Annotated in this window: 51 protein-coding genes and 2 pseudogenes (2 of these 53 running past the window's edge); 23 read left to right on the forward strand and 30 right to left on the reverse strand. The window is 62.0% G+C overall.

Features of this window, described 5'->3' with window-relative positions; genetic code table 11:
• Both F2982_RS23605 and F2982_RS23610 read right to left on the reverse strand, forming a co-directional pair.
• Positions 1–1,089 carry the 5' portion of a hypothetical protein gene (locus tag F2982_RS23605; RefSeq protein WP_203431102.1) on the reverse strand. Its footprint begins 210 nt before the window's first position, so only the first 1,089 of its 1,299 coding nucleotides appear in the window; its start codon is at positions 1,087–1,089; its stop codon lies off the left edge, out of view.
• Positions 1,090–1,130: 41 nt separating this feature from the next.
• The gene (locus F2982_RS23610; protein WP_203431103.1) at positions 1,131–2,183 is read right to left on the reverse strand and encodes a LacI family DNA-binding transcriptional regulator; all 1,053 of its coding nucleotides are present in this window, start codon (positions 2,181–2,183) and stop codon (positions 1,131–1,133) included.
• Between the two features lie 160 nt (positions 2,184–2,343).
• Here F2982_RS23610 and F2982_RS23615 point away from each other — a divergent pair, with 160 nt between their 5' ends.
• Both F2982_RS23615 and F2982_RS23620 read left to right on the forward strand, forming a co-directional pair.
• Positions 2,344–3,612, forward strand: coding sequence for an extracellular solute-binding protein (locus tag F2982_RS23615; RefSeq protein ID WP_203431104.1), 1,269 nt, complete (start codon positions 2,344–2,346; stop codon positions 3,610–3,612).
• 17 nt (positions 3,613–3,629) lie between these two features.
• Positions 3,630–5,278: pseudogene (locus F2982_RS23620) on the forward strand (acyltransferase).
• 3 nt (positions 5,279–5,281) lie between these two features.
• Here the strand turns inward: F2982_RS23620 and F2982_RS23625 are convergent.
• Positions 5,282–6,421, reverse strand: coding sequence for an HWE histidine kinase domain-containing protein (locus F2982_RS23625; RefSeq protein WP_130280018.1), 1,140 nt, complete (start codon positions 6,419–6,421; stop codon positions 5,282–5,284).
• Positions 6,422–6,718: 297 nt separating this feature from the next.
• Between F2982_RS23625 and F2982_RS23630 the strand changes: the two genes are divergently transcribed.
• Entirely contained in the window at positions 6,719–8,620 is a 1,902-nt protein-coding gene (locus F2982_RS23630; RefSeq protein WP_112712404.1) for a potassium transporter Kup, read from the forward strand.
• A 66-nt stretch (positions 8,621–8,686) separates the two neighbouring features.
• Here F2982_RS23630 and F2982_RS23635 read toward each other — a convergent pair whose 3' ends face one another.
• The 10 genes and pseudogenes from F2982_RS23635 to F2982_RS23680 all read right to left on the reverse strand — a co-directional run bounded on the left by F2982_RS23635 (position 8,687) and on the right by F2982_RS23680 (position 17,602).
• On the reverse strand, positions 8,687–9,532 hold the full coding sequence (locus tag F2982_RS23635; RefSeq protein ID WP_203431105.1) for a fumarylacetoacetate hydrolase family protein: 846 nt from the start codon (positions 9,530–9,532) through the stop codon (positions 8,687–8,689).
• A gap of 29 nt (positions 9,533–9,561) precedes the next feature.
• Positions 9,562–10,296: an SDR family oxidoreductase gene (locus F2982_RS23640; RefSeq protein ID WP_203431106.1), complete on the reverse strand. Its 735-nt coding sequence runs from the start codon at positions 10,294–10,296 to the stop codon at positions 9,562–9,564.
• Between the two features lie 4 nt (positions 10,297–10,300).
• The gene (locus tag F2982_RS23645) at positions 10,301–10,756 is read right to left on the reverse strand and encodes a MaoC family dehydratase (RefSeq protein WP_203431107.1); all 456 of its coding nucleotides are present in this window, start codon (positions 10,754–10,756) and stop codon (positions 10,301–10,303) included.
• A gap of 4 nt (positions 10,757–10,760) precedes the next feature.
• The gene (locus tag F2982_RS23650) at positions 10,761–11,840 is read right to left on the reverse strand and encodes a Gfo/Idh/MocA family oxidoreductase (RefSeq protein ID WP_203431108.1); all 1,080 of its coding nucleotides are present in this window, start codon (positions 11,838–11,840) and stop codon (positions 10,761–10,763) included.
• The gene (locus tag F2982_RS23655; protein ID WP_203431109.1) at positions 11,833–12,162 is read right to left on the reverse strand and encodes an L-rhamnose mutarotase; all 330 of its coding nucleotides are present in this window, start codon (positions 12,160–12,162) and stop codon (positions 11,833–11,835) included. Before F2982_RS23655 ends, F2982_RS23650 begins: the two co-directional genes overlap by 8 nt.
• Before the next feature lie 11 nt (positions 12,163–12,173).
• Positions 12,174–13,285 (reverse strand): annotated as a pseudogene (locus tag F2982_RS23660) (mandelate racemase/muconate lactonizing enzyme family protein).
• 16 nt (positions 13,286–13,301) lie between these two features.
• Positions 13,302–14,399, reverse strand: coding sequence for a sn-glycerol-3-phosphate ABC transporter ATP-binding protein UgpC (gene ugpC, locus F2982_RS23665; protein WP_203431110.1), 1,098 nt, complete (start codon positions 14,397–14,399; stop codon positions 13,302–13,304).
• A gap of 6 nt (positions 14,400–14,405) precedes the next feature.
• On the reverse strand, positions 14,406–15,272 hold the full coding sequence (locus F2982_RS23670; RefSeq protein ID WP_199625456.1) for a carbohydrate ABC transporter permease: 867 nt from the start codon (positions 15,270–15,272) through the stop codon (positions 14,406–14,408).
• A 3-nt stretch (positions 15,273–15,275) separates the two neighbouring features.
• Positions 15,276–16,169: a sugar ABC transporter permease gene (locus tag F2982_RS23675; RefSeq protein ID WP_203431111.1), complete on the reverse strand. Its 894-nt coding sequence runs from the start codon at positions 16,167–16,169 to the stop codon at positions 15,276–15,278.
• 122 nt (positions 16,170–16,291) lie between these two features.
• Positions 16,292–17,602: an extracellular solute-binding protein gene (locus F2982_RS23680; RefSeq protein WP_203431112.1), complete on the reverse strand. Its 1,311-nt coding sequence runs from the start codon at positions 17,600–17,602 to the stop codon at positions 16,292–16,294.
• 167 nt (positions 17,603–17,769) lie between these two features.
• On the opposite strand from F2982_RS23680, the gene F2982_RS23685 reads away from it, so the two are divergent.
• Together F2982_RS23685 and F2982_RS23690 are read left to right on the forward strand one after the other, a co-directional pair.
• Positions 17,770–18,555: an IclR family transcriptional regulator gene (locus F2982_RS23685; RefSeq protein WP_112712426.1), complete on the forward strand. Its 786-nt coding sequence runs from the start codon at positions 17,770–17,772 to the stop codon at positions 18,553–18,555.
• A gap of 54 nt (positions 18,556–18,609) precedes the next feature.
• Entirely contained in the window at positions 18,610–19,449 is an 840-nt protein-coding gene (locus F2982_RS23690; protein ID WP_203431113.1) for an amidohydrolase, read from the forward strand.
• Positions 19,450–19,506: 57 nt separating this feature from the next.
• Here the strand turns inward: F2982_RS23690 and F2982_RS23695 are convergent, their stop codons facing one another.
• Genes F2982_RS23695 through F2982_RS23705 form a run of 3 tightly spaced genes read right to left on the reverse strand, consistent with a single transcriptional unit; the run spans position 19,507 to position 22,355 of the window.
• Positions 19,507–20,637 (reverse strand): extracellular solute-binding protein, encoded by a 1,131-nt coding sequence (locus tag F2982_RS23695; RefSeq protein WP_203431114.1) that lies wholly within the window; start codon positions 20,635–20,637, stop codon positions 19,507–19,509.
• Positions 20,634–21,794, reverse strand: coding sequence for a CaiB/BaiF CoA-transferase family protein (locus F2982_RS23700; RefSeq protein ID WP_203431115.1), 1,161 nt, complete (start codon positions 21,792–21,794; stop codon positions 20,634–20,636). Before F2982_RS23700 ends, F2982_RS23695 begins: the two co-directional genes overlap by 4 nt.
• A 6-nt stretch (positions 21,795–21,800) precedes the next feature.
• On the reverse strand, positions 21,801–22,355 hold the full coding sequence (locus F2982_RS23705) for a MaoC family dehydratase (RefSeq protein ID WP_130280041.1): 555 nt from the start codon (positions 22,353–22,355) through the stop codon (positions 21,801–21,803).
• A 319-nt stretch (positions 22,356–22,674) separates the two neighbouring features.
• Here F2982_RS23705 and F2982_RS23710 point away from each other — a divergent pair, with 319 nt between their 5' ends.
• Entirely contained in the window at positions 22,675–23,820 is a 1,146-nt protein-coding gene (locus F2982_RS23710; RefSeq protein WP_203431116.1) for an alpha-hydroxy acid oxidase, read from the forward strand.
• A gap of 96 nt (positions 23,821–23,916) precedes the next feature.
• Positions 23,917–24,948 carry an aldo/keto reductase gene (locus tag F2982_RS23715; RefSeq protein WP_203431117.1) on the forward strand — a complete coding sequence of 344 codons (1,032 nt, stop codon included), beginning with the start codon at positions 23,917–23,919 and terminating at the stop codon, positions 24,946–24,948.
• A gap of 30 nt (positions 24,949–24,978) precedes the next feature.
• On the opposite strand, the gene F2982_RS23720 is transcribed toward F2982_RS23715, so the two are convergent.
• From F2982_RS23720 to F2982_RS23745, 6 genes are all read right to left on the reverse strand, one after another.
• Positions 24,979–26,055 carry an ABC transporter ATP-binding protein gene (locus tag F2982_RS23720; protein ID WP_203431118.1) on the reverse strand — a complete coding sequence of 359 codons (1,077 nt, stop codon included), beginning with the start codon at positions 26,053–26,055 and terminating at the stop codon, positions 24,979–24,981.
• Between the two features lie 46 nt (positions 26,056–26,101).
• A complete protein-coding gene (locus F2982_RS23725) occupies positions 26,102–26,923 on the reverse strand; it encodes a carbohydrate ABC transporter permease (protein ID WP_203431157.1) in 822 nt (273 codons plus the stop codon).
• A gap of 62 nt (positions 26,924–26,985) precedes the next feature.
• Positions 26,986–27,894, reverse strand: coding sequence for a sugar ABC transporter permease (locus F2982_RS23730; protein ID WP_112712442.1), 909 nt, complete (start codon positions 27,892–27,894; stop codon positions 26,986–26,988).
• Between the two features lie 66 nt (positions 27,895–27,960).
• Positions 27,961–29,220, reverse strand: coding sequence for an extracellular solute-binding protein (locus F2982_RS23735; RefSeq protein ID WP_203431119.1), 1,260 nt, complete (start codon positions 29,218–29,220; stop codon positions 27,961–27,963).
• A 90-nt stretch (positions 29,221–29,310) separates the two neighbouring features.
• Positions 29,311–30,213 carry a sugar phosphate isomerase/epimerase gene (locus tag F2982_RS23740; RefSeq protein ID WP_203431120.1) on the reverse strand — a complete coding sequence of 301 codons (903 nt, stop codon included), beginning with the start codon at positions 30,211–30,213 and terminating at the stop codon, positions 29,311–29,313.
• An 11-nt stretch (positions 30,214–30,224) separates the two neighbouring features.
• Positions 30,225–31,259: a Gfo/Idh/MocA family oxidoreductase gene (locus F2982_RS23745; RefSeq protein WP_203431121.1), complete on the reverse strand. Its 1,035-nt coding sequence runs from the start codon at positions 31,257–31,259 to the stop codon at positions 30,225–30,227.
• 264 nt (positions 31,260–31,523) lie between these two features.
• Between F2982_RS23745 and F2982_RS23750 the strand changes: the two genes are divergently transcribed.
• From F2982_RS23750 to F2982_RS23785, 8 genes are all read left to right on the forward strand, one after another.
• Positions 31,524–32,654 carry an ABC transporter ATP-binding protein gene (locus tag F2982_RS23750; protein ID WP_203431122.1) on the forward strand — a complete coding sequence of 377 codons (1,131 nt, stop codon included), beginning with the start codon at positions 31,524–31,526 and terminating at the stop codon, positions 32,652–32,654.
• A gap of 30 nt (positions 32,655–32,684) precedes the next feature.
• Positions 32,685–33,818 (forward strand): extracellular solute-binding protein, encoded by a 1,134-nt coding sequence (locus F2982_RS23755; protein ID WP_203431123.1) that lies wholly within the window; start codon positions 32,685–32,687, stop codon positions 33,816–33,818.
• A gap of 58 nt (positions 33,819–33,876) precedes the next feature.
• Positions 33,877–34,701: an ABC transporter permease subunit gene (locus F2982_RS23760; RefSeq protein ID WP_112712454.1), complete on the forward strand. Its 825-nt coding sequence runs from the start codon at positions 33,877–33,879 to the stop codon at positions 34,699–34,701.
• Positions 34,698–35,540, forward strand: a complete 843-nt coding sequence (locus F2982_RS23765; protein WP_203431124.1) for an ABC transporter permease subunit — start codon at positions 34,698–34,700, stop codon at positions 35,538–35,540. Before F2982_RS23760 ends, F2982_RS23765 begins: the two co-directional genes overlap by 4 nt.
• 9 nt (positions 35,541–35,549) lie before the next feature.
• Positions 35,550–36,593, forward strand: coding sequence for a LacI family DNA-binding transcriptional regulator (locus tag F2982_RS23770; protein ID WP_130280063.1), 1,044 nt, complete (start codon positions 35,550–35,552; stop codon positions 36,591–36,593).
• 15 nt (positions 36,594–36,608) lie between these two features.
• Complete coding sequence (locus F2982_RS23775; protein WP_203431125.1) at positions 36,609–37,430, forward strand: inositol monophosphatase; 822 nt, start codon at positions 36,609–36,611, stop codon at positions 37,428–37,430.
• Entirely contained in the window at positions 37,427–38,182 is a 756-nt protein-coding gene (locus tag F2982_RS23780) for a phosphodiesterase (protein WP_203431126.1), read from the forward strand. The genes F2982_RS23775 and F2982_RS23780 overlap by 4 nt, the downstream gene beginning before the upstream one ends.
• 81 nt (positions 38,183–38,263) lie before the next feature.
• A complete protein-coding gene (locus F2982_RS23785; RefSeq protein WP_112712462.1) occupies positions 38,264–39,301 on the forward strand; it encodes a substrate-binding domain-containing protein in 1,038 nt (345 codons plus the stop codon).
• Here F2982_RS23785 and F2982_RS23790 read toward each other — a convergent pair.
• The 7 genes from F2982_RS23790 to F2982_RS23820 form a co-directional block, all read right to left on the reverse strand.
• Complete coding sequence (locus F2982_RS23790) at positions 39,291–40,589, reverse strand: MFS transporter (RefSeq protein ID WP_203431127.1); 1,299 nt, start codon at positions 40,587–40,589, stop codon at positions 39,291–39,293. The genes F2982_RS23785 and F2982_RS23790 overlap by 11 nt on opposite strands.
• Positions 40,590–40,736: 147 nt before the next feature.
• Positions 40,737–41,141 (reverse strand): carboxymuconolactone decarboxylase family protein, encoded by a 405-nt coding sequence (locus F2982_RS23795; protein WP_130280072.1) that lies wholly within the window; start codon positions 41,139–41,141, stop codon positions 40,737–40,739.
• Between the two features lie 17 nt (positions 41,142–41,158).
• Positions 41,159–42,667 (reverse strand): sugar ABC transporter ATP-binding protein, encoded by a 1,509-nt coding sequence (locus F2982_RS23800; protein WP_203431128.1) that lies wholly within the window; start codon positions 42,665–42,667, stop codon positions 41,159–41,161.
• Position 42,668: 1 nt separating this feature from the next.
• Positions 42,669–43,715, reverse strand: a complete 1,047-nt coding sequence (locus F2982_RS23805; RefSeq protein ID WP_203431129.1) for a hypothetical protein — start codon at positions 43,713–43,715, stop codon at positions 42,669–42,671.
• Positions 43,712–45,835, reverse strand: a complete 2,124-nt coding sequence (locus tag F2982_RS23810; protein ID WP_112712472.1) for an SMP-30/gluconolactonase/LRE family protein — start codon at positions 45,833–45,835, stop codon at positions 43,712–43,714. Before F2982_RS23810 ends, F2982_RS23805 begins: the two co-directional genes overlap by 4 nt.
• Before the next feature lie 72 nt (positions 45,836–45,907).
• Complete coding sequence (locus F2982_RS23815; RefSeq protein ID WP_112712474.1) at positions 45,908–46,924, reverse strand: sugar ABC transporter substrate-binding protein; 1,017 nt, start codon at positions 46,922–46,924, stop codon at positions 45,908–45,910.
• A 48-nt stretch (positions 46,925–46,972) separates the two neighbouring features.
• A complete protein-coding gene (locus tag F2982_RS23820; RefSeq protein WP_112712476.1) occupies positions 46,973–47,956 on the reverse strand; it encodes an ABC transporter permease in 984 nt (327 codons plus the stop codon).
• 388 nt (positions 47,957–48,344) lie between these two features.
• On the opposite strand from F2982_RS23820, the gene F2982_RS23825 reads away from it, so the two are divergent.
• Genes F2982_RS23825 through F2982_RS23840 form a run of 4 tightly spaced genes read left to right on the forward strand, consistent with a single transcriptional unit; the run spans position 48,345 to position 51,967 of the window.
• Positions 48,345–49,265, forward strand: a complete 921-nt coding sequence (locus F2982_RS23825) for a MurR/RpiR family transcriptional regulator (protein WP_130280082.1) — start codon at positions 48,345–48,347, stop codon at positions 49,263–49,265.
• The gene (locus tag F2982_RS23830; RefSeq protein WP_203431131.1) at positions 49,258–49,902 is read left to right on the forward strand and encodes an isochorismatase family cysteine hydrolase; all 645 of its coding nucleotides are present in this window, start codon (positions 49,258–49,260) and stop codon (positions 49,900–49,902) included. Before F2982_RS23825 ends, F2982_RS23830 begins: the two co-directional genes overlap by 8 nt.
• The gene (locus tag F2982_RS23835) at positions 49,899–51,218 is read left to right on the forward strand and encodes a glutamine synthetase family protein (RefSeq protein WP_203431132.1); all 1,320 of its coding nucleotides are present in this window, start codon (positions 49,899–49,901) and stop codon (positions 51,216–51,218) included. Before F2982_RS23830 ends, F2982_RS23835 begins: the two co-directional genes overlap by 4 nt.
• A gap of 2 nt (positions 51,219–51,220) precedes the next feature.
• Positions 51,221–51,967 carry an N-formylglutamate amidohydrolase gene (locus F2982_RS23840; protein ID WP_203431158.1) on the forward strand — a complete coding sequence of 249 codons (747 nt, stop codon included), beginning with the start codon at positions 51,221–51,223 and terminating at the stop codon, positions 51,965–51,967.
• A 28-nt stretch (positions 51,968–51,995) separates the two neighbouring features.
• Here F2982_RS23840 and F2982_RS23845 read toward each other — a convergent pair whose 3' ends face one another.
• The gene (locus F2982_RS23845) at positions 51,996–52,739 is read right to left on the reverse strand and encodes a metallophosphoesterase (RefSeq protein ID WP_246777649.1); all 744 of its coding nucleotides are present in this window, start codon (positions 52,737–52,739) and stop codon (positions 51,996–51,998) included.
• A gap of 283 nt (positions 52,740–53,022) precedes the next feature.
• Here F2982_RS23845 and F2982_RS23850 point away from each other — a divergent pair, with 283 nt between their 5' ends.
• From F2982_RS23850 to F2982_RS23865, 4 genes are all read left to right on the forward strand, one after another.
• The gene (locus F2982_RS23850) at positions 53,023–54,696 is read left to right on the forward strand and encodes an amidohydrolase (RefSeq protein WP_203431133.1); all 1,674 of its coding nucleotides are present in this window, start codon (positions 53,023–53,025) and stop codon (positions 54,694–54,696) included.
• 100 nt (positions 54,697–54,796) lie between these two features.
• Positions 54,797–55,888 carry an ABC transporter ATP-binding protein gene (locus F2982_RS23855; protein WP_203431134.1) on the forward strand — a complete coding sequence of 364 codons (1,092 nt, stop codon included), beginning with the start codon at positions 54,797–54,799 and terminating at the stop codon, positions 55,886–55,888.
• A 7-nt stretch (positions 55,889–55,895) separates the two neighbouring features.
• On the forward strand, positions 55,896–56,810 hold the full coding sequence (locus F2982_RS23860) for an ABC transporter permease (RefSeq protein WP_203431135.1): 915 nt from the start codon (positions 55,896–55,898) through the stop codon (positions 56,808–56,810).
• Positions 56,803–57,510, forward strand: partial view of an ABC transporter permease gene (locus F2982_RS23865; protein WP_112712492.1) — the 5' portion only. Its footprint extends 93 nt past the window's final position; only the first 708 of its 801 coding nucleotides appear in the window; the start codon lies at positions 56,803–56,805; its stop codon lies off the right edge, out of view. Before F2982_RS23860 ends, F2982_RS23865 begins: the two co-directional genes overlap by 8 nt.

The raw sequence follows: 57,510 nt of genomic DNA on the forward strand, positions 1-57,510 counted from the left end.
GGCAGCCGCCCAATCCAGCACCCGGTAAAGCACAATGACGCTGAGGGCCAAGGCGAGACCGGAGCCGATCGCCAGCCCAATGCCTTCCGCCAGCGCCCTGTAGCGCTTCGCCGTACCGGCGATGAAATGGGCGATGAAGTCTCGGACAAAGGACGGAAGCCCGTCCCAGCGCGACACGATGCGGGCAATGCGCCCTTCGCTCATCGGCCGCTCGCCATTGATGTCATAGCCGTAGATGATTGCGGCGAGCGTCAGCCACACTGCCGGATAAACGGCGTAGAAGAACAGGTTGCGGATCTGATCATAGGTGCTGATCGACGCCGCTTCCGCCGTCGGCGGAAAGACTGTCGCGGCGATCGCGTTTCCGATCGGGTCGAGCGCGGCAAACAACTGGCCGATTGCCTCCGGCAGGTGAGCGACCCAGGCCCTGATCTCGTCTTCCCAGCTTGAAATCACATAAAGACCGATAAAGGCCCAGTTGGCGTCGCAGACGACGATCACCAGCGGCCAGACCGGCGACTTCGAGCGCTTGTGCATCGCCTTGGCAAACCGGCGCACCGCCCAGGCGATGGCAACCGAGGCGATGAGCCAGGTGCTTGTCGAAAACTCCAGAATATTGGCGTCCTCGCCAAACATCGTCAGGTCGAAGGAGAGTTTCGAATATTCGCGGATCGTATCGCCGAGCAGGCCCCAGGCGGTGTAGTAGGCAAAGAACGGCAGAAGCGTCAGCGCTAAAGCCGAGGTGAAGCCGGAAGCTCCGGAATCCGAACCCTTCGCCCTCTCCGGCCGCGCCTCGGCAGTGCGCGAAGCGGCATCGAGCGCGGGGAGGCCCGGCCTTACCGTCCGGAACAAGGCGACGATGATCACGAGCTTGAGGAGAACGACGAAGGCGAGCATTGACAGGCCGGCGATGCCATTCAATCGCCCAAGCATCACGGCCATCTCGTTCAATACAGCGTTGCCGATAACGCCGACCAGCCAGAGCGCCATCAGTTGCGGCCAGAACCGCCACAGAAGACGAAGTGTCAGAAAGGGAAGCCGGAAGAGCGGGCGCACCGGCGAAGTGCTGTCCTGAACGAGCGCGGTCATGTCTCTGATACTAACCGGCACACCGGAAAACGCCACCCCGCCTATCGATTTGGCGAGGAGCGGAGGTAGTGGCGCGGCGGGCCGACGGTGCCGCGCTCTATGAGCCTGACGGACATTCCCACGCGCCGCACCCTGGCATCCGGGTTCAGCGCCCTTTCCTTCAGGATTTCCCAGCCAACGCGTCCGAGCTCCTCGCGCTCGATCCTCATCGTCGTCAGCGGCGGGTTGCTGTGCTGGGCAATCGAGATGTCGTCCATGCCGATGACCGAGAAATCGCGCGGGATGCTGTGGCCGCGTCCGCGCAGCGCATCGACCACACCGAGCGCCATGATGTCGTTGCTGCAGACGAAAGCCGTTGCCTTCTCGAAGCGGCCCTTCTGCATGGATTCGATCAACGCCTTCGAGGTGTCCGGCTCGAGAATGCCGGCGGCCGTCAGGTCGAACAGATGCCGTTCGGGATCGATCGCAATGCCCGCTTCCTGCATGGCATCGCGGAAGCCGTCGAAGCGCTCCTTGAGCGAGGTCCTGAACAGACGGCTGACATGGACGATTTCGGTATGCCCCTCCGACAGGAGCCGCGTCGTCGCCAGCCATCCGGCCGAACGGTTATCCGGCAAGACGCAGGAGATCCGCATCGTCCGGTCGATACCATTGACGATGACAGCCGGTGCCCTGCTTCTGACGACCTGCTCGATGAGGACGGGATGATCGAGCCCGACGAGCAGAAGGGACGCGCCTTCGGCCGCAAGCAGGTTCTCGACATTGACGCTTCCGGTCTCGATATCGGGCGTCAGCAGATTGACCTTGGCATCGATGCCAGCCTCGCGCGCCGCATCGAGCGCGCCCTGAATGACGCCTTCGTAGAATTTCGAATTGAGATAGAGCGCCGCCGTCGTCACCACGGCAAGCCCCGAAGGAAAGGCCTCGGCCAGATCATTGTTCCTGTGCCGGTAGTCGAGACGCGCGGCCGCTTCGAGGATGCGCTCGCGGCTTTCGTTGCCGACGCCGGAGCGGTTGTTGAGCGCCTTGGAGACCGACGCAATCGAAACGCCGGCGGCTTCGGCAATATCGGCAATTCTCGATCTGCGTGACATCGGGCTCTCCTCGCATTCCATCTAGCACGAGAAAAGCGCCCTCCACCAGATGAGGAAGAAATTTTCGTTTATTACGAAATTTTTCTTTTCTGCATCACATTTTCGTTTATCGTTGCCCCGTCGCCGCATCAAGCGGGCGGCATTGACCTGGGAGGGGAAGATGCTGAGACGAAGGGAATTTATCGCAAGCGCACTCGCGGCAGCGGTCATCGACATTCCTCGCGCCATGGCGGCGGAAGAATCGCTGCGGGTCTTCTGGTGGGGAAATCCCGACCGTGCGAAACGGACCGGCGAGGTCATCAAGCAGTTCGAAGCCGCCACCCCTGACGCGAAATTCGTCGGGCAGGTCGCCACGTCGGACTATTGGGTGAAGCTCGCGACGATGGTTGCCGGCCGCAACGTGCCCGATGTCTTCGCCCTGGAACCGGTGACCTTCGCCGATTATTCGCGCCGCGGCGCGACGCTCGATCTTTCACCGTTCCGCGACAGTATCATCGCCTCAAAGGATTTCTCGCCCGGCGCCCTCGATCTCGGAACGGTCGACGGCAAGCTGACGGGCATACCGACATCGCTGAACGCCGCCGCGCTCATCGTCGACAAGACTGCCCTGGAGAAGGCGGGCGTCCCCGGGCCCACGGCGGCCACCACCTGGGAGCAATTCAAGACGATCTGCACCGATTTCAAGAAGGCGGCGGGTTCCGGAAATCTCTTCGCCGTCGGCAACGGCGCGCGCTACAGCTTCGTCTTCGAGGTCTGGCTGCGCCAGCGCGGCAAGACGCTGTTCACGCAGGACGGACATCTCGGCTTCGAAGAGGCGGATGCGATCGAATGGTTCGACTATTGGGACCAGATGGCCAAGGCGGGCGCTTGCGTCACCGCCGACATCCAGGCGCTCGACAAGGGCAATATCGAGACGAACCCGATCGCCAGCGGCAATGCCGTCATGGCTTTTGCCTATTCCAACCAGCTTGCCGGCTACGGCGCGCTTGCGAAATCCGAAATGTCGATCGGTTCGCTTCCGGTACAGGATGCCGGCGGCCCTTCGGGGTTGTTTTACCGCCCCTCGACGCTATGGTCGATCTCACCCTGGTCGAAATCGCCGGAGACGGCGGCCAAGTTCATCAACTTCTTCGTCAATGACACCAATGCCGGACATGCGCTTGGAACCGAGCGCGGCGTGCCCGTGAATACCAAGATCCAGGGTGACGTGGCGGCGACCGGCGACAAGATCTCGAAGCAGACGATCGACTATATCGCCTCACTGAAGGACCGGGTCGGGCCCTATCCGCCCGCCATCCCGATCGGAGCTGCGGAGTTTTCGCAGCAGGTTTTGACGGCAACGGCCGACAGCCTGGCCTTCGAGCAGATCTCGCCGTCCGACGCCGGCAAGCAGCTGATGTCGGAAGGCAAGCGCATACTGGGCGGCTAGACCGCAGCGAGACGATCATGGATCAGCGAAACAATCCGAACCCGGCCGTGGATAAAGAGGATGAAGCGCGCCGGCTGCAGTTCCTTCCCTGGGAACGCGTGGCCGGTGACCTGCTTCATCCGGCGCATCTGGCACGCAAGGCGGCACTCCAGAGGGCGTGCGGCGCTGAACTGGCGGAGACGGCCTACATTGCCGAGCATGCCGCCGTCTTCACCGAGAGGCTGAAGATGGGCGAGCGGTCCTGGATTGCCGGCCATGCGCTGGTCAGGGGCGACATCACGCTCGGCGACGATTGCACCGTCAACCCCTATGCCTGCATCTCCGGAAAAGTTGCCTGCGGGAACGGCGTCAGGATCGCATCACACGCATCGATCGTCGGCTTCAACCATGGCTTCGATGACACCAGCCTGCCGATCCACCGCCAGAAAGTGACGACCACGGGCATCACGATTGGCGACGATGTGTGGATCGGCGCCAATGCCGTCATTCTTGACGGCGCAGTCATCGGCAGCGGCGCGGTGATCGCCGCGGGCGCCGTCGTCGCCGGCGAGATCCCGCCGATGTCGATTGCCGGCGGCGTGCCCGCGCGCGTCATCCGCAAGCGCGGCGCCCCTCCCGCCTCTCCGCTTCCGGCGGCATCGAGGACCGGCTTCAGAAGCTGGGCAACAAGGCGCAGGCGCAGTGGCCCGAAATTCTCGGGCGATGGAAAACCGCCGAAATCTATGAATCGCTGGAAGCCGACGGCATCAGCCGCCCGGCCGCCCGGCATCTCAACGATGCGATCGAGATTGCCGCAGGGTTCGGGGCATTTCCGCCGGGCCTCGATACGACGGCGACGATCGAGCTTCTGCAGGACCTGCAGGACGAGGAGACCGGTCTCTTCCCTGAAAAGAATACACCGCGGGATCGTCCGCTCCGGGAAGATCCGAAGGCACTCTATAACGTCCTTTCCGTCGGATATGCGCTCGAAGTGCTCGGATCGCGTCCGCGCCAGGCTATCCAGGCGGTGCAGATCGATGCGGACGAGCTCGACCGGTGGCTTTCAGCTCTGCCCTGGAAGACATCGGCCTGGAGTGCCGGGAGCGTCGTCGACGCGATCGGAACGGCGATGTATTTCAACGCCCGCTATTTCAACGTCGAGCAACCGCGCCAGGCGCTCTTCGATTGGCTCACTCGACATATCAACAAGGCGACCGGCCTTTGGGGCGAGCCCACAACGCTCGAAGGCTGGCTGCAGCCGGTCAACGGCTTCTACCGCCTGACCCGCGGCACCTATGCGCAATTCGGGGTTCCGCTTCCGAACCCGCAGGCATCCTTCGAAACGTTGCTGCTGAACTACCGCAATCACGAGGGTTTCACCGGCGCCAAATACACCGCGTGCAATCTCCTCGACACGATCCACCCACTGCTGCTGATCGCGCGGCAGACCGATTACCGGCGCGGCGATGGCGAAGAGATTGCGCGCAAAATCATCGTAAGAGCGCTTGATCGATGGCAGGATGGCGAGGGTTTTGCCTTTGCCGACGGCAGCCCGGCTAGCCTTCAGGGCACCGAGATGTGGCTCTCGGTCGTTCATCTCGCCGCCGACTATCTCGGGCTTGCTGGCGCCTTTGCCTTCGTTCCCAAAGGTGTCCATCGCACCGAAACCGTCGGTCTCGGGCTTTAGGCGCTACTTACCGGCCACCGGGAGGGAAACGCCCACCGGTACGCGCGGATGCTCGCCCTGCCGGAAGGCAATCCGGCAGCGGACACCCGCGGGATCGAAAATATGCTCCAGCGTGCCGCGAAGCTGGCGCTCGACGAGGCGGGCGAGCAGGCCCGATCCCTCCCCGGTCCGGCCGATATTTCCAACGCGCGGTCCATTCGTCTCGATCCACGAGAGAGAAATGGCCTCGCCATTCCGCGACCATGTGATTTCGACCGTGCCCGATTCGATCGACAGCGCGCCGTGCTTGAGCGCGTTCGTTGCAAGCTCGTTGATAGAGAGCCCCAAGGGCACGGCCCGGGTACTGTCGATCTCCATCGAAGGACCGCTGAGCACGATCCGTCCAGGCGCTGTGTTTCGGTAAGGCTCGACCTCGATTTCGATAAGATCGCGGATGTCGATGCTGGCATCCCGCGACATGCGTTCGTCGAGCAGCGAATGGGCGCGCGAAAGGGCCTGGATACGCCCGACGAGATCATCGGCGGCTTCGCCCTTTATCGAGAGCTTCGCCAGGCTTTGCGCACCCATATAGGCGTTCTTGACCCGGTGGCGCAGCTCATCGCGGGCGAGTTCCGCCTCCTCCAGAGCGCCTGACAGCGCGACGATCAGCCGGACGTTTTCGATCGCCGTCGCCGCCGCACTTGCCAGCGCTTCGAGAATCTCGATCTCCATCCTCGTCGGCTGATAGGGCGCCGCCCAATAGGCGCCGATCGCACCGATCGGATCCTGTGGACGAACCGGCGTCATGGCGATCGCGCGAACGAACGTGTCCTGATAGAGCTCCCGCGGAACGCGGTCCTCGTGGTCGATATCGGGAATGACGATCGTCTTGCGCTCGGCCATCGCCCAGCCGCTGACGCAGGCCGATGCCGGGAATTTCTGTCCCTTCCAGAGCGCGCCGATCGCATCCTCTTCGATATAGTGGCAGAGGTCGTCCTCTTTCCGGATCACGGCGATGCCCTGGCAGCCGATCATGCTGCGCGCGGTGGCGCGGATGATCCCGACGACATGGCTGGCGTCGCGCGCGCCGGCAAGCTGCGCAATCGCGTGCGTCAGGACGGCGAGCGGCGTCGCTTGCTGATCTGTGTAATCCAGGGGTGTCATAGCGGCCTCCTTCCGGGGCCGGCGGCCGTTTCTCGACCACTCAAGGTGGCATCCTACAGGTTTTGATGGGATACGTCTAACAACCGGATCGATTTATATTTTCAAAGATATCGCCTTCCAAAATTGCCGCAACCGGCGCATGCGACGCAACGAAAGTCCGGCCACGGCGTTGGAAAGCTGATTGTGTATGGACCGTCTCGAAGCTTTGCACATCAGGCGTTTGCCGATATCAATCATATCGCCGCAAGGCAGCAGCTATTGCTTCGCTGACACGAAGCTCGAAACAGGACCCCTTCGTTGACATTCCCGCAATTGCGATCCGAAGATCCCGAGCTGGGGCACGAGACCCGAAATGGTCTGCCCGCGCTCGTTCTGGCAGCCTTGGGCGTCGTCTATGGCGATATCGGCACCAGCCCGCTCTATGCTTTCAGAGAGGCGCTGCATGCGACGGCGGGATCAGGATCGCATCGCGATAATGTGCTAGGCATTCTCTCGCTGATCGTCTGGGCGCTGACGATCGTCGTCACCGTCAAATACGTGACCTTCGTTCTGAAGGCGGATAACCGAGGCGAAGGCGGCACGCTGTCCCTGATGACGCTCGCGCGCCAGAGCCTTGTCGGGCGTCCGGTCTGGGTGCTCGTGCTTGGCGTCGCCGGCGCCTCGCTGTTCCTGGGTGACGCGATCATCACGCCAGCGATTTCCGTGCTGTCGGCGGTCGAGGGCATTCAGGTGGTGGCACCGGCGCTGTCCGACTGGATCGTGCCGATCACTCTGACGATCATCGCCGTTCTGTTCTTCGTCCAGCGTTTCGGCACCGGCGGCGTCGCATCCGTTTTCGGCCCGGTCATGGCGCTCTGGTTCGCCGTGCTCGGCATCAGCGGCGGCATTCATATTCTCGACGATCCGGCCGTCCTCGGCGCGATCAACCCCGTTCACGCGGTCACCTATGCCGCAAGCAATGTCGGGCTGACGATCACCGTTCTCGGCGCTGTCTTCCTCGCCGTCACCGGCGCCGAGGCGCTCTATGTCGATCTCGGCCATTTCGGCCGCAAGCCGATCGTCATGGCATGGTTCTGCCTCGTCTTTCCGTGCCTGCTGCTCAACTATTTCGGACAGGGCGCCTTCGTTCTGGCCAATCCGGAGATGGCCGCGCACCCGTTCTTCGGCATGCATCCGCCATGGGCCCGCGTGCCGATGGTCTGCCTTGCGACCGCCGCAACGGTCATTGCCAGCCAGGCGGTGATCTCGGGTGCCTATTCGCTGGTGCGCCAGGCGATGCACCTCAATCTGCTGCCGCGCCTGCAGATCCTGCACACCTCGGAGACCCATTCCGGGCAGATCTTCATGCCGCAGGTGAACTCGTTCCTGTTTATCTTCGTCGTCGCGCTCGTGCTCTATTTCAAGAATTCGAGTGGGCTGTCGGCTGCTTACGGCATTGCCGTGACCGGCGAGATGGTGATCACCAGCGTGCTGCTCTTCGTGGTCATGCGCCGCATCTGGAACTGGAAACCGATAACCGCCGCTGCCGTCGTCGTGCCGCTGTTCCTCATCGACAGCGGCTTCTTCATCGCCAATGTCGCCAAGTTCGCCGATGGCGGCTGGGTGCCGGTGGCCGTCGCCTCGACGATGGGGCTGATCATGTACACCTGGATGGCGGGACGCCGTCTGCTGATTGCCCGCACCAGGGCAGACGAGATCCCACTCGCCTCGATCATCGACCGTCTCGCGCAGAAGCGGCCACCGACCGTTCCCGGCACTGCGATCTTTCTGACCAGCGACGTCGAGGGCGCGCCGACGGCGCTGCTGCACAGCCTCAAGCACTACAAGGTGATCCACGAGCAGAACGTCATCCTCAGCGTCATCACCGCGACAACGCCGTTCGTGCCTGATGACGAGAAGATCTTCCTCGAGAGCTTCAATCCGCTGTTCAGCCGGCTGATTATCACCTTCGGCTATATGGAGACGCCGAACATCCCACGCGCGCTCGTGCTCGTGCGCCAGCTCGGCCTGAAGTTCGACATCATGTCGACCTCGTTCTTCCTGTCGCGCAGGACGCTGCTGCCGTCGAAGAAGGGCGGCATGCCCTTCTGGCAGGACCGCCTCTTCATCGTTCTTGCCCAGAATGCCGGGAATGCGACCGACTATTTCGGCCTGCCATCCGGCCGCGTCGTCGAACTCGGGCTGCAGACGACGATCTGACATCTTCTTAAAATGAAAGAGGCGGAGCTCATGCCCCGCCTCTTGCTCACCGGCAGCCTGGAGCTGTCAGATGTCCGCCCTGACGGCCTGGCGCTGGTTGCCGAGCTTTTCGATGCCGAGTTCGACGACGTCGCCTGCCTTGAGATAGCGCGGCGGCTTCATGCCCATGCCGACGCCGGGCGGCGTGCCCGTCGAGATAATGTCGCCCGGGTGCAGCGACATGAACTGGCTGAGATAGGAGACGAGATAGGCAACGCCATAGACCATGGTCTTGCTGGAGCCGTTCTGCATCGTCTCGCCATTGACCTTCAGCCACATGCCGAGGTTCTGCGGATCGGGAACCTCGTCCTTGGTGACCAGCCACGGACCGGTCGGACCGAACGTGTCGCAGGACTTGCCTTTGGTCCACTGGCCGGAACGCTCGATCTGGAAGGCGCGTTCGGAGACGTCGTGGATCGTGCAATAGCCGGCGACATAATCGAGCGCGTCGGCTTCGCTGACATATTTCGCGGTCTTGCCGATAACGATGCCGAGCTCGACTTCCCAGTCGGTCTTTTCCGAACCGCGCGGGATGAGGAGATCGTCATTGGGACCGACAATGGCGGAGGTCGCCTTCATGAAGATGATCGGCTCCGGCGGCACGGTGGCGCCGGTCTCGGCGGCGTGGTCGGAATAGTTGAGACCGATGCAGATGAACTTGCCGGTTCCGGCCACGCAGGCGCCGAGCCGCGGATTGCAGTCGACGGCAGGCAGCGTGCTCGCATCGATGCGCGACAGTTCTGCGAGGCGATCGGGGTTCAGCGCTGCGCCGGAGAGATCGGTCAGATGGCCCGAGAGATCGCGGATCGTGCCACCGGCATCGAGAAGGCCGGGCTTTTCCTGACCGGCTTCACCGTAACGAAGAAATTTCATGATGCTTCCATTCTGTTGTCTTCCGGAAATCAGATCGTCCAGCCGCCATCGATGGCGTAGGCCTGGCCCGATGTGTAGGTGGCGCCGGCGAGATAAACGGCGAGCTCGGCGATCTCTTCTGGCGACCCCAGGCGGCCCATCGGCTGGCGGGAGATGAAGGCGGCGCGTGCCGTCTCGTAGTCACCCTGTGCCTTCATGCGATCCTGCAGCGACGGGCTCTCGACGGTGCCGGGGCAAATGGCGTTGCAGCGGACGCCCTGGGCGACATAATCGGCGGCGACCGACTTGGTCAGTCCGATGACGGCCGCCTTGGTCACGCCGTAGGCGAAGCGGTTCGGCACGCCCTTGATGCTCGAGGCGACCGAAGCCATGTTGATGATCGAGCCATCCTTGCGCTCCAGCATCCCGGGCAGCACCGCACGGATGGTGCGGATCATCGCCTTGACGTTGAGGTCGAGCGCAAATTCCAGATCGCTGTCCTTCATTTCGAGGATCGATCCGGCATGGACGAACCCAGCGCAATTGAACAGCACGTCGACCCGGCCGATCTCGGAGACCAAGGCGTTCACTGCCGCTTCGTCGAGGACGTTGAGCTTGTGGGTCGAGATCCCGGTCTCGGCGCTAAGCTGCGCCAGCGTCTCGGTGTTGATATCGGTCGCGTGCACTTTGGCACCGGCCTGATGGAAGGCGATCGCCGAGGCCCGGCCGATCCCCTGCCCTGCAGCGGTGATCAGAACGGTCTTGCCGGCCAAATCCTGTGTCATGGTTCTATCCCTGTTTCTGTTTGCGCTCGACGAGCAGGATGTGGTCTGCGGCGAGCACGACTTCATTGCGCTGGTTCAGCACTTCGCAACGCTCGACGACGCGGCCCATATCCGGTCGCTTCGGATCGTCTTCCTTCGAGGAGATCGTCACGCGAGTGCGGATCGTATCGCCGATATGGACGGGGCGGACGAAGCGCAGGCGGTCGTAGCCGTAGGAGAAGGCGACCGGGTTGATGAGCGTCGCCGTCAGCCCGACGCCGATCGAGAACACCATCGTGCCATGGGCGATCCGCTGGCCGCCGGGCATCGTCTTGGCGAATTCGGCATCCATGTGATGCGGAAAGAAATCGCCGGTATGCCCGGCATGGACCACGAAGTCGGTTTCGGTGATCGTGCGTCCCGTCGTCGTGCGAACGGCGTTCAGCGCGTAGTCTTCGTAATGGATGGTCTGTTCGGACACGGGATCACTCCTTCGGCAGCGGGCTCAGCGGCGTCGCCGGGCTCGCGCTCGATTGATAGGCGGCTTCGACAAGCGCCATCGTTTGCCATCCGTCCTCGACGGATCCGATGAGCGCATCGTCTTCGCCGGAGGCAAAGCGCTGCAGGTTTGCCATGCGGTTGGCAAAGGCATCCGGGAACCAGGTTCCGTCGAGCGGCACCGAGACCCAATCATCGGCGCCATTGGCCTTGATCCAGAGTTCGTCCGGCTCGCCGCGCGGATAGTCGAGATTGACGCCGAGCTTCAGATAGGCAGCACCCTTCGTTCCGCAAATACGGAATTCGCAGGCCTGGAACCGGCGCCCGAAATCGTGGTCGTGATTGATCGACAGCGCGCACCGGATCCTGTCGCCATAGTCGAGGATCGCGGCGGTGCGCGTCTGCGCCACCTCATGGTTCGGATGGCCGATGGTCTTGGCGTGGACGCCGAGCGGATTGCCGAGCAGGTCCCTGACGACATCGAGATAATGGATCGAGTGCATGGCGATCTCGATGCGCGGCAGTCCCTTGAGGAACGGCCAGAGACCCCACGGGGTCGCCAGCGCCAGCCATGCGTCGAAATCGACGACCTCGCCGAGATGCCCCCTGGCGATCGCATCCTTCAGCGCCAGCATCATCGGCGCGAAGCGCAGCTGGAAATTGACGGCGGCCTTTATCCTCCGGGAACGGCAGAGCGACAGGATTTCCGTCGCTTCCTGCAGATTGCTGCCCATCGGCTTTTGCAGCAGCGCGAAGGACCCTTCCGGCAGCTTCGACAGGATTGCGGCATGGGCAGCGGGCGGGGTCGCCAGATCGAAGATCGCGCCTTCGGTCTTGAGCGCGTCGTCTTCAGAGGTGAAGGCGACCGTGCCCCATTGCTCGGCGAGTGCGCTCGCCTTGGCATGATTGGGATCGAAGATGCCTGCGACGGGAAACCCGGCCTTCCTGTAAGCCGGAAGGTGCGCGTCGCCGACGATGCTTCCGGCCCCGAAGATCACGATCGGGCGCGGCTTGGCGGGGCGCGGCCATGATTGCCGCAGACGGCTTGGATCGAAGGCCTCAGTCATGATGGAAGACCTCCTCCATCATCGCCCACCATTCGCCGGGCTTGCGGGTTTCGAGCGGCTGCTGCTGCGGCATGCAGACGGCCCACCATTCCTTGTTCTTCGGATGTGCCGCCATCTTCGCCATGTCGGCGTCGAAGTCGTCGCCGGTATATTCCCAGTAGCCGAAGAGCAGGTTTTCAGGCTCTTTCAGGAAGATGGAATAGTTGGTGATGTTGCATTCGGAGATCAGCGCCAGGATCTCCGGCCAGACAGCCGCGTGCAGGGCCTTGTACTCCGCGATCTTCTCGGGTTTCAGCCCGACAACCATTCCCATGCGCCGCATGGCCACTCTCCTCAGCCGCGAAACTCTCGGGTGAATTCCTTGATTGAGCGAGCCTCGACGGCCTGCCAATCCCAGCTGATGCCGAGGCCTGGTTCGGACGGCGCGATCGCGCGGCCGTCGCGGATCTCCATGCCCTTGGTGGTCAGCTGATCGAGCTGCGGAATGTATTCGACATATTTGCCGTTCTGCACGGCGCAGACCAGGCTGACATGCAGCTCCATCAGGAAGTGCGGGCAGACCGGGATATCGAAGGCCTCGGCGGCGTGCGCGACCTTGAGCCAGGGCGTGATGCCACCGATGCGGGCAACATCGACCTGGACGATCGAGCAGGCGCCCTTCTGCATATATTCGCGGAAATGCCGGATCGAATAGATCGACTCGCCGACGGCAATCGGCGTCGCCGTCGAGCGCGACAGACGGATATGCCCATCGAGATCGTCGGCCGGCAGCGGCTCCTCGATCCAGGCAAGGTCGAGTTCCTTCAGGCGCGCGGCGCGGCGGATTACTTCATCGACCATGAAGCCCTGATTGCAATCCGTCATGATCTCGAAGCCGTCGCCGACAGCGGCGCGCACGGCCGAAAGGCGCGCGTAGTCTTCGGCGCCATGCGGCTTTCCGATCTTCACCTTGGAGCCGGAAAAGCCCTTCGACTTCGCCAGCAGCGCGTCTTCAACCAGCGCTTCCTTCTCGATATGCAGCCAGCCGCCCTCGGTGGTGTAGAGCGGGCAGCTATCCTTGGCGCCGCCCGCGAGCTTCCAGAGCGGCAGGCCCTGTTTCTTGCCCGGAGATCCCAGAGAGCGGTATCGACGGCGGCGAGCGCCAGTGCGGTGATCGCACCGATCGTCGTCGCGTGTGTCGCAAATTCCATCTTGTGCCAGATCGCCTCGATGCAATCGGCATCCTCGCCGATCAGCAGCGGAACGAGATGATCCGACAGCAGCCGCATGATCGACGAGCCGCCGGTGCCGATCGTATAGCTGTAACCAATGCCCGTCGCGCCGTCGGAATCGGTGATCGTGACGATCGGGGTTTCCTGGCTGACGAAGCTCTGGATGGCATCCGTGCGCTTGACCTTGGGAGCAAGGTCGACCATGCGGATTTCAATCTTCTCGATGCGGGCCATGTCTCTCTCCTCCCCCTCAGATTGCCAGGCTTTTGCCGGTATCGGCTGCAAACAGATGCGCCTGTGACAGGTCGAAGCTCATCTTGATCTGCTCGCCCGTCGCCAGCGCCCGCGGATTGAGCATGCGCGCCACCCATTCCCGGCCGGCGAATTCGACGAAGACGAGCGTCTCGTTGCCGAGCGGCTCGGTGATGCTGACCGGCAGGCTCGCCTCGTGAACCTCCGAGGCGCTTCCGGTGACCAGGCCGTGACCGGTCGGGAACAGGTCGTCGGGGCGCAGGCCGAAGGTAACCTTCTGGCCCTGCGTCACCGCACTCTTGAACTTTGCCGGCAGCGGCAGGCGATCGCCGTTGGCGAAGACGACGCTGTCGCCATCGACGGTGGCATCGAGAATGTTCATCGGCGGCGAGCCGATGAAGCCGGCGACGAAGCGCGTTGCCGGGCGCTTGAACACTTCATCCGGTGTGCCGACCTGCTCGATGTAGCCATCGCGCATGATGACGATGCGGTCGGCGAGCGTCATGGCCTCGACCTGGTCGTGGGTGACGTAGATGACCGTCGCCTGCACCTTGGCATGCAGCTTCTTGATCTCGGTGCGCATCTGCGTGCGCAGCTTGGCGTCGAGGTTCGACAGCGGCTCGTCGAACAGGAAGACCTCGGGATTGCGCACGATGGCGCGGCCCATGGCGACGCGCTGGCGCTGGCCGCCGGAGAGCTGCGCCGGACGGCGGTCCATCAGCGCCTCAAGGCTGAGGATCGCAGCGGCCTCATTGACACGCTGATCGATCTCGGGCTGCGCCACCTTGGCGATCTTCAGCGAGAAGCCCATGTTCTCGCGCACGCTCATATGCGGATAGAGCGCGTAGGACTGGAAGACCATCGAGATATTGCGGTCGCGGGGCGCCAGATCGTTGACAACGCGGCCGCCGATTTCGATGTCGCCGCCGGAAATCGGCTCCAGACCGGCGACCATGCGCAGCGTCGTCGACTTGCCGCAGCCGGACGGACCGACGAGCGCGATGAACTCCTTGTCGGCAATATCAAGATCGATGCCGTGGACGATTTCGAGCGCGCCGTAGCGCTTGACGAGTTTCTTGAGGGAGACCTGAGCCATGGGAAATCAACCTTTGACCGCGCCGAATGTCAGGCCGGATACGAGATGCTTTTGAATGATGAAGGTGAGCGCCAGCGCCGGAACGATCATGACAACCGCGAGCGCGCACATGCCGCGCCAGTCGATAGTGAACTCCGCCGTGTAATCGAGGAGGCCTACCGGCAACGTCTTCGAATTGACCGAACGCGTCAGCTGCGAGGCGAGTGCGTACTCGTTCCAGCAGGTGAGGAAGGCGAAGATGCCTGCCGAGGCGATGCCTGGACCGGCCAGCGGAAACTCGACCTTCCAGAAGGCCTGCCAGCGGGTGCAGCCGTCGATCTGTGCGGCTTCCGCCAGATCCTTTGGCACCTGGCGGAAGAAGCCGTCGATCAGCCAGATCGTGAAGGGCACGTTGAGCGCCACATAGGTCAGGATCAGGCCGAAATGCGTATCGATGATGCCGATGCGCGAATAGACGATGAAGAGCGGCAGCGACAGCGCGATGCCCGGGACCGAGCGCGTCAGCATCAGGCCGAGGAAGGTCGCGGACTTGCCGGCAAACCGGAAGCGCGCGAAAGCGTAACCGCCTGACATGCCGATCGCCAGCGCGATCACCGTCGAGGTGATCGAGATGATCAGCGAGTTGCGGAAGTAGTCCCAGATCGGAATGCCACCCTTGCCGATACCGGAGAACATCGCGCGGTAGGCATCGAGCGACAGCTCGTTCGGAATCCAGACCGGCGGCTTCGCCATGATTTCGACCGGCGGGCGCAGCGAACTGAGCACGATCCAGAAGCCTGGAAGGCAGATGATGAGCATCGCCAGGAACAGGCCGATCAGATAGAAGACACGACCGATACGGCGGCGCAGGCGTTGTTGTGCATTGAGATCCATGGCTTACCACTCCGCGCCGATTTGGGTGCGGGCGAGCGCCAGCTTCCGGAAGAAATAGACGGTGAAGGCGATCGACAGGATGATCGAGACATAGGCCATGGCATTGGCAAGGCCCATCTGCGCATCCGCATAGGCGGTGCGGCCGACCAGCGTCCAGAGCAGCTCGGTGCGCCGCGCCGGCCCGCCATCCGTCATGATCTTGACGATGTCATAGGCGCGCGCGACGTCGAGCGAGCGGATCGTCATGGCGATGAAGGCGAAGGGCATCAGGAACGGCCAGATGACATAGCGGAAGGTCTGCCAGGGCGTGCAGCCATCGACGCGGGCGGCCTCGACCGGCTCCTGCGGCATGGCGAGCAGTCCTGACAAGATCAGGATCGCGAAGACCGCCGTTGACGACCAGACCTCGGCGACGACGATCGAAAACAGCGCCAGATTGCCGTCGATCAGCCACGGGATCGCGTTGTCGGTCAGGCTAAGCGCCTGCAGGGCATTGTTGATCAGGCCGACATTGTCATTGAACATAAACTTGAACTGGAAGCCGACGAGCACCGGCGAGAACATCATCGGGAACATCATCATGGTGCGCAGCACGCGCTGGCCCATGGTCGCCTTGTTGACGAGCAGCGCCAGGCCGAGACCGAGCAGCATTTCGAGATTGAGCGCTATCGTCAGCAGTACGACGGTGCGCACGAAAGCGGCGAGAAACACCGGATCGGTGAGGATGCGCATGTAGTTGCGCAGGCCGACGAAGACATAGAGCGTCTGCGGCCGGGTCAGCCGGAACGGCGTGAAACTGGAATAAAGCGAAAGCAGCAGGGGAACCAAGACGACTGCCGCCAGCACGATGATGGCCGGCAGGAGCAGAAGAATGGGTGTCGGAATTTTTTTGAACATCGAGCGACCTGTCCACGCCATATCCGGCGCCTGGACTGCAGGAGGGAGCCTGCAAGAAGCTCCGGTCTTCCAAAAATGAAGCCCCGCACCCGTTTCCGGATGCGGGACCTGTTATGACAGGATCAGAGAGCGCCAGCGTCCTTGAGGATGTTGGTCGCCTTGTCGGCTGCAGCGTCGAGCGCTTCCTTGGAAGTCTTGTCGCCCAGGATGGCCGACTGCAGTTCCGGATAGACCGCGTTGGAAATCTCGATCCATTCAGGCGTGCGCGGAACCGGGAAGGCATGCTTCATGGCTTCCTGGAAGGCGCCGAGAGCTTCCTTCTTGTAAGGGTCGCTCGCAGCCTGCTGGATATCCCAATCCCAGACCGCCTTGCGGGTCGGCAGCGTGCCGTTCGCAGCTTCGATCTTCTGCGAATCCTCATTGGTGAGGAACCAGACGAGCGAGGCCGCCGCATCCTTGTGTTCGCAGGCTTCGGTGACCGAGAAGCCGTGGTGACCGGACCAGCCGGTCCGCTTGCCGGAAGAACCGGCAGGCTGGACGATCACGCCGACATTGCCGGCAATCTTCGAGTTCTTCGGGTCGTTGAAGTAAGCAGCCCAACCAGGCCAGTCGAGATCGAGCGCCACGGTGCCCGAGGCGAAGCCGGCGCCGAGGTCATCCCAGAGGTAGTTGGTCGTGCCGGCCGGAACAGCCTTCGCCTTGTACATGTTCACGAACCAGTCGAGCGCGCGAACACCGGCATCCGAGTTGAAGGCCGGCTTGCCGTCCTTGTCGAGATATTCGCCGCCCTCGGCGACCAGCATTTCGAAGAAGCGGCCGTTGATCGCCTCTTCCTTACCGGGGAACTGTGTGCCGAAGAAATTCGGCGGATTGGAGAAGAAGATCGCCTGGTCGGAAACCTGCTTCCAGGTGTCCGGCGGCGTCAGGTCGTAGCCGTACTTTTCCTTGAAGGCCTTCTTTTTGGCTTCGTCGGTATAGAGGCTCTTCTGGTAATACATGGCCGACACGTCGAACTGGGCGCGCGGCAGCATGACCAGCTTGTCGTCGATCGTCGAAGCGGAGATCGTCGAGTCAACGAACTTGGCGATTTCATCGGCCGGCAGAAGCGGCTTCAGGTCGGTATAGAGGCCTTCGTAGATCGGCGCGAAGGACGAATGGTTGGAACCGACGCACCACTTGATGTCGCCCGAAGCCAAATCCGACTTCATTTCCTTGTCGAGCTCGAAATAGTTCTTCTTCGAGAGAACGTTGACCTTGGCGCCGGTCTCCTTCTCCCACTCGGCGATGCGCGCATAGAGCGGCTCGTACTGCTGGCCGCCGATCAGCTTGGCATCGATGGTCACACCTTCGAACTTGCCCGGCAGATCGGCCGCATTGGCCACGGATGCAAATAGCGAAATCCCAGCCGCGAGGCTGGCTATCAATCTTTTCATATTCCTCTCCTCCACAACGGCGACCTTGTTCAAGTTCGCCGAATCTCCTCACATATGAGTTTTATGTTTATATACAAACGACAAGAAAGTTCCTGCGTCAAGCGGAACTTTCCCTTCTCGAATGGTCCGTCTGCGTATATGCAACTATCATTCATGGGAGATCGCACATGGACATGGATGACGCAGACCGCTACCGCGCCCCGGCGCTCGACAAGGGTCTCGACATTTTGGAACTGCTGGCCAGCGTCGAGGACGGCCTGACGCAGGCGGAAATATCGAAGCGGCTCGACCGCAGCCCGAACGAGTTCTACCGCATGCTCGACCGCCTGGTGCGCCGCGGCTATGTGACGAAGCTCGAAGGCGATCGCTTTGCGCTGACGCTGAAGCTCTTCGGCCTGTCGCAGCTGCATGCGCCGACCCGCCGCCTGGCATCCTTCGCGACGCCGCTGATGCGCGATCTGGCGCAGAAGAGCCGGCAGGCAAACCATCTTGCTGTCTTCGACCGCGGCTATGCCGTTGTCATCGCTCAGCAGGAAGCGCCGGATTATTGGGGCATTTCGATCCGCGTCGGCTCGCATGTGAACCTGTTCGACACCGGCTCCGGTCACGTCCTGCTGGCCTTCCGGGATGCCGAAGAGCGCGAATTGATGATCGCGGAGCATGTGCGCAGCAAGGACGATCCGCGGCTAACGCCCGAATTCTACGAGCGGCTCGACCAGATCCGCGAGCGGGGCTACGAGATGATGGCGAGCGCCCAGACGGCCGGCGTCTACAACCTCTCGGCACCGATCTTGGGACCGGACGGACGCGGCATCGCCGCTCTCACCTGCCCCTATATCGCGCTGGTCAACGCACCAAGCGCGCCTGACATCACCCGCACGATCACCCACCTGCAGAAGACGGCGGAACAGCTGTCGCTGCTCGTCGGATCCGATGTCAACGTGAAGTTCTAGGCCTATTTCTTATCTGAATGATCTCTGCATAAGCCGCAAAACGGGGAGGACGCTTTGCTTATCGACACCCACCTGCACCTGATCAACAAGTCGAAACTGAACTATCCCTGGCTCTCCGCAGTCCCGGCGCTCAATCAGGACTTCCTCTACAGCACCTATGCGACGGAAGCTCGGCGCTGCGGCATCGATGCGGCGCTGCATATGGAAGTCGACGTCTATCCCGGCGAAATCCAGCGGGAGACGGATGTCGTCCGGGAGCTTTCGCAGGGTGACGGCAATCTGATCCGCGGCGTCATCGCCTCCTGCCGCCCCGAGGAGGAAGGCTTTGCAGCCTATCTTGAGTGTCAAGTGGCCGATCCCTTCGTGAAGGGCTTCCGGCGCGTTCTCCACGTCGTTCCGGATGATCTCTCCGAAGGCGCCCTGTTTCGCGAAAACATCAAGCGCATGTCGGGCACCGGCCTGACCTTCGACCTCTGCGTTTTGCCGCATCAGATGACGCGGGCGATGGCGCTCGTCGATCTGGCGCCGGATGTGCAATTCATCCTCGATCACTGCGGCGTTCCGGCGATCAGCAGCGGCGCGTACGACGCCTGGAACGATGGCATCCGGGACATGGCCAAGCGGCCGAACGTCATATGCAAGGTCTCGGGCATCGTCGCCTATGCGGATGCCGGGACCTGGGACGTCGAAACGCTGCGGCCCTATGTCGAGCATGTCACGTCAAGCTTTGGCTGGGATCGCCTCGTCTGGGGCAGCGACTGGCCGGTCTGCACGCTGGGCGGCGGCCTCTCGACCTGGGTGGCGACGACCCATGCTTTGTTCTCGGGCAATAGCGATAGCGAGCGGACGAAGGTCTTCTCGGGCAATGCCAGGAAGCTCTGGAATCTCGCTTGACCGGAAGACGTGGCGCGCGCTCCCTGACAGGGAAACGGGCGCCACGACAGCAGGGCTTCAGAAGCTCTCTGCAAAGAGCCTGTTCAGATCGGCGGCGATCACGGCTGAGCTCTCTTTCCCGTTCAGCCCTTCGTTCAGCCTGTCGGATCCCCGCTGCTGGAAGGCCATGTAACCGTCGTGGCGGGGCCGGACCCAAGCGCCCTCGAGAGTGGCGCGGGTACCGCGGTAGAAGTCGGCTGTCGCCGCATTCGCAGCGTCGTCTTCCCATGCAGCGGCATGCCCGGCCTGACCGCCCGAGCTCGTATAGAGACTGCGCTGGATGTCCGCGCCGGAGATCCAGTAGGCGAAGTCGAGCGCCTGCTGCGGATGGCTTGAGAAGGCCGAAACCGCAATGCCGGTGCCACCCAGCGCCGAACCGACCGGACCGAGATTTCCGGCGACCGGAATGTCGGCGAACTTGATCAGCCTCTCGCGGAAACCGTCGATCGAATAGTTGATGTAGCCGTAGATCAACGGCACGCAGGCAATCGGGCTATCGGCAAGCGCCATGCGCTCGAAGACAGCGATCGGATCCATCTCGAAACATTCGGGGTCGATGAGGTCAGCTATCTCCCGCATCATTTCAACCGTCTCCGCACCAGCGGCGGGATCGATCAATTGACCGGCCTCGGTCCGGCATGGATGCCCGCGATTGGCCGACAGCGTATAGAAGGTCATCAGCGTATGCGGCGGGCGGAGCGGCAGCAGCACCTGCCCTTTTCGGGCGAGCTCGAGAACTTCCTGCCAGGTCGCGGCGGGCTTTTCGATCCGGTCCGGACGGTAGGCCTGCACCTGCGTTGCGGCATCGATCGGGAAGCCCCATTGGCGCCCGTCCCAGAGATAACTCGGATAGGAGGCGCCGACGCTGCCTTTCTTCAAGGCTTCGCGCTCGGCCTCGCGGCCGGACACATCGAGCGGCAACAGGCACTTCTCGCCAGTGATCTGGCCCACATGCGGGTGGTCGATGACGATCAGGTCATAGGCGCGCGCCAGCTCCTCGACCGGATAGGTCTCGAAGTCCTGCAGCGACCGCTTTTCCCAATGGATTGCAGTGCCCGTCTGTTCCTCGAACAGCCGCGAGCATGCAACCATCGGGTCGTAGCCGCGCGGATGGTTCCAGGTCATTCCCTTCAGCGTGATCTTGCTCATAGCCCGAACTCCTCGCGGATGGCCGCGCTATGCTCTCCGATGCGCGGCGCAGCGCGATGAAAGACCGGCCGGGCGCCATCGACGCGGAGCGGCGAGCGGGTGGTCAGAATGGAAACGTTGTCCTCGCGGGTCACCGTCTGCAGCATATCGAGCGACTTGAAACCGTCGCTCTCCATCAGTTCGTTCCAGTTCAGCACCTTGGCGCACCAGATATCGGCGGGCTCCAGGATCGCCAGCCACTCGTCGATGGTCTTCGTGGCAATCCGCCTGGCGATCAGCTCCTTGATCAGGTCACGCTGCTGGAACCAGCTTGAGGGATCGTCGCGATAGGGATCGAGCTCCGGCATTTCCAGAAGATCGGCGAGCTTCGGGATCGGCGTCATGGCGATCGCCAGATAGCCGTCCGCAGCGGCGTAGACGCCATAGGGAGCCGCGAGATAGGCATGGGCGCTGCGGAAATTCGACCGCTTCGGCAGCCGCTTGCCATCGTTCAGATGCGTGGTCAGCACCTCGAACTGGAAGTCGACGAGCGCTTCGAGCAGGCTGGTCTCGACATGCGCGCCCTTGCCGGTGATGCCCCGGCGAACGAGGGCCGCAAGGATACCCTGACAGGTGGCGGCACCGGCGAGCATATCGCCGATCGCCAGACCGAAGGGCACCGGTCCCTGGTCCTCATCGCCATTCAGCCACATCACACCGGAGCGCGATTGCGCCAAGAGATCCTGGCCGGGACGCTTCACCCAGGGGCCTTCTTCCCCATAGCCGCTGATCGACGCGTAGACGAGGCGCGGGTTGATCTCTTTCACCGCATCATAGTGCAGGCCGAGCCGCTCGATGACACCCGGCCGGAAGTTCTGGATCAGCACATCGGCCTTCAGAAGCAGCGTGCGCAGCGCCTTCAGGTCGGCCTCGTTCTTCAGGTCGATCGCCAGGCTTTCCTTGGCGCGGTTGATGGCGTGGAAGATCGTCGAGTCACCGCCGATTTCGGTGTCGCTGAGATAGAGCCGGCGCGAGAGATCGCCGCCGTCGGGCCGCTCGATCTTGATGACCCGCGCACCGAGATCCATCAGGCGCAGCGAACAATAGGGGCCGGAGAGGAACTGGCTCATGTCGACGACGACAAGGCCGCTCAGGGGAAGATCGCTGGATTGCGTCATTGCATCTTACTTTTCTGTCTGGCCGGCAAAATCGGCCGGGTTCCTGTATTTCACCGTTTGCAGGTGCTCGCAGTAGAGCACCAGTTCGCCCTCGCCCTTGAAGACCTCGTAGCTCGCCCTGATCAGGCCGAGCTCCTTGTAGCGGGGGCGTTTGTCGAGGTTGGTGCGGATCGTGTAGATCGTGTCGCCGATGAAGACCGGCTTGATGAAGCGCAGCTTGTCGTAGCCGTAGGAAAAGGCGTTGACGCAGTTGGTGGCGACGAGCCCGAGCCCGGCCGAGAAGACGAAGGCACCGGCAACGAGCCGGCGTCCGAAGGCGCCTTCCTTCTCCGCAAACATCTGATCCTGCACATAGGGATGGATGTCGGTCACCAGCACATTGAAGAGGTGGCTGTCGCTCTCGCCCATCGTGCGGCGCAGCGAGCGGATCTTCTGGCCCTCCGGCCAGTCCTCATAGAACCAGTTTTCGGCATTCCAGACCGGCAGATCGGCATGCGCCTGCGGCATGTCGGACGGATGCGTGGACGAAATCCCGACTGTCGGCTCCTGGCCCACGATCATGCCTCCTCCCGGCAATGAGTTTTCTTATGTGAAGATCATTTTCACATATGAGTGATCTTTGCAAGTCCCGTAAGTTTGTGCCAAGACAGAAGGCGCGGCGTGAATGCCGCGAGCGCTGGGAGGCAGAGAGAGAATGAGAGCCGCAGATTCATCAACCGCGCCGCATCGATGTGTATAAAGGCGGTAGCGGCCTTGATATCTTCAGCCGCGCCGCGCCAAACTCTTAAAATAGGGGAGCGCGCTCCATCCATAATGGGATGCGCCGCCGATCAATCCCAAGCAAGCAGAGCCCTGCGACAACGAGATTCTGGTCCAAAACATGCGCCTTACGGATTGCCATAACTTCCACGACTTCCGCCGCCTCGCGAAGCGCCGCCTTCCGGGCCCGATCTTCAACTACATCGATGGCGCGGCTGACGACGAGGTGACCTACCGGCGCAACACATCCTCCTTCGAAAGCTGCGATCTGCTGCCGAGCGTTCTGCGCGGCGTGAGCAATGTCGATATGTCGGTCACGGTTATGGGCCAGCGGCTGGCGATGCCGGTCTATTGCTCGCCGACGGCGCTGCAGCGGCTGTTCCATCACGAGGGCGAGCGCGCCGTGGCGCGTGCCGCCGGCAAGTTCGGCACGATGTTCGGCGTCTCCTCGCTGGGCACGGTGAGCCTCGAAGAGGCGCGGCGGATCAGCGGCGCGCCGCAGGTCTACCAGTTCTATTTCCACAAGGACCGCGGCCTCAATCGCGAGATGATGGCGCGCGCCAAGGAAGCGGGCGTCCAGGTGATGATGCTGACCGTCGACAGCATCACCGGCGGCAACCGCGAGCGCGACAAGCGCACCGGCTTCTCCATCCCCTTCCGGCTGAACCTCGCGGGCATCGCGCAATTCGCCGTCAAGCCGGGCTGGGCACTCAATTTCTTCACGCATGAGAAGTTCAAGCTGCCGCAGCTCGACAGCCATGTCGACATGGGCAGCGGCACCATGTCGATCAGCCGCTACTTCACCGAGATGCTCGATCCCGCCATGAACTGGGACGACGTCGCCGAGATGGTGAAGACCTGGGGCGGCCAGTTCTGCCTCAAGGGCATCATGACAGTCGAGGACGCCAAGCGCGCCATCGATATCGGCTGCACCGGCATCGTGCTGTCGAACCACGGCGGCCGCCAGCTCGACGGCTCGCGAAGCGGCTTCGACCAGCTGGCCGAAATCGTCGATGCTGTCGGCGACAAGATCGACGTGATGATCGATGGCGGCGTGCAACGCGGCACGCATGTGCTGAAGGCGCTGTCCCTCGGCGCAAAAGCCGTCGGCCTCGGCCGCTACTACCTCTTCCCGCTGGCCGGTGCCGGCCAGGCCGGGGTGGAGCGGGCGCTGACGCTGATGCAGGCCGAGCTCGAGCGCGGCATGAAGCTGATGGGCTGCTCGTCGATCGACCAGCTAACCCGCGCGAACGTTCGTTTCCGCTAATCCGGCCCTCGATCCGTTCACGATTGAGAGAGCAAGCGTTGTGTGTGACGGCACGGCGCGGTAGCTTGCCATGTCTTTTGAAATGGAGGATTTTCAATGGATTATCGCAAGCTCGGCCCGAGCGGCACGATCGTGACCGCCTATTGCCTCGGGACCATGACATTCGGCGCGGAGTCGGATGAGGCCACTTCGCACAAGCTGCTCGACGACTATTTCGCCTGGGGCGGCAATTTCATCGATACCGCCGACGTCTATAGCGCCGGCGTCTCCGAAGAGATCACCGGCCGCTGGCTGAAGGTCCGACCTACTGAGGCCAAGCAGGCCGTGATCGCCACCAAGGGCCGCTTCCCGATGGGCGACGGACCTAACGACATCGGCCTGTCGCGCAAGCATCTGCATGCTGCGCTCAACGCCTCGCTGAAACGCCTCGGCGTCGATCACATCGATCTCTACCAGATGCATGCCTGGGACGCGCTGACGCCGATTGAGGAGACGCTGCGCTTCCTCGACGACGCCGTTTCGGCCGGCAAGATCGGCTATTACGGCTTCTCGAACTATGTCGGCTGGCACATCGCCAAGGCCTCCGAGATCGCCAAGGCGCAGGGCTATACCCGCCCGGTCACGCTGCAGCCGCAGTACAATCTGCTGATGCGCGACATCGAACTCGAGATCGTCGCCGCCTGCCAGGATGCCGGCATGGGCCTGCTTCCCTGGTCGCCGCTCGGCGGCGGCTGGCTGACGGGCAAGTACAAGCGCGACCAGATGCCGACCGGTGCCACCCGTCTCGGCGAAAATCCGAAGCGCGGCGGCGAGGCCTATGAGGCCCGCAATGCGCAAGAGCGCACCTGGGATATCATCGCCACTGTCGAGGAAATCGCCAGGGCACGGGGTGTCAGCATGGCGCAGGTTGCACTCGCCTGGGTCGCGGCGCGTCCGGCCGTCACCTCGGTCATTCTCGGCGCCCGCACCACCGAGCAGCTTGCCGACAATCTCGGCGCCGCCAAGCTGACGCTCTCGGATGAGGAAACGCAGCGCCTGACCGACATCAGCGCGCCGACGCCCGGCCAGTATCCCTACGGCGTCAACGGCACCAACCAGCGCCACCGCAAGATGGAAGGCGGGCGCTGAAGCCCGGTTCACTGAAGATCTAGGGCGGCGTCAGATCCTGACGCCGCTCGTTTCGTCGAAGAGGTGAAGATGGGCGGGATCGATGGTGACGCCGATGGTTTCACCGGCATGCGCGCCGCTGCGGCCCGTCTGGACGATCGTCAGTTCCGGCGTGGTTGCGGTCGCGACGAAGGTCGACGAGCCCGTCGATTCCACGAAGGCGACCGGCACGTCGAAAGTGCCCTGCCCCTGGCCGGTAATGCCGAGATGTTCGGGCCGCAGTCCTGCCGTCACCTTGAGGCCCGCCTGCAGCTGATGGCCGGAGGCGATTGTTTGCTTCACCGTGCCGAAATCCAGGGTCAGGCTCCGTCCGTCTTCACCGACGATTGCAGGGACGAAATTCATCGCCGGTGAACCGATGAAACCGCCGACGAACTTGTTAGCCGGCCTGTCATAGAGATCGAGCGGCTTGCCCTGCTGCTCGATGATGCCGTCGCGCATGACGACGACATGGTCGGCCATGGTCATGGCCTCGATCTGGTCATGCGTGACGTAAACCGATGTCGCATGCAGCCGGTCGTGCAAGGCGCGGATTTCCTTGCGCATCGAGACGCGCAATGCAGCATCGAGATTGGAGAGCGGCTCGTCGAACAGGAAGGCCTTGGGATTGCGGATGATGGCGCGGCCCATGGCGACACGCTGGCGCTGGCCGCCCGACAGTTGACGCGGATAGCGATCCAGGAGACCGCTCAAGCCGGCGATGGTCGCGACTTCCTCGGCCTTGCGCTTTGCCTCAGGCTTCGGGACCTTCCGCATCCGCAGCGAGTAAGTGAGGTTCTGCTCCACGGTCATATGCGGATAGAGCGCGTAAGACTGGAACACCATGGCAATATCGCGCATGCGCGGCGGCACGTCGTTCATCACGTCGCCGGCGATCTTCATCGTGCCGCCGGTGATCCGTTCCAGCCCCGCGAGCGAGCGCAGCAACGTCGACTTTCCGCAGCCGGAAGGCCCGACCAGCGCCACGAACTGCCCCTTCGGGATCGTCAGGTTGATATTCTTGAGGGCGTGGTAGGCGCCGTAATGCTTCTCGATTCCGGAGAGCTCGATCTGGATATCCTGGTTCATGCGCGGCGACCTGTGATTGGAACGAAGAGCGGATTTGTCATTGCCATCATTTAACGGCCCCCACCGCGATGCCGCGCGTCAGGGTGCGCTGGAAGATCAGGAAGAAGATCAATGTCGGCGCAATGCCCAGCAGGGCGGCGGCGGCCGTCGTCGTCGGCGTCTGCACGAATTGCCCGTTGAGCACGCCCATGGAGACCGAGACCGTCTGGTTGAAGTTCGAGACCAAGAGCACCAGCGGCAGCAGGAATTCGTTCCAGGTCCAGATAAAGAAGAAGGTCGCGAGCACGGCGAGCGTCGGCATCAGCATCGGCACGACGATGGTCCAGAGGATCTTCCACGGCGTCGCGCCGTCCATCTCGGCTGCCTCGATGATCTCGCGGGGAAAGGCGGTCATCACCGAGGAGAGAAGATAGGTGCCGAAGGCGCTCTGCAGCACCGAGAAGACGATGATGACGGACCAGATCGTGTCGAAAAGCCCGACGGCCTTCGAGAGATAATAGATCGGATAGACCAGCGATTCATGCGGGATCATGATGCCGACCAGCAGGATGGTCAGCATATACTTGCTGCCCTTCACCCGGCCGACCCCGAAGGCATAGGCATTGAGCAGGCTCAGCAGCACCGCGATGACGGCGGTCGATGCGCTGATGATTGTGCTGTTGATCAGCTTCTGCGTGAAATCGACATTGTTCCAGAAGGTCTTCAGCGCTGTCAGATCGAAGCTGCGCGGGAAAGCCAGCGGCCCCCAGGTGCCGTAGTCCTCAGGCGTCCTGATCGCGTTGGTGAAGGCCAGCACGAAGGGGCAGAGGAACAGGATGAGCGCGAAGGAGATGGCAGCCAGCACCCACCAGCGCGACGATCCGTACATGGATCCTGCCGATGTCACGTGTGCAGCCTTGCTGGAGGTATCGAGCGCGATCGCCGCTTCACTCATCGGTCATTCTCCGTATGGCGTGCCTGGATGCGGATGAAGATGAAGCAGATGACGAGGGTCATCAGCATCTGCGCCGTGGTGATGGCCGCACCATATCCGACGCGGTTGGTCGCGAAGAACTCGTGGTAGGACATCTGCGACGGCACCATCGTGGCGTTGTCGGGCCCGCCCGAAGTCAGCACGAAGATCGGCGCGAAGACCTTGAGCGCGGCAATGGTCGTCGTCAGGCCGACCACGAAGATCTCCGGCTTCAGAAGCGGAACGGTGATCGTCCAGAAGCGCGGCAGCCAGGCGGCGCCATCGAGCTCGGCGGCTTCCTGCAGCGAGGGATCGACGCGGGCGAGGCCCGACATGAAGACGACGAGGCAATAGCCGAGCTGCAGCCAGACCATGACGACCATGATCGCCCATAGCGCCAGCTGCGGTTCGCCGAGCCAGTTCTGCTTCAGGCTTCCGAGACCGGTGGCATCGAGCATGGCGTTGACGATGCCGAACGGGTTCAGCATCCAGCCCCAGAGGATACCCGCGGCCGAGACCGGCAGGATCTGCGGCAGATAGAAGCCCGCCCGGAAGAAGCTGGCGAGCGCATTGGAAAAGCGCGAGCTGATATAGTCGAAGAGCAGTGCCGCAAGCAGCACCCCGATCGCCGTCGGGATGATCGCCATGGCGAAGACGAAGGCGGCCGTGTTGACCAGCGAATGCCAGAACGTGTCATCCGTCAGCAGCCGCTCGTAATTGCGCAGACCGGCGAATTTCGGGATGCCGATGCCCTTCCACGTCGTGAAGCTGATCATCAGGTTCATGACGAAGGGGACGAGGATGATGGTGACGAAGCCAAGCATTCCGGGAATGAGGTAGAACCAATAGACCCTGCCCGGCTGTGCGTCCGAGGATGCGCCCGACATATTTCCTCCAGCGTCATTCGAGAATTGGCAGGGCGCCGCAGCGCCCTGCCGGTCGCGGCATATCTGTTACTGGTCGCCCTGGACTTCGTCGTAGGGCTCCTTCAGGCGCTCGGCGAATTCTTCGGGAGTGACCGAACCGCCGATGACCGCCTGCGTCGCCTTCAGCATGACGTCGTAATAGCCGGGGACCGGCCAGTCGGGATAGAAGCCGAGGCCGTTCTGCGCGACCAGCTTGTTGAAGAGCTCGACCTCGATCTTGCCGACGGGATCGGTGACCATGGCCGGATCGGCAGCGATAGGCAGACCGCCGGAATTGCCGAACAGGGCCTGGTTGTCCTTCGACAGCGTGATGTCGATGAAGTCGTAGGCGAGGTCCTTGTTCTTGGCGTTCTTCGGAACGACCCAGATGTTACCCGTCGAGGCCGGCGAGATGACATTGCCCGGGAACAGGAACTGGCTGGCCTTGAAGTTCTTGATTGCGCCGAACTGGGCGCCATACCACGTGCCGGTCACCACCATCGGCGACTTGCCGGTTTCGAACAGGTTGGCCATGTCAGGCGCCTTCAGGCCGGTCGAGTCCTTGGAAATATAGCCCTTCTTGACCCATTCCTGCAGCTTCTGGCCGGCATAGACGAAGGGCGCGGAGTCGAGCGGCGCACGGATCGCCTGGAAATCGTTGACCCACTTCGCATCGGCCTTCGACAGCGCGAAGAGATACATCAGGTGCTGCGCCGGATAGTCGTTGGCAGCTTCGGCAATGGGGGTGATGCCCTTCTTGACGAAGACATCCATCACCTTTTCCATGTCTTCCAGCGTCTTCGGCACTTCGACGCCGGCTTCCTTGAACATGTTCTCGTTGTAGAAAACCGAGACGAATTCGCCGTAATTGGCAACGCCGATCAGCGGCCCGTTGCCATAGATGCCCTTCTCGTCATAGCGGCTCAGCTGGTTGCTGGCATCGGAGAGAACCTTGTCCCAGCCGCGCTGCTTGGCAACGTCGCCGAGATCGGTCAGCAGGCCCTGCGATGCGGCGAGACCGGCAACGGCGTTGCCCTTGTTATATTCCATCAGATCCGGCGCTTCGGCCGAATTGAGGATCATGGTGCCGGACTTGGTGATTTGGTCGAAGGTCTTCAGTTCGAACTGAACTTTGACGTCGGGGTGCTTTTGCTGAAAAGTTTCGAGCGCCTTCTTCCAGGTGATGCCGGCAGCACTCGCCGCATCTTCATACCACCAGATCTTGAAGGTCTTGTCCTCGGCATGAACGGTGCCGGACATCAGCACCGAGACGCCGAGAGCGAACGCAAGTCTTGATATCGCTTTCATACTTTCCTCCCAAAAAGCGGCTGTGCCGCGAAAGCTGTCACGTTAGCGTCGCGCCTGGCCTCCCCGCCGGCACACCGCACGATAGGTCACTCAGCCGGGATCGGCAACAAAATCGCCGCCCCGGGCATGCTTCAGATGGTTCAGCGCATGGACCTGACCGGTCATTTCGAGCGCATCGCGATAAACAGGGTCGTGCCAGCCTTCGATATCGATCGATCCCGACCAACCGGCGAGGCGAAGCTCGGAAATGATGTCGGTCCAGTTGCTGTCGCCGAAGCCCGGCGTGCGCATGAAGACGAATTTTTCCTTGCCGAAGATGCCGTGTTCCTTGATGACGTCCCAGCGAATCGTCGCGTCCTTGCCGTGGACGTGGAAGATCTTCGAGGCCCATTTGCGGATCTGCGGCAGCGGCTCGATGAGATAGACCATCTGGTGGCAGGGTTCCCATTCAAGGCCGATATTGTCATCCGGCGTCTCGTTGAAGATCAACTCCCAGGCATCCGGGTTATGGGCGATGTTCCAGTCGCCGGTCGCCCAGTTGCCGTCCATGGCGCAGTTCTCGAAGGCGATCCTGACGCCCTTGTCGGCGGCGCGCTTCGCAAGTTCGCTCCAGATCTCTCTGTAGCGCGGCAGGCTGTCGGTCAGCACCTTGCCGCGGATGCGGCCGGTAAAGCCGGCAACGCAGGTGGCGCCGAAGTGATGGGCGTTTTCGATGCAATCCTTCCAGCCCTGCAGCGTCTGCAGGTCGATCTCGGTTTCCTCGAGCGGATTGCCGAACATGCCGAGCGTCGAAATCGTGATGTCGCGGTCGCCGATCGCATCCTTGCAGCGCTTGCCGAGCTCGGCGAGATCCTGCCCATTCGTCGTCTGCCAGAAGAAGGGCTCGAAGCTTTCGAAACCCATGCCGGCGATCTGGCCGATGCGCTCGGCGGCGCCGCCACTCGAGGCGCTGATCATGGTGCCGATGCGGATGGACTTTGCGGGGTTACTCACGTTCTCATTCCTTATGCTGAAATTTCGACGCGCTTGCCCGTCCTGGCGCTCTCGATGGCGCCGAAGACCATGGCAAGGCTTCTGATGTTGTCGGAACTGGCCGTCTCCGGCCGCTTGCCCGAGCGGATCGCCTCGATGAAGCTGGCGATCACGCTGGCATGGCCGTGCGTCTCTTCGTCATGCTCCGGTCCGGGGACCTCGACGGGCGCAAACCCGTGCAGCAGGCCGGGTTCGGCGCCGGAGGTGGCGGCGCTGAAATTCTCCGCGCCATCCCAGGTGAGCATCCCCTTCGAGCCGACGAGGCGCCATTCGCTTTCCCAGCTGGTGCGCTCGCCTTCGGCGCACCAGGAGCCGCGATAGGTGAAGACCACGTCATCGGCGAATTCGAACGTGGCATTGGCCGAGGCGCCGTGGCGGTACCAGGAGCCCTTGGGGTTCTTCTCGACGCAATAGACGGCGAGCGGCTTCTTGCCGGCGACGTAGCGCGCCGCATCGAAGGTGTGGATCGCCATGTCGAGCAGCAGGACATTGTCCATCTCCTCGCGGAAGCCGCCGAAATGCGGGGCGATGAAGAAGTCGCAATGGATGCCGGTGAGATCGCCGATCGCTCCGCTTTCGACGAAGCGGCGCATGCGGCGCACGCCTGAAATGAAGCGGCGGTTCTGGATGATCGCGTGGACCTTGCCGGCATCGGCGGCGAGATCGATCAGGGCGGCCCCCTCTGCAAGCGAAGTCGCCATCGGCTTTTCGCTGAGCACATGGCAGCCGGCCTTCAGCGCCGCGGAGACGACGGCAAAGCGGGCCGCGGGAATGACGACGTCGAAGACGATATCGGCCCTGGTCTGCGCGATGACGTCGTTGAGATCGGTGCCGATCACCGCATCAACGAGACCGAACTCGGCGGCAAGCGCCTGCGCGACCTCGGGGTTCAAATCCACGAGGCCCCTGATCGCGATCGCATCGGCCAGCGCCGGCGTTTCCTTGATCGCGCGCAGCCAGCCTTTGGACATAGCTCCGCACCCGCAGAGAACGGCATTCAGTTTCACTGATTTCCTCCCGTGGCGCGTCTTCAACCATCCTCCGAAAACGCATCCCGTAAACGTTTACGATAGTATTCAGAAACGTTTCCTGCTGTCAAGACAGGCTTAATTTAGAGAAAATGCTGCGGAAAACATGAGCATAAACGAGGCCTTAGCCGGCTTTGCATTGCGCTGCAGCACAAAAAAATCCGCCATGTCATCTGGCTGTTAAACAAACATTCTACTAAGCTCGGGATCGGGTTGCACAGCCGTGCAATGGGAGGAGACACGATGAACCAGGACGCGTTTCTGGAACTGAATTCTGTTGCCTGCAGATATGGCAACACCAAGGTTCTGAACGATATCAACCTCAGCATCCAGCGCGGCGAGTTCGTGGCGCTGCTCGGCTCTTCCGGCTGCGGAAAGACGACGCTGCTGCGCGTTCTGGCAGGCTTCATCGCCCCCTCCTCCGGCACCGTCTCGGTGCGCCAGCGCGACGTAACCTACATGCCGCCGGACAAGCGCGGCATGGCGCTGGTCTTCCAGTCCTATGCGCTGTGGCCGCACATGACGGTGGCGCAGAACATCGGCTACGGCCTGAAGCTCAAGGGTGTCGCCAAGGCAGCGATCGCCGAGCGGGTCAATGCCATGCAGAAACTTCTCGGTCTCGATGGGCTCGGAGCGCGCAAACCGGCAGCGCTCTCCGGCGGCCAGCGCCAGCGTGTCGCCCTCGGGCGCGCGCTGGCGGTCGATCCTGAGATCCTGCTGCTCGACGAACCGCTCTCCAATCTCGACGCTCGCATCCGCCTGACGGTGCGCCACGAATTGCGCGCGCTGCAGAAGCGCCTCGGCATCACCGCCGTCCACGTCACGCACGACCGCGAAGAGGCGATGGTCATGGCCGACCGGATCGTCATCTTGAATACCGGCGAGATCGCCCAGCAGGGTACGCCCGAGGACGTCTACAATCGTCCGGCTTCGGCTTTCGTCGCCGCCTTCATGGGCGCCGAGAACGTGCTCTTCCTGGAAGGCAGCCCGCAGGGCGACAGTTTCCACATCGCCGCCGGGCCCGCGAATGCCGCAGGCAGCGTGGCGCTTCTCGGCCGTCAGCTGCAGGCGGGCGCGGTCGAGGCCCGTTTTCGCCCGGAAGCGGCGCAGCTCCTGCCGATGGATACGCCGATCGCGGCGCCCGGCATGACCTTCACCGGCGAAGTCACCGCCGTCAGCTATCCCGGCGGCCACTGGCGCCATTCCGTGCGGCTTGGCGATCGCGAGATCATGGCCGATGCGCCGCGCGCCTTCGAGCCCGGCGACCGCGTGCAGGTCCATGTCGGGCCTGACGCGCTTTTCCTCTTCAATTCGCCGGAGTCCAACCCGGCCATTTCCATTTCCCGGTCCGCGGCCGGGAAAGCCCACGCATGACTTTATTCCTTTGAACCCTGGAGAGCACTCATGAAAAGACTGACCTATGCAGCTTTCGCCGTCGCCCTCGCCGCCCTGCCGGTCAAGGCCGATGAGCTGACCGTCGCAACCGCCGGCGACCAGAACATGGTCGATTACATCAACCAGTATCTCGGACCGCTCTTTGAAAAGACCTATCCGGGCAACACTGTCCGTGCCGTCGGCACCGGCCCCGGCGATGCCGGCTCGCAGAAGATCCTCGAGCGCTTCGACGCCCAGCAGGCCGCCAACACCGCCAACTGGGATATCGACGTCGCCGTCGTCCACGAGAAGTTCGCCGGCCCGATGGTCCAGAAGGGCTATCTCGAAAAGTATCGCAGCGCGATCGACACCGGCAAGCTCGTCTCGCGCGACAACGCCAAGAACGCCCTCGGCTCCGACGTCGACGGCTACGTCATGCCGATGTTCAACAGCCAGACGGCGATCGCCTATAACCCGACGCTCGTTCCGAACCCGCCCAAGAGCTACACCGAGCTCGCCGCATGGGCCAAGGAACATCCGAAGCAGTTCGGCTATAACGGCATCAAGGGCGGCGCTTCCGGCGTCAGCTTCGTCATGGGCTGGATCTACGCTTTCGGCGGCGGCGATGCCAACAACCTGATGACCGGTCCGTTCAAGCAGGACGAAACCGCCAAGTGGGGCGATGCCTTCAAGAGCCTCGCCGACTTCACCAAGAACGCGACGCTGACGCCGGGAAATGCCGGCACGCTCGACCTCCTGTCGCGCGGCGAAATCGCCATGGGCCCGGTCTGGGTCGACATGTTCTACTCCTGGCAGGCCAACGGCCAGCTGCCGCCCGAGCTGAAGCTCGTCCTGCCGGCTCCGGGCATGCCGGGCCAGCCGATGCACTATGTCGTTCCGGCCAAGGCATCGCATAAGGATCTCGCGGAGAAGTTCATCGCGCTCGCCACCAGCCCGGAAGTCCAGGCCGACGGCATCGTCAAGAAGTTCAACTGGTATCCGGGCATCGACGCGCAGTTCGTCAAGCCGAAGCTCGACGACGCCACCTGGAACAAGCTCTTCGTCGACATCACGCCTGAAGATCTCGCCACCAAGGGCAAGCCCTTCCCGATCGCCCAGTACAACACGGCGATCCTCGAAGCCTACGAGCAGTCTGTGAAGTAAGCGATTTGGCTCCCCGCCGTCAGCGGCGGGGAGTTTCTTTCCGAAGCGAGGTCGAACGATGTCCAGACGCCTGCTCGGTCTCCTGCTCGTGCTCCCGGCACTGGCGGTGATCGCCTTCCTCTTCATCCTGCCGCTTGTCATGTCGGCGGTCGGCGCCTTCAGGATCGAAGGCGGCGGGTTCGGCTGGGACAATTTCTACAAGACCTTCGATCTCTACACGAAAGACATCGTCTTCTCGGTGGTGATCATCACCATTTCCACGATCCTCATCGGCCTCGCCTCAATCGCCATCGGCGGCTATCTGACGCTTGGCGAGCACCCGGTCGCGGTCGCCATCCTGCGCTGGCTCTATCGCTGGCCGATGTTCATTCCATTCATCGTCGTCGGCCAGATCCTGCGCACCTTCCTTGCCAAGAGCGGCCTGATGAACAGCACGCTGATCAGTCTCGGCCTGCTGACGCCGCTCGATGCGCAGAGCTATCTCGACTGGCGCGGCATCGTCATCGCCTTCGTCTGGAAGCAGACGCCCTTCGTGGCGCTACTCGTCGCCGGCGCCATGGCATCCGTCAACCGCGACACGATCGAGGCCGCACGCAATCTCGGCGCCTCGAAACTGCGCGTCCTCTTTGAAATCCTCGTACCGCAGGTGTCGGTGACGCTGACCGTCGGCCTCATCCTCTCCTTCGTGACGATGATGTCTGTTCTGTCTGTGCCGCTGATGATCAACGCCCAGTCGCCGACGATGCTGACGGCCGATATCGCTTTCCGCGTCAACGCCTATGGCGATTACGGCGTGGCCAATGCGCTCGGCCTCGTGTCGCTGGTGCTCGCCTCGTCGGTCGCCTGGATCTACCTGCGCCAGAGCCTGAAGGAGCGCGCATGAGCACCGCAACGCTGTCCGCCACGCAATCCCATCCGCTCTCGGCGCTCTGGTGGATCCCGCGCGCCATCATCTTCGGGCTGATGGCCTTCTTCATCTTCGGGCCACTCGCCAATCTGCTGCTCTGGACTGTCGCGGAGAAATGGTACTTCCCGCATAGCCTGCCGCTGCAATATGGCTTCAGCAGCTGGGCGAAGGTGTTTGCGCCGCGCGGCGGCGCGGTCGAGTCGCTCACCAATTCGCTGGTTGTCGCGGTGCTGACCGTCGTCGTTTCGCTGTTGCTCGCGATCCCGGCAGGCTATGCACTGGCGCGGCTGAAGCTGCCGTTCCGGGCGCTGATCCTGCTCGCTTTCCTCATTCCACAGGCTTTTCCAAATCTAACCGTCTACGTGAACGTGGCCCGAATTTTCTACGAGATCCGCCTCAACGGCACGATCCTCGGCGTCGTTCTCGTCCATGCCTCGCACGGTCTCGTCTATGCGGTCTGGATCGCGACAGCGGCCTTCTCGGCGATCGACGAGGAGCTGGAACAGGCGGCGCGCTCGGCCGGTGCCAGCGCCATGCGCGCCTTCATGGACATCACGCTGCCGCTCGCGGCACCCGGCCTGATGGCGAGCGCCATCTTCGTTTTCCTCGAGAGCCTCGACGAATTTACCGGCAGCTATTTTGTGGGCGCTCCTGACGTGAACATGCTGCCGCTTCTGCTGTATACTGCGGGTTCGGGCGGCAATTATCAGATCGCGTCGATCACCGCCCTCTTGCTGCTCATTCCATCCTTGGTTTTTATGCTTATCGTTGAGCGATTCCTGAAGGCAGACGTCCTATCGCGTGTGGGGCACTGAGAGATTGCCATGAATGACGGCCCAACCAACGACCTCAAGAACCAGCGCAAGGAGCGCATGCGCTTCGTCAGCGCCGAACAGGTGGCGCAGCTTGCTGGTGTCTCGCGCTCGGCGGTGTCGCGCACCTTTACGCCCGGCGCCAGCGTTGCCCCTGCCACCCGCGAGCGGGTGCTGAAGGCGGCCGAAGAGCTCGGCTATCACGTCAACGACCTTGCGCGCGGCGTGCTCGCCAATCAGAGCCGGCTGGTCGGCATCGTCGCGACGCGGCCGGAAGTCGGCTTCCGCGCCCATCTGGCGGCAGCGCTTTCCAAGGCGCTGATCCAGCGCGGCAGCATCCCGATCCTGATCAATACCGGCCAGACCGAAGAGGAAATGCTGGCCGCCCAGAAGATGCTGATCGGCCACCGCGCCGAGGCGACGATCATCCTCTCCGGCTCGCCGCCGGCGAATTTCTTCGAGCTTGCGCATCGCAACGGCCAGCCGCTCGTCGTCATCGGCCGCTCCGAGCCGGATGCCGACCATGTCCGTGCCGGCAATTCAGAGGCATCGCGCAAGGCCGCCAACGCCTTTTTCGAGAAGGGCCGCCGCAAGCTTGCCGTTGCCACCTCTTTCTCGGCGACATCGAGCATCGCCGAGCGCGAGACCGCCTTCAAGACCGCAGCCGAGGCGCTCGGCGCCAGCGTCGCGATCGGCCGCGGTAAGGACTCCGACTATGACAGCGGCATCGCCGCCGCAAAGCAGCTTTTCGCCAGCGCCGCCGATTATCCGGATGCCGTCTATTGCGCCAACGACCAGATCGCCTTCGGCCTGATGGACTATGTCCGCACCACGCTCGGCCTCAGCGTTCCCGATGATGTCGCCGTCATCGGTTTCGACGACGTGCCGGAGGCCGCCTGGCTGAGCTACAGGCTCACCACCTTCCGCCAGGATCCGATCGTCATGGCGCAGCGCGCCGTCGAGCTGGTGGAAAAGCGCCTCGCCAATCCCGATTTGCCCCCCGCCTACGAACGGGTCATCCCCGAGCTTGTCGTGCGCGACAGCTTCGTGCCCTGATCCAGAAAGATACCGATGCCCTGCGAATTCCCCGACGATCCGCGCTTCGTGCTGGCGCGCGAGGTGATCCTTGAAGCTGCGGAAAAGGCACTCGCCTATTTCCGCGACCTCTCCTCTCTGGAAACCAGCCAGAAGCTCAATGGCCAGGACGTGGTCAGCGAGGCCGACAAATCGGTCGAGGCATTGATCCGCGAAAGGATCGCCGCCGCCTTCCCGGATGATGGCGTACTCGGCGAAGAAGAGGGTCTCAGCGAAGGTCCTTCCGGCTATCTCTGGGTGGTCGATCCGATCGACGGCACCAGCTGCTTCCTGCACGGCATCGACCAGTGGTGCATCTCCATTGCCGTGATGCGCGGCAGCGAGACGGTGCTCGGGCTGATCTGCCAGCCCTCGACCGGCGATCTCTTCGTCGCCAGGCAGGGTGCCGGCGCACAGCTCAACGGCCGCCCGATGGAAGTCAGCCAAACCGGCCGCATTTCGACCGGGTTGCTCGGCGTCGGCGCCAATTTCCGCATTCCGCTGCGCCAGGTGTCCTGCTTCGTGCAGCGGCTGCTCGAAGCCGGTGGCATGTTCATCCGCAACGGCTCCGGTGCCCTGATGCTGGCGCAGGTCGCCTGCGGCCGCCTTGCCGGCTACTATGAGCCGCATATCAACGCCTGGGATTGCGCCGCGGGCCTGCTGATGATCCGCGAAGCCGGCGGCTGGACCGCCGATTTCCCTGGCGAAGGCGGGACTCTCCTGACCGGCGGCCCGGTCATCGCCGCCGCGCCGCAGATGCGGGATGAATTGCTGGCGCTTGTCGAGCGCTCCCTCGAAGACGCGGAAGCCCGGTCATGAAGCTCATCCACATTTCCGATTTCCACCTCGTTCAGGCAGGTGGAACCTTGCTGGGCCTCGATCCGGCCGCGCGCATGGATGCCTGCCTCGCCGACGTCGAAGCCCATCATGCGGATGCCGATCTCGTCGTCGTCTCAGGCGATCTCTCCGAGACTGGCGGCGAGGATACCTACCGGATCCTCGAAGAACGCATTTCCCGGTCGAAGCTGCCGATCCGGCTGATGCTCGGCAATCACGATATCCGCGAAAACTTCGCCACCGTCTTTCCCGGCCAAATGGCGGAAAACGGCTTCGCACAAGCGGCGATCGATCTGCCCGAGGGACGGGTGATCACGCTGGACACGCTGGACGACGGCAAGGTGACCGGCAGGCTCTGCGACAGCAGGCTCGCCTGGCTGAAGGAGAAGCTCGAGGAGGCGAAGGACCGCCCGGTCTATCTCTTCATGCACCACCCGGCAGACAAGGTGCATCTACCGGCCCTCGACGTCTTCGGCCTTCTCGATCCCGAGCCGCTCTTTGCACTGCTGAAGGCGCATGGCGATGTCAGGCATATCTTCGCCGGGCATCTGCACCGGCTCGTGACGGGGAACTGGCAGGGCATCCCCTTCACCATCCTGCGCAGCACCAATCACCAGACGGCATTGGACTTCGTTTCGCCGACCACCACCAACTGCTTCGAACCGCCGATGTATTCGATCATTCTCGCCGATCGCGACAGCCTGATCGTCCACATTCACCAGTTCGCCGATTGAGACCGCCTCCGCTTTCCGAAAACGTTTTCCTATGGCAAGAAGAAGCCTCACGTTTTCGATCGCGGAGGAAGATCGGCTGACATGAAGGGCATCCGGCAGCTTGCCAAACATCTCGATATCTCGATCGGGACCGTCTCGCGCGCGCTGAACGGCAAGCCCGATGTCAACGAGGAGACCCGCAAGCGGGTCCTCGCCGCCGCCGAGGAACTCGGCTACGTCGCCAACCAGTCCGGCCGCAGCCTGCGCCAGGGAACGACCAACGTCATCGGCCTGATGATCGAATCCAGCAAGGAAACGGTCGAAAACAGCGACAACTTCTTCCTTGGCCTGACCGGCGGCCTGCAGAGCGTGCTTGCCCGCCATAAGCTCGACCTCGTCATGCTGCCCTGCCCGAATGACGAGGACCCGCACGAATATCTGAAACGCATGGTGGCGCGGCGCGTCGTCGACGCGATGATCATCTCGGCGACGCAGCGGATCGACAAGCGCATCGACCTGCTGGTCAAGGCCAAGATTCCCTTCGTGACGCTGGGGCGCAGCTCCTCTGGCGAGAACTATCCTTGGATCGACCTGGACTTCGAGGGCGTGGCGGCATCCGCCGTCGACCGGCTGGTGGCCAAGGGCCATCGCACCATCGCCATCGCCGCCCCCTCCAACGATATCAATCTCGGCTATATCTTCGTCGATTCCTATCGCCAGGCGCTGGAGCGGCACGGGATAAAGTATGATCCGAAGCTGGTGATCCGGGTCAAATCCAGCGAACAGGGCGGCTATCAGGCGGGCCACGAACTGCTGCTGCTCGACGGCAAGCCGACGGCGATCATCCTGATCTACGAACTGATGGCGATCGGCCTCTACCGCCGCCTTGTCGAGGCCGGCGTCATGCCCGGGCGCGACCTTGCCATCATCGGTTTCCGCGAGGAACCGCGAGGCCGCTTCCTGCAGCCGTCGCTTACCTGCTTCCGCATGTCGCTGCGCGATCTCGGCATCGAGCTCGCCGAGACCCTGCTGGCGACCATGCCCGCCTATGCCGAGACCTACCCGCGCGGCGCCCGCAACACGATCTGGCCGCTGGAGCTGGTGCCCGGCGAGAGCGACGCCTTCACGCTCACGTCCTGAGCGCGCCGTCCGTATGGGCGTGATCCTTGCGGGCGATCAGCTGCGTCACCACGAAGACCAGCAGGGCACCGGCCGCCAGGCAGACGGCCAGGAAGATCATCGGCGCGATCGTGCTGCCTGTCGCATCCTTGATCCAGGGCACGACATTCTGCGCCACGAAGCCACCGAGATTGCCGACCGAATTGATGGCAGCGAGACCCGCAGCCGCACCGGCACCTTTGAGGAAGCGCGAGGGCAGGCTCCAGAATACCGGCTGCGGCGCGAAAATGCCGGCAGCGGCAATGCAGAGGAAGGCGAACTGCAGCGTGTTGTTGGGGATGAGCGCCGAGAGCAGCAGGCAGGCCGCCCCGATGAAGGCCGGGATGACGATATAGGGTGTCTTCGACGCCGCCTTGTCGGCCATGGCGGGCACGGCATAGAGCGCGATCGCCACGAGGATCCAGGGGATGATGTTGAGGAAACCGTTGACGGTATTGGTGACGCCGAAGCCGTGGACGATGGTCGGCAGCCAATAGCTGAGACCATAGGCCGCCAGCGGAAAGGCCACATAGCAAAGCGCCATCAGAAGCACCCGCGGGTCGACGAGCGCCTTGAACCCGTTCTCGGCATTCTTGTCCATCCCGGCATTTTCGCTCTCCAGCCGGTTATGCAGCCAGCTGCGCTCGTCGGTGGAGAGGAACGACGCCTTGTCGGGATTATCAGGCAGATAGAAGAAGGTGACGATACCGGCGAGAACCGCCGGAACGCCAGTAGCCAGGAACACCCATTCCCAGCCGGCATAGCCATAGAGCCCATCGAGATCGAGCAGCATGCCGCCGAGCGGCGCGCCGACGGCATTGGCAAGGGCACTGAAGATCATGAACAGGCCGACCATGCGGCCGCGATAATCGGCCGGGAACCACAGTGTCAGCAGGTAGAGGACGCCGGGAAAGAAGCCCGCTTCGCAGACGCCGAGCAGCAAGCGCAGGATGTAGAACATCGTCGCATTCTGCGTATAGGCGAGCGCGATCGTGACGATGCCCCAGGAGACCAGGATGCGGGCGAACCAGATGCGCGCGCCGAGGCGGTTGAGAAACAGGTTGCTTGGAACCTCGAACAGGAAGTAGCCGATGAAGAACAGCGAAGCCCCAAGGCCATAGGCATATTCGCTCATCCCGAGGTCGCCAACCATCTGCAACTTGGCGAAGCTGACATTCTGCCTGTCGATGTAAGCGATGAGATAGAGGATGCCGAGAAAGGGCATCAGGCGCCAGGTGATCTTGGAAATCAGTTCCCGTTCGCTGACCATGCTATGTCTCCAAATGCTATGTCTCAGCAGGTACTTATGGCCCGGCCGGGGATTATCAATCGGGCGTTGAACGAATGGAGACATGGCAAGCACACCGGATAGGAATTCCGGCGGCTTCGAGCGCGATAGCGGCGCTGCGGTCAGCCCTTATGCAAGAAACTGGTCATCGACCGGTATCTGCATCGCCGTCACCAGATGATTGGTCTGGCCGGCCAGTCCGATCACGGCCATCAACTCGGCATGCTGGGCTTGGGTCATCCCCCGCGCCTTGGCCGCGGCGGTGTGAGAATGGACGCAGTAGGAACATCCGTTGGCGGTCGAGACGGCAATGTAGATCATTTCGCGCACCAATGGGTCCAAAGCACCTTCCACCGCCATAACGGCCTTGAGCCCTTCCCAGGTGCGTTTAAGCAGCGGCGGATCATTCGCCAGACCACGCCAGAAATTGTTTATGAAGTCGGATTTCCTGGTCGCTCTGATGTCATCAAAAACTTCCTTGGCGGCGGGAATATCCGCGACCTCGGTATCCGTGAGAAGTTTGACGGTGGCCATCGTGATCGCCTTTCAGATCAGTGCACAGCGGCATACATTATTTTGGCTTCGGTGGATTCAGCCGGTGAGAACTCCTCGACGATACGCCCTTGGCGGCAGACCAGGATGCGGTCCGAGAGGTTCATGATCTCCGGAAGGTAGGACGAGATGACAACGACCGCCAAACCCCGGTCGGCAAGCTCGTTGATGATCTGATGGATTTCGGCGATCGCGCCGACATCCACGCCACGCGTGGGCTCGTCGAAAATCACGATGCGCGGCTCCTGGACCAGGCCCTTGCCGATCACCACCTTCTGCTGATTGCCGCCGGAGAGCTCGACAACCCGCGCGTTGTCGTTGATTGCCCGGATATTGAGCTTGCTCGTCCATTCCGCCGCCAGGTCGTGCATTTCGCGCATGCTGATGACCTTGCTCTTTTCGCGGCCGGCGGAAAGAAGCCCGCCGAAGACATTCTCGGCTATCGACATCGTCTCGAAAAAGCCTTCGCTCTTGCGGTCTTCGGTCACGTAGACGATCCCGTCTCTGACGGCCTCACGCGGAACGTAATATCGCACCGGCTTGTCATCCAGCTCGACCGAGCCGCCACGCTTGAAGTCGCGCTTGTAGATTCCCGAGATGACTTTGAACGTCTCCGTTCGGCCCGAACCAATCAGGCCGAAGACGCCGGTGATCTGGCCTTCGAAGACGGAGAAGGAATTGTTCCGGACGACGTTGCTCATCGAGAGGTCCTGGACGGACAGGACCTTCTTTCCCGCCTTCCTGATGGTCGACGCATCGCGCTTCTTATAGAGTTCACCGGTGAGCGTTCTGCCCACCATGGCCGCGATGATCTTCTCCCGGTCGAATTCCGAGGTATCGCCGGAAGCAACCAGCTCACCGTCACGAAGGATCGTGATGCGGTCGGCGATCATCAAGGCTTCTTCGAGCGCGTGGCTGATGAAGACGATCGACACGCCTCTCGCTTTCAGCCGTCTCACCAAGGCGAAGAAATGCCTTTTCTCCTCGGGCGTGAGTGTCGCGGTAGGCTCGTCAAAGATGATCACTTCGGCATTGTGGTGAACCGCACGCGCGATCTCCACCATCTGCTTCTTGGCCGCCCCGAGCGTCTCGACCATCGCCGTCGGATCGACAGGGAAGTTCAGCGACTGGAGAAACTGCTGGGCGGAGATATAGATCCCCCGAAGGCGATTGAGAAACGCTTCCGTCCCGAGATAGAGATTCTGCGCCACAGTCATGGACGGCACCAGGCTCGTTTCCTGGAACACCATTGCGATACCGGCATCCAACGCAGCGTTCGGCGAACCGTAGCTCACCTCCTTGCCGCGATGGATCATGACGCCGGCGGTACGCTCCACCACGCCGGCGATGATCTTGGTCAGCGTCGATTTTCCCGCACCGTTCTCGCCGAGCAAGGCGTGGATTTCACCGCGGCGAAGGTCGAAACTGACATTCCTGACCGCAGGAACGCCGCGATATTCCTTGGTGACGTTTTCAAGATGGACGATGATGTCTTCGGCTGTACTCATCTCATCCGATCTCCGTTGCATCCACGGAGACAAGCACGCCGCCGCCCTTTGACGCGACCAGCAGCCTCCCCTCGTGTTCGACAGCGCTTGTCGTCCCATGCCGTACGCCGTTTGCCCGGCTATGAAAGCTCCCGACGGGGCGAAGAGCGGTGTCGAGTTTGGCGACCAGGCCATACGACCGGCTGGGCGACCACGGCTTGTGGATCCCCATCGTCTTGATGCCACCGCACTGCAGCGGCTCGAGAAAACTCTCGCCGGACGCAAGCGATGGGGCGATCCAGAACTCCGGCGGAACGGTCGCGATCATGTCCTCGCGATACCTCTTCTCTTGCAGAACGAACTCGATCAGGCGATTGCGCGGAGCAAATATCGACAGCCACGCGCCGTCGCGCGCTGCAGAAAGCCGCGCCGGATAGCCCGGCAGATTGTCGATGACGGTTGCCGTGTCGCCATGCTTGGAGACGCGAAGGATCCTGTGGTTCCATGCTTCCGAGACGGCGACGCCGCCGGATACCGGCAGCAGGCCAAACGGGAATGCCAGACCGGCCACCAGTTTGCGCGCCTTGTTGTTGCCGGGCTCGATGGTCCAGATGCTTCCCGAACTGCCTTTCGCCATGAGATCCCGAACCCATTCGGTGGGCGCGATCCCTGCGGCTCCATTGGCAATCCAGAGCGAACCGTCGGGCGCAAAGACGAGTGCCGTGATACAAGAAATCTCGCCCGGCAGCGGCAGCTGCTTGCCGTCGAGGATCAGCTTGCCGGATGCGAGGGCGACGGCGAGACCGGCCTCGGGGGACACGGCGGTGGCGGTGATCTCGGAGTCATACTCGTGAACCCGTTGCGGCTCTCGTCCATGGCCGACCGAGAAGAGTGAGCGCCCGGAAGAGACGATGATCTCTCCATTGTGGACGGCAACATTATCCGCTGAGGGCAAGGTGGCGACCACCTGAGCTTCGTCGAGAACCTGGTTCGGCCGGAAGGCGCCGTCCAGCGGCGGAATTGTCACCGCCTTGCCGCGAAACCAGTCGAGGATGGGATCGAACATCATGGCTCTCTCCCCCAATAGGACGACGGTCCGGTCCAGTCGGAATTGGCCTGGGCAAGCTTGTAGCGGCCGACGCGATTATTGAGGATGCCGCCGACATAGAGGTAGCCCTTGTGCTCCCTCATCGACGTGACCATCGGGTGGGAGACGCCGGAAAGGTCTGCCATCGCATCCCTGATCTGACCGGTTTCATCGAACTTGACGATGCCGCCGGTGTTGATGTTCGGAAACAACCAGTCGTCCTGGGGGAGCCGTCGGGTCATTCGCTTGCGCATGCCGGGGTGGCGAAGCGCAAGATCAAAGCTCGGCGTTCGCATCCCGAGCCAGGCCATCCAGTAGGTACCGTCGGACGCACGGTTGATATTGTCGGGATAGCCGGGCATGTCTGCGATAACGCACTCCGCTGTCCCCGCTTTGGGGCCCTCCAGCCAGTAGCGATGAACGCGGCAGGCCCAACTTTCGGCAAAGAAGATCGATTTGCCGTCATGGGCGACGCAAACGCCGTTGGTGTAGCGATACCCATCGAGCAGGGTCTTGGTCGTGCCGTTCTTCGGATCGTAGACAAGCAGGCGCCCCGTGGCGCGGTTCTCGATCGAGTCCAGTGCCCAGTCGTGCGCGTCGTACCGCTTGGTCGAGTCGGTAAAGTAGATGCGGCCATCCGGAGCAATGTCGCAGTCGTTGGGGTCTCTCAGACGGGCGTCGTCGACGACAGAAGTCCAGGACCGCGATGTCTCCGCGGTCAATTTGCGCACGGTCCGGTCCGGAGCGATGGAGTAAAGACCCATCGCGCCCACGCAGCTGATGAGGTTGCGATCCTTGTCGAAGGCGAGCCCGAGCGGGAAGCCGCCGACGTGAGCGAAGACTTCCGATCGTTCGTAGTCCGGCGCCAGGAAGCGGACGATCTCGCCATGGCGCGTTCCGCAATAGAGGTTGTCGTCGTCGTCGAGGATGACGTCTTCCGGCCCCTCCAGCTCGCCGAGGCCGATATATTGCGTCTGCGCCAGCCGATTATCCATTTCATAGGGCGTGCCTGATCCGGGAACCGCCGATTGAGCCTCGCCCATGCGCAGGTAGACAGGCGCGACATAGACCTCATTGAGGACCTTGTGACGGTTCTTCAGCCATCGGATATCGATCGTCACCGCAACGGCGAGCATCAGGCCCAGCACCATCTGGTTCGTACCCGTCCCGTATCCGAGGCGGATCAGGCCGTTCGTCATGACGAGCACGATAATCGCGCCCATCAGTCCCTTTATGACGGACCCTCGCCCGCCGCCGAGGCTATTACCGCCGACGACCGCCGCCGTGAGCGCAAGGATTTCGAGGTTGAGTCCGGTGCCCGGTCCTGCACCGCTCAGCCGGCAGGCAATCAGGAAGCCGGCCAGCGACGAGCATAAGCCAGAGAAGACGTAGGTGAGGAACACCGTCCGCTTGACCTTGATACCGGCATTATGCGCCGAGCGGCGCGAGCCGCCGACAGCCAGGATATGCCATCCCGGCCTGGACCGGGTCAGCGCAATGTGGGTGATCGCGATGAAGATTATCGCCGTCAGCACCGATACGGAAATCCCGAGCACAGTCCCATCGCCGACGAAATCCCAAACGTCGGACATCGCCATCGACATTTGAATCTGGGCTGCGAAATTGACGACGAGGATATCGTAGACCGCTCGACCGATGATGAAGGTGACGAGTGTCGTGAGGAATGCACGCAATCTGAGGAAGCCGACGAGATATCCATTTATCGCACCGAAAGCGACGCCGGTTGCGAGCGACGCCAGCAAGGCGACCCAAACGGGCTGCTCGAAGATGAAGAACGCGGAGACCGCGGCGAAGCACGACAGCGCGAAGATCGAGCCCACCGAGAGATCGATGCCGCCCCCGAGCATCACCACCGTCAGGCCGGTGACGACAATCGAGAACTCGCCGAGCTGGCGGGTGGAATCCTGAAGCGAATTAATCTTGAAGAAGCCCGGAATCGCAGAGCCGAAACCTGCGACGACGATAACCAGCGCGATGAAAGGTATCGCATTGTCGGTCCATCGTTTGCTGAGAATTTCGCCGGCGAGATGATCCGGGATCAGGTTGTAGCGCCACGCCTGCAGGCGTTCTCTGAATGTCATGATGTGACCGGGATGTCAGGGAGAGATGATGCGAAGCCCGGGCTGGGGCCTCGCCGCGTCATTGGAAGGAGTTTAGTTCGCAGCCGCCTTGAGGGCTTTGAGATCCCAACAACTGTCGGGCTTCAGATCGGCTTTGGTTGTCGCCTTCTCGAGCGTGTAGATGTAGGCCTTCGAGGTTCCGGCCGGCTGACCGCTCTGCAACAGGAACTTGATGATCGCGTTGATATCGCGCGACTGATTGTGCAGCTCGGTCATGACCACCGCGCCATAGGTACCGTTTTCGAGGTTGTCGCAATCGGCCGCCTTTTCGCCGCCACCGGTCGTGACGAGGAAGACCTTGTCCTGAAGCTTGGCATCGCGGATCGCGGCTGCAGCACCCGTCGCGTCGCCGTCCCAGAAATCAACGATGCCGCAAATGTCCGGATGCTGCTGCAGCATCGTCGTGGTCACGTTGCGCGAAGTCGTCGCGTCCCAATTCGAGTCCGGTTTTGCGACCACCTGGAAGTCGGGGTTCTTTTCCAGAACCTTCATGATGCCTGCGTACTGGTAGAGGCTGGAGGCATTCACCTGATCACCTTGCACCAGACCGATTTTCTTCGATGAATTCGGACCGCAACCCTTGATGACGGCCTCAGCCTCCAGCTGTCCGAGACGATCCCAATCGCTTCCGACGAAGGCATCCGCCGCGAAGTTGGCAGGGTTATCGATCAGTACGACATAGGTTCCGGCAGCCTGCGCCTTCTTCAGCAGCCTGGCATAGGAATTGAGATCGGGCGAATGCACGATGAGGACGTCCGGCCGGGTGTCGGAGGAGATGGCCTCGGTGATCGCCTGAGCTCCGGCTTCGACGCTCCAGTTGGGATCGCGTGTCTCGAACACGCCGCCGAAGGCTTCAACTTCCTTCTGGATGTAGTGCGACCATCCTTGTGCGAGATCGAAACCCATTGCCATCGGGACCAGCATGACGCGCTTGCCTTTGAGCGCCTGCGAATAGGCGGCTGGGCCTGGATCTTCCTGCGCAGGTGCTGCCGTGGCGAAAACGGATAGCGAGATGGTCGCGGCCGCAAAAAGTGCCTTCATGTACCTCATGGGTGTCCCCCGATGTGTTGACGGAAAATTCGAAACTTCCTCGAGACGTCAGATATCTCCCTGTTGGGCTGTTTGTTCGTCTCTCGGATTGAGGAGCCCGTCGATAAGGATGGCGACGAGCAGGATCGTGGACTTGATCAGATTCTGGTAGATCAGCGGGATGTCGATGATGGTCATCGCGTTCAACATGATGCCGATAAGGGCTGCCCCGAACAGCACGTTGCGGACGCTTCCCTTCCCTCCCGACAGTCCGATGCCGCCGATCACCGCGACCAGGACGATGTCGTAGAGCAGGGTCGAGTTGACGACGCGCGTATTGATCGAATGGAGGCTCGCGGCTGTCAGCAGCCCTGCGACAAACGCGATGAGCGCGGAAAGCACATATCGGAAGACCAGCATCGGCCTGACCGGCATGCCGGCGTTACGCGCGGCAATCGGGTTGTCGCCGGCGTAGTAAACGTACCGCCCCCACTTGGTGTAGCGCAGAATAAGAAAGATAAGGAAAGCCAGCGCCGCAAAAATGAAAACCTCGATCGGCACATCGAAGAAGCGAAGCCCGCCGAAAAGCTGCAGCCAGTTCTCCGCCGGCACAGGAACCGCATCCTGGGCGATCAACTGCGAGCGCACGAAGCCGAAGACGAACGAGCCGCTGGCCAGCGTCACGAAGATTGCGGGAACATCCGCATAGGCGACCAGAAAACCGTTGATCAAGCCGATGCCGATCACGCCACCCAAGACGATGACGAAGGCCAGCCACCCGGAGGTTCCGTCGTTGAGCATCTGCAGATACCACGCCACCGACATCGCCATGACCGCAACGGCCGACAGATCGATCCCGCGGCCGATGATGACCACGGCCATGCCGAGCGCCAATATGCCGAGGACGGAGATCGAGCGGATGATCGAAACGACGTTCTCGGTCGTGAAGAAACCCGGGAGAGCGACGGAAGCGACAGCGAAGATCACCACGGCAATAACCGCCACGATAATCTCTTGGCTCAAGGCCCATTTCCGCGATGCGCGCTGCTTCATATGCAATCCCTCAGAACGCCATTAGCCTGCAGAAGCGAGGGAACTTCGTCAAAACGCGCTATCGCTAAATCAGCCGGAAGCTGAGAAGGATTTTCGGCGGCAACATCTGCCGTGCGAAATCTAATTCCCGGCGAAAGACCCGCAATCGACGCGGACCTACAGCTGGCAAGCGATTGAAGTACGATGCGTTCCCATGCAGTCTTTGCTGCGTTGCGAGAACGTTAGGCCGCGGCGGGCGGCTATGTCAATACGCTTTCATTGACCAAAGAAGGGATGAACCGTGAAAGGTATCCTACACCCTCTCCAGCTGTGGGATTGATGCAATTTATCTTTCACATATAAAGATATTGGTGTATTTCGCAGAATGAAATGCATAGGGGAAGGTCACGTGACGGACGTCAGGACATTATTGCTCGATCAAAAACTGACCCTCACGCCGTCGGAAGAGAAGATCGTCCAGATCCTGCTTGCAGACTATCCGACGTCAGGACTGAGCACCGCAAGCAATCTGGCGAAAAAGGCGGGCGTCAGCGATGCGACCGTCGTTCGGCTCGCTGTCAAACTTGGGTTCGAAGGCTTTCCCGACCTCCAGAAACGGCTCCTGTCGGAAGTAGAGGCAAGACTTCACTCGCCTCTTTTGATGATGGAGACAAAGCGATCGAGCGACGCGGCCCAGGGAATTGCGGAAGCCTATCTGCACGCGGTCTCGGAAACGATAGACAAGACCGTCGGCGCAACGCCGGCCAACACCTATGACAAAGTCGCCAAGCTGATCATGGAATCCAAAGGCCGCGTCGGCCTCGTTGGCGGCCGCTTCAGCCGGCATATCGCTGGGATGCTGGCGGGCTACCTGTCGCAACTCCGCCCCGGGGTTCACGACATCGGCACACTGGCAGCGCCGTCGTTCGACATATTGGTCGATTACGGCAAGCGGGATGTGCTGATTGCCTTCGACTACAGACGCTACCAGAATGACGTCGTCGCCTTTGCCTCGCAGGCTGCCGATCGCGGCGCGACAGTCGTCCTGTTCACCGACCAGTGGCTCTCGCCGATCGCCGAGCATGCCGAGGTGACGATCATCTGTCCGCTGGACGTTCCATCCCCCTACGACACGCTCGCTCCGGCAGTCGCGCAGATCGAAGCGCTCGTGGCCCAGATCCTGTCGACCCTCGACGATTCCACACGCCGCCGCATCGAGAATCTCGAAGCTGTCCGGGCGCGCAATGGCGTGACTGTCGACGGCGATGAAAGCGAAACCAAGTCACAACCCGGCCCCAAGCGCACGAAAGGGACAACCAGCCATGCCTAGCAAACTCCTGAGCCGCGACGCACCCTATGTTGCCGGTGAAACGGCCCTGTTGCTGGTCGATATGCAGCGCATCTGGCTGGAGCCCGGGCTGGACCCCGATCACCCCGAGCGCGGTCCCGAGCACTATTTCTACCGCCAGACCGCCTCGGTCACGGTCCCCAACAACGAGCGGCTGCTTGCCGCAGCAAGAGCGAACGGGATCGAAGTTCTCCACACGATCATCCAAAGCCTGACGGAAGATGGCCGCGATCGCTCGCTGGACCACAAACTCACGCCGATCCACATTCCGCCGACCAGCCCCGAAGGCTTTCCGCCGGAAAATCTCGGCCCGAAGAATGACGAGATCCTGATCCCGAAGACGTCCTCCGGCGTCTTCAACTCGACCAATATCGACTACGTCCTGAAGAACCTCGGCATCCGCTACCTGATCATCACCGGCATCATGACTGACCAATGCGTTGACATGGCGGTGCGGGATGCAGCCGACCGCGGATATTACGTCACCTGCGTTTCCGACGCATGCGCAGCCGCCTCGCAGGAGCGCCACGATACCGCGCTCAAGGCTTTCGGTGGCTATTGCTGGGTTGCGGACACCGATACCGTGGTCAAGCGCCTGTCAGTGAGGGCGGCGGCATGAGCACCGATGTCGACCTGACCGGGATCGTCACGACAGACATTGCCGCGGTTACGCGTGGGCGGTTTATCGCGAGCGACACGTTCGAGAAGACGATCGCCACCGGCGTCGGCTGGCTGCAGGCCAACCTTTCCCTCACGCCTTTCAACGTGATTGCGCATCCGAACCCATGGGGTTCATCCGGTGACTTGCGATTGCTGCCTGATCCGAATGCAAGATACCGGACCTCCAAGACGGGGTCCCAAACACCGTTCGATATGGTGCCGGGAAATCTCGTGGAGCTGGACGGCTCCCCGTGGTCCTGCTGCACAAGAACTATGCTTGCAGATGCTCTCGCCGAGTTGAAAGCCAAGACCGGCCTTACGCTGGTGGCGGCATTCGAGCACGAGTTCAAACTGCTGGACGCGGGACTGCCCAAAGAACATGTGATGTCATTCGCGGGATTGCGCCGCGCCGACGGCTTCGCTTCGCAGGTGATGGCTGCTCTCGAGGAAGCAGGGCTGAACCCGGAGGTTATCATCTCCGAGTATGGCGAGGATCAGTTCGAAGTAACGAACGCGCCGTCCGACGGGCTTGCCGCTGCGGACCGGGCAGTGGTCCTCAGGGAAATTGTACGCGAAATTGCGCGCACGCGCGGCTGGAAGGCATCCTTCGCACCGAAGACATCGCCGTCGTCGGTGGGCAACGGTGTGCATATCCATTTCAGCCTCGTCGGGGCCGATCGTCAGCCGGCGACTTACGACCCGTCCGGTCCGGCTGGTCTCTCCCGGGCAGCGGGATCCTTCTGTGCAGGCGTGCTGCGCCATCTGCCGGCGATCACCGCACTGACTGCCTCCAGTGTGTCATCATACTATCGCCTGAAGCCGCACAACTGGAGCTCGTCCTACACCTGGCTCGGCGACAAGGATCGCGAGGCTACCTTGCGGATCTGCCCTATCGTGACGTTTGGTGGAAAGGACCCTGCGAAGAGCTTCAACATCGAATATCGGGCGGCCGATGCCACCTCAAATCCATACCTCGCACTCGCCGCCATCGTGCGCGCCGGCCTCGAGGGATTGATCGCCGGCCTTCCGTGCCCGCAGGTCCATTCAGGCGACCCGGAGGAACTCTCGGAAGAACAGCGCGTCGAGAAAGGTCTGCGCCGGCTGCCGGAGACGCTTGCCGGTGCATTGGACGCTCTCAAGTCCGATCCGGTGGTGACATCGTGGTTCTCCGAGGTCTTCCTGGAGACCTTCGTCGGGATGAAGGCGTTTGAAATGGCATCGCTCGACGGGCTCGACGAGGAGGCGATCTGCGCAAGCTACCGGGCGGCCTATTGACGATGGGAACCGCAGACCAATCCGGCTGGCCCGATCCTGTTGAAATCCTGAATATCGACGGGACGTCGGAAATCGTCCTGATCTGCGAGCATGCCTCGAACTTTATTCCGGAAGCTTTCGACGATCTCGGACTGCCAGCCGAAGAGCTGGTTCGGCATATCGCCTGGGACATTGGCGCTGAAGGCGTGAGCCGCGCGCTCTCGCAGCTATTGGACGCGCCATGCTTTCTCGGAAAATACTCCCGTCTTCTCATCGACCTGAACCGGCCAACCGACAGCCCTACGAGCATCCCGGAACTTTCGGAGGCGACTGCCATTCCCGGAAATATCGGCCTCGCTGTCGAAGCGCGCCAGGAAAGGATCGACAGGATATTTACGCCTTTCCAACAGGCTGTTTCCGCGCACCTGGACGCGCGGCAGAAGCGGGGGCTGCCAACGAAGATCGTCGCGATCCATTCGTTCACTCCGGTTTTCCTCGGTGAGGAACGCCCCTGGCACGCAGGCATCCTGTTCAACAAGTCATTCAGGTTCGGCCGGCAGATTATCGATCATCTGAGCCGGTCGACGGCGTTGAAGATCGGCGCAAATGTGCCCTACGTCATCGAACGAGCAAGCGACTACGCCATCCCGGTGCATGGTGAAGACCGGAGGCTCGACGCGGTATTGATCGAAATCAGGCATGACCTGATCGGATCCGCCGACCGGCAGGCCCGCTGGGCAAATTATCTGGCAGATTCTTTGAGGGCTTGACCACTCGACGCGACGCTATGCCGTAAGGCTACAGCCTTTGGCCCAGCGAATCCCATTCCTCTACGCCGATACCGCCATCGGCAGCGAGGCCCGTGCATACGAAATGGGAAAGCTCGTCATTGCGGATAACGGCCGCGGTCAACCGCCCGGTCCGGTAGGCCGCCGTGTCCAGCGCGATGCGATTTTGATATATTTCGGGTCGCAGAGAGCCGGTAACGGTATGACCGTGCACGACGATATGCTCGAACTGTTCGCCATGATCGAGAAAACCGGCCCGTATCCATCGCAAGTCGTATTCGGTCTGTTCGGCGAGCGGAACTCCGGGTCGCAGGCCGGCATGGACAAAGCAGAAGCGGCCGGCAACGTGATGCGTCACGGCATCGTTCAAGAGCTCGACATGATGCGGAAAGGCCTCGCGTATGTCGGCAGCGATCCCAGCGAAATTCGGCACCGGGTGGCGGGAGTAAGCGCTGACGGTCGCAACGCCACCCCAGTCCATCCAGTTCACCGCGTCTTCGTCAGCAAGCTCTTCGCGCAGAAGCGAGCGGAGGTAGTGATCATGATTTCCCAAGACGAGGCGCGAACCCGGATAGCGCTTGAGAGTGGAACCCACGAGATCGAGCACTTCAGGGCTATGCGGCCCCCGGTCGATCAGATCGCCGAGGAAAATGATGACTGGCTGTGCGCCTTCGCGAGCGGCGATATGGCCGAGGAGCGCCTTGAGAAGATCGGCACGTCCGTGGATGTCGGCAATTGCATAGATGTCGGACAATGAAGGCTGGCTCCTGACTGCGATTTTCTCGCGGCGCTTGCAGCCGATTGTGCTGGAAACGTATGTCTGCGCCGGAGGGACTTCATCCCGGTTACCTCGCGGACGGGCATCAGCGCAAGGGGTTCTTGAGTCGCGGGATTATACGTAAGTCAATGCTTACATTATAATCAGACGCAATGGATGCGTTCAGATTCGGGGTGGTCTTAAGCAGTCGTTGTGGCTAGCTTGCATTGCCTATCTCGCCTTCGCCACCGCCCGCCATCCGTCAAATCGCGAGTTCCCTATGACCCCGACAGCAGATCTTCTGATTCTCAATGCGCGCGTACTGACACTCGATCCCGGGCGGCCCAAGGCCACGGAAATTGCGATCATTGATGGCAAGATTGCCGCGGTCGGTGCCAAGGGCGAGCTTGCTTCGCTGCGCGGCCCCGGTACCGAGGTTATCGATGCGGGCGGCGGGTCGGTCGTGCCCGGCTTTTCTGAAAATCACATGCATCTGTTCTCCGGTTCGGCCGAGCTCGTGCATCTGCAGCTCAGCGGTGTCCACGGCCTTCCGGCACTGACGGAAGCGATCCGGAATTATGGAAAGGATCGCCTCGAGCAGGTGATGCTTTTTGCCCAGGGCGCCGATTATACGATCCTCGGTGGCGAAGAGCGGCTGACGAGGCACCATCTCGATGCGATCTGGCCGGACCAGCCGCTGGCCCTCTTCGCGCCCGACCATCATACCGCCTGGGCTAACACCAAGGCCTTGGAACTCGCCAATCTTCTCCATGGCGCCGAATTGCGTCCGGGCAACGAGATCGTCATGGGCGACGACGGGCTGGCGACCGGGGAGCTTCGCGAGATGGAAGCGTTCAGCCCTGTGCAGGCTGCCGGCGGCTTTGCGCGCTACCGACTTGGCCTTGCGACCGGTGGCGAACCCGATCCGCGGCCGACCGATCTCGAGTGGCGCACCGACATGGAAGTCATGCGCCGCGGGCTCGAATACTGCGCCCGCCACGGCATCACCACGATCCAGAACATGGATGGCAATCTCTATCAGCTGGAGCTGTTGGCGGCGATCGAGAAGGAGGACGGTGGGCTGCCCTGCCGGGTCGCCATCCCGTTTCACTTCAAGAACTTCATGTCGCTCGACATGCTGGAGAAGGCCTCCGCCATGTCGAAGGCCTATGACAGCGATTTCCTGCGCTCGGGCATGGTGAAGGTCTTCTACGACGGCGTGCTGGACAGCTGGACGGCTGTCATGGTCGAACCCTATGCCGACCGGCCTGATTATGTTGGCGAGGGCCTGTTCACGCCGGAGCGTTTCCGCGAGATCGCCATCGAAGCGGATAGACGCGGCCTGCAGATCGCCGTCCACGCGATCGGCGACGGCGCGGTCAGGGCCGTGCTCGATGGCTACGAAGCGGCCCGCAAGGAGAACGGCGCCCGCGACAGCCGCCATCGCATCGAGCATATCGAGGTCGTCCATCCGGACGACCTGCCGCGGTTTGCCGAGCTCGGCGTCATCGCCTCGATGCAGCCCCCTCACCCGCCAGGCTGTATGGGCGTGCCGCTCGAGCCGACCGTATCGCGCATCGGACGTTCGCGCTGGCCGCTGAGCTATGCCTGGCGCACCATCAAGAATGCGGGTGCGAGAATCTGCTTCGCGTCGGATTGGCCGGTCTCGCCGATCAGCCCCATTCGCGGCATCCAGGCAGCGATGATCCGCGAGCCCTGGCAGGCGACCGATCCGGATCAGAGCTTCACCTTGATGGAAGCGCTGGAAGGCTACACGACGGAAGGCGCCTACGCCGAGTTTCGTGAGGACCGCAAGGGCCGCATCAAGCCCGGCTTCCTCGCCGACATCACCATTCTCAACGCTGATATCGAGAGCGTCGCGCCTGATAAGCTCGGGGAGGTCGAGCCCGCGATAACAATCTGCGGCGGAAAAATCACCTACAAGGCGAACTAGATTGGGCGCTTGAGCGAATCCGGGTTGTCAATCGTCCGGCGCTGTGCTCACCTGACGGCCGTGGGAACTACATAATAATAGCGCGGTAAATGGCCTTTGCATGGCTCAGACGAATGCTGTCGAGATTAAGGGTGTATCCAAAATTTTCGGCTTCGGCGAATACGCCGTAGCTGCCGTCAACGAAACCTCACTATCGATCAGGCAGAACGAATTCTTCACGCTGCTTGGCCCGTCCGGTTGCGGCAAGACGACTTTGCTCCGGCTGATCGCCGGCTTCGAATTCCCGACGCATGGAGCGATCCTGCTCAACGGCGAGAACATCGCCGCGATGCCGCCCTTCAAGCGGCCGATCAATACCGTCTTCCAGAATTACGCGCTCTTTCCGCACATGACGGTGAGCGAGAACATCGCCTTCGGGCTGCAGATGCTCGGCCGTCCGAAGGCAGAGATCAGCGCCCGGGTTTCGGCCATGTTGAAACTGGTGCGGATGGAAGCGCTCGCCAACCGCCGGACCAGCCAGATTTCAGGCGGACAGCAGCAGCGCGTGGCGCTCGCCAGAGCCCTTGCCCCGCAGCCGAAGGTCCTGCTTCTCGACGAGCCGCTGTCTGCCCTCGACTACAAGCTCCGCAAGGAAATGCAGATCGAGCTGAAGCGACTCCAGGCGGCAACCGGCATCACCTTCATTTTCGTCACCCACGACCAGGAAGAAGCGCTGACCATGTCGGACCGGATCGCGGTCATGTCGGCGGGCAAGGTCCTTCAGGTCGGCAACCCGCGCGCGATCTACGATGCGCCCACCGATCGCTTCGTGGCTGATTTCATCGGCGAGACGAATTTCCTGCAGGGACGCGTCTCCGCGCTGAACGCCGGGCGGGCGGAGGTCGAGCTTGCGGTCGCTGCGCGCATCTCGGCGAGCGTGCCTGATGGCTTCGTTCCCGATGGCGACGTCACCGTCGTACTGCGCCCCGAACACGCCATGCTCTGCACGCCGGCGGAGGGCCAGATCGGCGGGACGCTGACCGACATCATCTACTGCGGCACCGATACCCATTATCATGTGCGCCTTTCCGATGGCGACACGCGCTTCATGGTGCGCCAGCAGAACCGGCCGAACCACGTTGCCGGCTTTTCCCAGGGCGACGCGGTCGGCATTTCGATCGTCGCCGACGCAGCCCGCGTACTCAGGAGCTAGCCCGGAGATGACAGCGGAGATCGTCAGCGCGGAAAGGAAACGGGCCGTCCGGAACCGCTGGCTGCTCTCCCTCCCCGCGCTGCTGATCATCCTGTTTGCCGCCTGCGGCCCGCTGCTGATCGTCCTCGTTTACTCTTTCCTGACGCCCGGACCCTACGGCGACGTGCAGTGGCAGCCTTCCAGCGACGGCTGGATCAGCGTCTTTCTTCAACGGGATATCTTCGACGATACGCTGTCGCTCGCCGACGCTCATATCTCGATCTTGCTACGGTCGCTGTCGCTCTCTTTCTTCACGACCATGCTGACGCTGATCGTCGGCTTCCCGACCGCCTATTTCATCGCCACCCGGCCTGAACGCACGCGCGAGCTCTGGCTGTTCCTGATCACCATCCCCTTCTGGACGAACCTGCTGATCCGCACTTTTGCCGTGCTCGAGATCATCCGCAACGAAGGGCTGATCAATACCGTGCTCATCCGTCTCGGGCTGATTGAGCGCCCCGTCCAGATTCTCTTCACCGACACGGCGATCCTGATCGGAATGGTCTATGTCTACCTGCCGCTGATGGTGCTCCCGATCTATGCGAGCCTCGAAAAGCTCGACTTCCGGCTGCTTGAAGCCGCCTATGACCTCTATGCGACGCCGGCAAAGGTCCTTCGCCGGATCATCCTTCCCCTGTCGACCCCCGGCATCGTGGCCGGGTCCATCCTGGTCTTCATCCCGTCGCTCGGCGCCTATGTGACGCCCACCATCCTGGGCGGCGGCAAGAACCTGATGATCGGCAACCTGATCGAACTGCAGTTCGGACAGGGGCGTAACTGGCCGCTCGGCTCGGCGCTTTCGATAACCCTGATGATCTTCGTGATGGCGGCGCTTCTGGTCTATGTCCGCAATGCCGGCTCAAAGGGGGCGCAGCATGGCTAGACGCTTCTCGGTGCAGCGCCAGACCGGCTTCACGACGATCGCGATCATCTCCCTCTTCCTTCTTTATCTCCCGATCGCTGTTCTCGTCGTCTACGCTTTCAATGCGGGGGAATCGCTCGCATCCTGGCAGGGTTTCTCGCTGCGCTGGTTTGCGCAGGCCTACCAGAACCAGCAGGTGATCGACGCCTCGTTGCGTTCGCTGCAGATCGCCGTCATCGCCGCCGTCATTGCCACCATCGCCGCAACCATGGCGGCGATCGCCACGACGCGAACCGAAGCCTATCGCGGCCTGACGATGAAATATGCCTTCATCAACACCCCGCTGATGGTGCCGGAAATCGTCACCGCAGTGGCGCTTCTGATCCTGTTTTCGCGGATCAAGATCTGGACCGGCTATACCGGGCTTGGCTATCTCATCGCCGCCCATACCGCCTTTTGCGTACCCTTCGCCTATCTGCCCATTCGCGCTCGGCTGGAAAATATGGACCTGACGCTGGAACGCGCCGCCGCCGATCTCTACGCCACGCCGCTCAAGACCTTCCGCTATATCACTCTGCCGCTTCTGTGGCCGGGCGTCCTTGCCGGTTTCATGCTGGCTTTCGTCATCTCGCTCGATGATGTCGTCATCACCGAGTTCGTCAAGTCAGCCGGCCAGGACACGCTGCCGACCTACATGCTCGGCCAGATCCGCCGTGTCATT

It is taken from the genome of Rhizobium sp. BG4, assembly GCF_016864575.1.
GTDB lineage: Bacteria > Pseudomonadota > Alphaproteobacteria > Rhizobiales > Rhizobiaceae > Rhizobium.

Excerpts from the sequence above, each read along its gene's own strand:
- F2982_RS23610 (WP_203431103.1), bottom strand. The coding sequence starts at position 2,183 with ATGTCACGCAGATCGAGAATTGCCGATATTGCCGAAGCCGCCGGCGTT.
- F2982_RS23615 (WP_203431104.1), top strand. The coding sequence starts at position 2,344 with ATGCTGAGACGAAGGGAATTTATCGCAAGCGCACTCGCGGCAGCGGTC.
- F2982_RS23625 (WP_130280018.1), bottom strand. The coding sequence starts at position 6,421 with ATGACACCCCTGGATTACACAGATCAGCAAGCGACGCCGCTCGCCGTC.
- F2982_RS23635 (WP_203431105.1), bottom strand. The coding sequence starts at position 9,532 with ATGAAATTTCTTCGTTACGGTGAAGCCGGTCAGGAAAAGCCCGGCCTT.
- F2982_RS23640 (WP_203431106.1), bottom strand. The coding sequence starts at position 10,296 with ATGACACAGGATTTGGCCGGCAAGACCGTTCTGATCACCGCTGCAGGG.
- F2982_RS23650 (WP_203431108.1), bottom strand. The coding sequence starts at position 11,840 with ATGACTGAGGCCTTCGATCCAAGCCGTCTGCGGCAATCATGGCCGCGC.
- F2982_RS23655 (WP_203431109.1), bottom strand. The coding sequence starts at position 12,162 with ATGCGGCGCATGGGAATGGTTGTCGGGCTGAAACCCGAGAAGATCGCG.
- ugpC (WP_203431110.1), bottom strand. The coding sequence starts at position 14,399 with ATGGCTCAGGTCTCCCTCAAGAAACTCGTCAAGCGCTACGGCGCGCTC.
- F2982_RS23670 (WP_199625456.1), bottom strand. The coding sequence starts at position 15,272 with ATGGATCTCAATGCACAACAACGCCTGCGCCGCCGTATCGGTCGTGTC.
- F2982_RS23675 (WP_203431111.1), bottom strand. The coding sequence starts at position 16,169 with ATGTTCAAAAAAATTCCGACACCCATTCTTCTGCTCCTGCCGGCCATC.
- F2982_RS23680 (WP_203431112.1), bottom strand. The coding sequence starts at position 17,602 with ATGAAAAGATTGATAGCCAGCCTCGCGGCTGGGATTTCGCTATTTGCA.
- F2982_RS23685 (WP_112712426.1), top strand. The coding sequence starts at position 17,770 with ATGGACATGGATGACGCAGACCGCTACCGCGCCCCGGCGCTCGACAAG.
- F2982_RS23695 (WP_203431114.1), bottom strand. The coding sequence starts at position 20,637 with ATGAGCAAGATCACGCTGAAGGGAATGACCTGGAACCATCCGCGCGGC.
- F2982_RS23700 (WP_203431115.1), bottom strand. The coding sequence starts at position 21,794 with ATGACGCAATCCAGCGATCTTCCCCTGAGCGGCCTTGTCGTCGTCGAC.
- F2982_RS23705 (WP_130280041.1), bottom strand. The coding sequence starts at position 22,355 with ATGATCGTGGGCCAGGAGCCGACAGTCGGGATTTCGTCCACGCATCCG.
- F2982_RS23710 (WP_203431116.1), top strand. The coding sequence starts at position 22,675 with ATGCGCCTTACGGATTGCCATAACTTCCACGACTTCCGCCGCCTCGCG.
- F2982_RS23715 (WP_203431117.1), top strand. The coding sequence starts at position 23,917 with ATGGATTATCGCAAGCTCGGCCCGAGCGGCACGATCGTGACCGCCTAT.
- F2982_RS23720 (WP_203431118.1), bottom strand. The coding sequence starts at position 26,055 with ATGAACCAGGATATCCAGATCGAGCTCTCCGGAATCGAGAAGCATTAC.
- F2982_RS23725 (WP_203431157.1), bottom strand. The coding sequence starts at position 26,923 with ATGTACGGATCGTCGCGCTGGTGGGTGCTGGCTGCCATCTCCTTCGCG.
- F2982_RS23730 (WP_112712442.1), bottom strand. The coding sequence starts at position 27,894 with ATGTCGGGCGCATCCTCGGACGCACAGCCGGGCAGGGTCTATTGGTTC.
- F2982_RS23735 (WP_203431119.1), bottom strand. The coding sequence starts at position 29,220 with ATGAAAGCGATATCAAGACTTGCGTTCGCTCTCGGCGTCTCGGTGCTG.
- F2982_RS23750 (WP_203431122.1), top strand. The coding sequence starts at position 31,524 with ATGAACCAGGACGCGTTTCTGGAACTGAATTCTGTTGCCTGCAGATAT.
- F2982_RS23755 (WP_203431123.1), top strand. The coding sequence starts at position 32,685 with ATGAAAAGACTGACCTATGCAGCTTTCGCCGTCGCCCTCGCCGCCCTG.
- F2982_RS23760 (WP_112712454.1), top strand. The coding sequence starts at position 33,877 with ATGTCCAGACGCCTGCTCGGTCTCCTGCTCGTGCTCCCGGCACTGGCG.
- F2982_RS23765 (WP_203431124.1), top strand. The coding sequence starts at position 34,698 with ATGAGCACCGCAACGCTGTCCGCCACGCAATCCCATCCGCTCTCGGCG.
- F2982_RS23770 (WP_130280063.1), top strand. The coding sequence starts at position 35,550 with ATGAATGACGGCCCAACCAACGACCTCAAGAACCAGCGCAAGGAGCGC.
- F2982_RS23775 (WP_203431125.1), top strand. The coding sequence starts at position 36,609 with ATGCCCTGCGAATTCCCCGACGATCCGCGCTTCGTGCTGGCGCGCGAG.
- F2982_RS23780 (WP_203431126.1), top strand. The coding sequence starts at position 37,427 with ATGAAGCTCATCCACATTTCCGATTTCCACCTCGTTCAGGCAGGTGGA.
- F2982_RS23785 (WP_112712462.1), top strand. The coding sequence starts at position 38,264 with ATGAAGGGCATCCGGCAGCTTGCCAAACATCTCGATATCTCGATCGGG.
- F2982_RS23790 (WP_203431127.1), bottom strand. The coding sequence starts at position 40,589 with ATGGTCAGCGAACGGGAACTGATTTCCAAGATCACCTGGCGCCTGATG.
- F2982_RS23795 (WP_130280072.1), bottom strand. The coding sequence starts at position 41,141 with ATGGCCACCGTCAAACTTCTCACGGATACCGAGGTCGCGGATATTCCC.
- F2982_RS23800 (WP_203431128.1), bottom strand. The coding sequence starts at position 42,667 with ATGAGTACAGCCGAAGACATCATCGTCCATCTTGAAAACGTCACCAAG.
- F2982_RS23805 (WP_203431129.1), bottom strand. The coding sequence starts at position 43,715 with ATGATGTTCGATCCCATCCTCGACTGGTTTCGCGGCAAGGCGGTGACA.
- F2982_RS23810 (WP_112712472.1), bottom strand. The coding sequence starts at position 45,835 with ATGACATTCAGAGAACGCCTGCAGGCGTGGCGCTACAACCTGATCCCG.
- F2982_RS23815 (WP_112712474.1), bottom strand. The coding sequence starts at position 46,924 with ATGAGGTACATGAAGGCACTTTTTGCGGCCGCGACCATCTCGCTATCC.
- F2982_RS23820 (WP_112712476.1), bottom strand. The coding sequence starts at position 47,956 with ATGAAGCAGCGCGCATCGCGGAAATGGGCCTTGAGCCAAGAGATTATC.
- F2982_RS23830 (WP_203431131.1), top strand. The coding sequence starts at position 49,258 with ATGCCTAGCAAACTCCTGAGCCGCGACGCACCCTATGTTGCCGGTGAA.
- F2982_RS23835 (WP_203431132.1), top strand. The coding sequence starts at position 49,899 with ATGAGCACCGATGTCGACCTGACCGGGATCGTCACGACAGACATTGCC.
- F2982_RS23840 (WP_203431158.1), top strand. The coding sequence starts at position 51,221 with ATGGGAACCGCAGACCAATCCGGCTGGCCCGATCCTGTTGAAATCCTG.
- F2982_RS23850 (WP_203431133.1), top strand. The coding sequence starts at position 53,023 with ATGACCCCGACAGCAGATCTTCTGATTCTCAATGCGCGCGTACTGACA.
- F2982_RS23855 (WP_203431134.1), top strand. The coding sequence starts at position 54,797 with ATGGCTCAGACGAATGCTGTCGAGATTAAGGGTGTATCCAAAATTTTC.
- F2982_RS23860 (WP_203431135.1), top strand. The coding sequence starts at position 55,896 with ATGACAGCGGAGATCGTCAGCGCGGAAAGGAAACGGGCCGTCCGGAAC.